The organism is Staphylococcus sp. 11511212, assembly GCF_011394755.1.
Taxonomy (GTDB): Bacteria; Bacillota; Bacilli; order Staphylococcales; family Staphylococcaceae; genus Staphylococcus; species Staphylococcus chromogenes.
In genome coordinates, this window is record NZ_JAANBQ010000003.1 from 979990 (window position 1) to 1037660 (window position 57671).

The following is a 57671-nucleotide window of genomic DNA, read 5'->3' on the forward strand; positions in this document are numbered from 1 at the left end:
AACCAATCATTAACATTAATAACAGCGTGACCATAACCGAAAAAAAGCGACATATTTTCGACATAGACAGCGCTCCTTTCTATTTATATAATATTAATTATTATTACAATAACTATATTACTATTTAGTTATTTTATGTCAATGACATTTACATAAACGACATAGAAAGTTTGAAATACTTCTTAATATTGTTATTCTCTCCTATCTAAGACCCGTTGAATTCATCACTTTCTTTCCCTCAAATTTCATAATAAAGAAGCGCGACCGAGACTTACATTATTTGTGACCCAAAATGTGACCTTTCAGTTTAATTTGAGAGGGTTTTAAAAAAATTAAAAATCGCTATCATCATTATGTTTCTAATGACAATAGCGTTTAAGCTTATTTCTAAGTATTTAAATTGGGTGATGTAGCCCCCTCGAGAGGAATCGAACCTCTATTGTAAGAACCGGAATCTTAAGTGTTATCCATTACACTACGAGGGGATAATGTGAGTATTAAATTGGTAAATCTTTTTCAAAAAGCTTAAAATCGAGATAACTCATACAATAAGCTTTATTTTTGACCATTTTTGACTTTTAAGTTAAAATAAGTTCAAAGTTATTAATAGGAGGAAAGAGTTATGAATTTAATTCCTACAGTTATCGAAACAACAAACCGCGGTGAACGCGCATACGATATTTATTCACGTTTATTAAAAGACCGTATTATTATGTTAGGTTCAGCAATTGATGACAACGTTGCAAATTCAATTGTATCACAACTTTTGTTTTTACAGGCACAAGATGCAGAAAAAGATATTTATCTCTACATTAATTCACCAGGTGGTAGCGTCACAGCAGGCTTTGCGATTTATGATACAATTCAACATATTAAACCAGATGTACAAACAATTTGTATCGGTATGGCAGCCTCTATGGGATCATTCTTACTTGCTGCTGGTGCCAAAGGTAAACGCTATGCCTTACCTAATGCAGAAGTCATGATTCACCAACCTCTTGGCGGCGCACAAGGTCAAGCCACTGAAATCGAAATTGCAGCGAACCACATTTTAAAAACACGTGCGAAATTAAATAAAATTTTATCAGAACGCACAGGTCAACCTATCGAAAAAATCGAAAAAGATACAGACCGTGACAACTTCTTAACAGCCGATGAAGCGAAAGAATACGGCTTAATTGACGAAGTTATGCAACCTGAATAATTTAGAGTGAGCGAGCTTTCAAATGAGAGCTCGCTTTTTTATATGTCAAACGGCTCTCCGTTACGAATTTTGTCTGCCATTTCATTCAACTTGCGTAAACGATGGTTAATGCCCGATTTCGAAATAGTGCCTGTACTGACCATTTCACCTAGTTCTTTAAGAGAAACGTCTTGATGTTCTATTCTTAATTTAGCCACTTCTCTTAATCTGTCCGGTAAATTATCTAGACCAATTTCTTGATCGATGAGTTGAATACTTTCAACTTGCTTCATAGCAGCACTGACCGTTTTGTTTAAGTTAGCTGTTTCACAATTTACAAGGCGGTTAACTGAATTTCGCATATCACGGACAATGCGCACATCTTCAAATTTCAATAACGCTTGATAACCCCCGATTAAACTTAAAAATTCTGCAATACGCTCTGCCTCTTTAATATACGTAATCCAGCCCTTTTTACGCTCTAACTTTTTCGCATTGAGCTCATATTGATTCATTAATGCCGTTAACCCTTCAGAATGTCCTTCATATAAAGAAAATATTTCTAAGTGATATGAGGAGGTTTCTGGATTATTAACAGACCCTCCTGCTAAAAAAGCGCCACGCAAATAACTCCGCTTCATTTCATCGTCTTTCACCATGGTTTCATCAATGTCATGACTGAACATACCTTCTTTAAGAATCCCCAGTTCATCTAATATTTCTTTCGTTTTCATTTTAATGCGACATATATATATGTTATTTTTCTTCAATTTCATTTTTTTACGCACTAAAATTTCAACTTCGACATGAAAGACAAGTTTGATTAATGAATAGATACGACGTGCTGTCGTCGCATTTTCAGTTTGAATATTAATGACAAACTGTTGATTAGAAAAATTCAAAGCTCCATTCATTCGAATCAATGCACTGAGCTCTGCTTTTGCACTTTTAGCATCTGTTTCTATTCGTGTTAATTCATTTTTCATTTCGGATGCAAAGCTCATGTTCCTCGATTCCTTTCTCTATTATCCTAATTTAATCCTATGTGTTAAGGTGTCCACATTTAATAACGTTTAATTTGGTCAGGATTAAATTGAATCGTACTAATTTCTTCAAGCGCAATATCATAAATCATATCGGCGAGAACCTCATTACAGTGGCGAACGTGATAATTTTCTGAAACTTGTGCTAAATCTTCGCCTGTCACCAATTTAATCCCATTTTTTTCCAATTCATCCGCATCATAATAAACCGGTTGAGCCCCTTTTTCTTTATATTTCTCTATAATTTCATTTGAAAAAGTGATTTCATTAGCTATGACGAAATCAATCACATTTTTCCCTAATTGTTGGTGTATCGCTTCCACATGATCGTTGACGGAATAGCCATCTGTCTCTCCCGGTTGAGTCATAATGTTAGAAACATATAATTTTTTAGCTTTACTCTCCACAATCGCTTTCGCAATCCCTTTGACACATAAATTAGAAATAACACTCGTATATAAAGAACCTGGCCCCATGACAATTAAATCTGCTTCTAATAATGCCTCTACCGCTTCATCCATCGGTTCAACATCCGCAGGTTCAAGAAACACACGACTGATTTTTTTATGTTTACTCGGAATATTAGATTCCCCTACCACAATTTCCCCGTCTTCCATTTCAGCATTAAGAGCAACGCTTGAAATAGTGGAAGGAATGACTTGTCCTTTAATATTGAGGATTCTACTGAGCTCTTTCACAGCATGACCAAAATCATCTGTAATATTAGTCATCGCTGCAATAAGCAAGTTTCCAAGAGAATGCCCACTAATTTTATCTTCTTCAAAGCGATATTGAAATAATTGTTCTAATGTCGGTTCAACATCACTCAAAGCAGCAAGGACGTTGCGTACGTCACCGGGGGCTGGAATATCCATCTCATGACGGATTTTCCCTGTGCTCCCCCCATCATCTGCCACTGTTACAATACAAGTAATATCGATTGGAAATTTTTTTAATCCTCTCGCAAGTACAGATAATCCTGTACCCCCACCAATCAATACGAGTTTAATTTTTTTCATGCTTATCGCCACTTTCAAGATGCGCATCTCGATGATGCACATGGATATCATAGTCAAAGTGTTGTTTTAGATCCTCTGATAGACGTTGTGCTAATGCAACAGAACGGTGTTGTCCCCCCGTACATCCAAACGCAATCACAAGTTGTGACTTTCCTTCTTTTTTATACCCTGGAATCATAAATAACAGTAAATCCAATAATTTTTCATAAAATGTATTGGTTTCTTTCCATTTCATGACATAATTGTAAACATCTTCATCCATCCCTGTTTGAGGACGTAGTGCTTTTACATAGTAGGGATTAGGTAAAAAGCGCACATCAAATACAAGATCCGCATCAATTTGTATGCCATGTTTAAATCCAAAACTTTGTACACTGATGGTGAACGTGGAATGATTTGATTTGTTGAAATACTCATAAACGCGTGTCCGTAACTCTTTCGGAGACAGATGTGTCGTATCCACGGTATAGTTTGCCATACTCCTAATATCAGAGAGCAAGTTACGTTCCTCACTAATCGCTTCAACCAATGTCAGATTATTTTGGTCTTGTAAAGGGTGTCTACGTCGCGTTTCTTTATATCGTGAAATTAACTTTTCTGTCGTCGCGTCCACAAATAGCACATCCGTAATGACATTTTTACGACTGAGGACATCATCAAGTTCTTGAACGAGATATTTAAAAAATTCACGGCCTCTTAAATCTATTCCAATGGCCACTTTTTGAAGGGTCGGATTGCCTTGCTCCATGAGTTCAATAAATTTAGGAAGGAGTATTGGAGGAAGATTGTCTACACAAAAATAACCTAAATCCTCTAAACTCTGAATCACCACAGATTTACCCGCCCCTGATAAACCTGTAATGACTAACAATTCACTTTTGACGATTTCATTTTTTTCTTCTTGTTGCATACTTACCCACCATCCAATCATATTCTATTTAAGTGTACATGAAATCCAACTCTAGTAGTAGTGGCTATGTAAAAAAAGAGTGAACCAGTAATCAAATTGTGTTCATTTGATGGACTGATTCACTCTCTATCGCATCCGTAAAGATGACGTAGTGACATACTTTCTATGCTTCAGCAGTGTCTTTTAATGTTTCGATATACTCTTGTACACTTTGTGCAGCGATACTACCATCGCTCGTCGCAGTAACAATTTGACGCAATCCTTTTTCTCTTACGTCTCCAGCAACATAAATACCTTTTACAGCTGTACTCATATCTGGGTTGGCAACGATATAACCGGCATCATTTGTAATCCCTAAATTTTCGAAAGGTTGCGTTAAAGGTTTCATACCAATATAAACAAACAAACCATCTGCTTCAACAGTTTGTTCAGACCCATCTACTGTAGAAACTAATGTTAAAGAGCCGACTTTTCCATTTTCTTCATTTACAGATTTTAAAGTATGGTTCCAAATAAAGTCGATTTTTTCATTTTTAAATGCACGATCTTGTAGGATTTTTTGGGCCCGTAATTTATCACGGCGGTGCACAATAGTGACCTTATCTGCAAATTTCGTTAAGAATGTCCCTTCTTCAACGGCCGAATCGCCGCCACCAATAACATAAACATTTTTATTTTTAAAGAAAGCTCCGTCACAAACAGCACAGTAACTTACGCCTCTTCCTCCAAGTTCTGACTCACCTGGAACACCTATTTTTTTATACTCAGCGCCTGTTGCGATAATCACGGCTGTAGCTTCTACCTGACTTGAACCTAAATCAATGACTTTGTAATCACCTTTATCTTCAATCCCTTTAATATCACCATACTGATATTCTGCACCGAATTTTTTTGCGTGCTCAAACATTTTTGAAGATAAATCAGGTCCGGAAATCATTTCAAAACCAGGAAAATTTTCAACTTCTTCTGTATTTGCCATTTGTCCCCCTGGCATTCCGCGTTCAATCATAACCGTATCTAAATTCGCACGTGAGGCATAAACTGATGCTGTCATACCTGCAGGCCCTGCACCGATGATTGCAACATCATATCTTTTTTGTTCTGACATGGATGAACCCTCCTCTTTTCTTTATCATACGCATTTTACACCAATTCACTTCTTAAATTGAAGCTAAATGCTCAATAGTTGCTGTAGTGCTTTATCCAACATTTCTTCAGTGATGTCGAATAATGTGGAAAGTTGAGATTTTAATATTGTAGTGTTTGTCATATTAAAATACAAATAAGTCACCGCTCCAATGTACGGATTGACATTTTCGGTGTCTACTTTAGCTTCTAATAAGGATTCTGCATAATTAATCCAACTTAAAAACAATGCAGATTCGTCTTTTGTTTTAGCGCAATCATATAACACTGTCATGCCTCTATGGATAAAATCAAGTTTGTGCAATTTTAAATCTTGTACAAGATAGGAAAGGTATAATTTTTCATAATCACCTAACCTTTCCAAAATGGCCCAAACATCATTTGTGAGTAAAACTTCCTTTCCATTCAGTTGATGTAATAAAAATAAGCCATAAATTCTTTCATGCGTGTCATCACTCGTTAATAAGGGCTCAACATACCGTTTGAAATGGTGTTCACTTGAGTCCATCACCCATGGGGGAATGCCTCGATTAGCCTTCGAGAAATTTTCTAGTAATTCCCAAAAATGCTCGCTTTGTTCTTTATTTCCTAGGTAATAATAATTGAAAGCTAACGCATGAAACAATTGAAACGTTTGGAAACTCCCTTTCCGATGAAGAGGTAACAACAGTTGCTGAGAGGCCTCATATTGTTTTAAATAGCTCAATACAATCCCTAATTTAAACGTTTGCTCATCATTCATGGGGACAATTTTATTCAAGACTTTGACATAGTGTTCATATTTCTTGTAGTCGTTCATGTTGTAAAGTAGCAATGTGTAATGACATAAGGCATGCACATCTGAAGGGTCCTCTTCAAGAAGAGATTCAAACATTTCTTTCGCAAGTTGATTTTCATTGAGATAGAGATAACACATCGCGAGAAGATTTCTTATCACTTTGTTTTTTTGTATCGCATCTTTTTGCGCCAAGATAAACTCACGTGCCTCTAGCAAACGCCCTTGACCAAAAAGATATTGAAAAATTACTTGCGTCACAAACAACTCACTTTCAAGTTCAAGTTGTGCTTCTCCCATATAAGTGACTTCAAACATAGTTTCAAGTTTGTCACGATAGTCTTCATCTTCTGATAAATACGCATAGCGGAGCCCAAATAAATAAGCTTTATTGGCCTCGTTCAAATCTATATTTATCTGACTAAGTTCATAAAAACATGTTTCTAGTTCTTGTCCTCGACTCACTGCCTCATAATACAAGGCTTCCGCTTTTTTAGGTTGTCTCAATTGTACATAACACGTTGCGAGTTGTTGCGTGGCTTCAAAATTATCAGGTGACAATGCTAACACTTTGTCGAGATATTTTTGCGCTTTCTTATAATCTTGTTGTCGCAATTTTTGATCAGCTAATCGTTGATATAATGCTACATCATCACTTAATTGTATGATTTTTGGTCGCTGCGCCATCCCTGTCACCTCCCTTTCACAACGGTTTGAATTGCATAGGATTTCCCATCGCTTTGGTATCGTTTGGAATATCTTTAGAAACGACGGTATGCGCCCCAACTTGGACACGGTCACCTATCACGACACCGGGTAAAATCGTCACATTAGCCCCAATTAATGTATCGTTCCCAATAATTACGTTTCCTACTCGAAGTTCATTTGGTAAAAATTCATGCGTCAAAATTGTCGTTTGATAACCAATGGTCACATTTTCACCAATTTTAATTTTTTCTGGATAGAGTAAATCCGGCACAACTTTATAAGCTAAGGCAGTATAAGCGCCAATCTCCATGTTTAATAAACGACGATACAACACAGGTTTTAGTCGAATAAATGGAAAATATCTTAAAACTTCAATAATGATGGTATTTTTAAACAGTTTAAAAAAAGAAATGTACCGATACAAATGCCAAAGCGGATTATGTTTTCCTTTCGAAGCAACAACTTTAACGTTTCTTGCCATGTTTGATTTCCTTTCGTCGATTTGGCCAAGGTAATACATTGACTTCTTTATATTTGGGCGGTTTTACTTTAAAGCGTCTCCATAAAATCATAATAATTCCCATGATAATAAGTATGACGGACACCAATTGGGCAATGCGGATTGTCTCCGTTAACATTAAACTATCGGTACGTAAGCCCTCAACAAAGAAACGACCTATAGAATACCAAATTAAATATAAGAAGAAGGTTTCCCCGATACGTAAATTTTTTCGTAATAAAATCAAGATCACAAATCCGATAATATTCCATATGGATTCATATAAAAACGTCGGATGATAGTATTTACCATGAATAAACATATTGTCGATAATAAAGTTTGGTAAATGCAAGTTTTCTAAAAATGCACGTGATACAGGTCCACCGTGAGCTTCATGGTTCATAAAATTTCCCCATCGCCCTATCGCTTGTGCCAGTATAATACTTGGCGCCACTATGTCACCGAGTTGAAAAGGATTCCAATTTTGTCTATGGCAATAATAAATGCCCATTAAGAAAGCGCCTATAAGCCCCCCATGAATGGCGATACCTCCTAGCCAAATCATAGGAATTTCAATAGGATGCATCGCATAATAGTCTAAGTTGAAGAGTACAAAATACAGTCTAGCGGTTAATATCGCAACTACCACACAAATTAAGATTGTATTTATCAGGTCTTCTTCTTTAAACCCTATTTTTTGTGCGCTTTTTTGGGCGATGACATACCCAATCAGAATAGCGGTGGCAATGATAATCCCATACCATCTCACCTGAATAGGACCAAATGAAAATGCTACGGGGTCAATATAACTAAACACGTTTAAGCATCTCCTTTATGTTGGCTGTTTTTTAGAATTTCAGCATTCAATCGCTCATTGAATTCTTCTGCTGTATTGATGCCCATAATATTTAAGCGATAATTCATTGCAGCAACTTCTATAATCACTGCCACGTTTCGTCCAGGTCGAACTGGAATCGTTTTTTTCGTAATTTCAGTATCTAAAATTTTTAAAGTTTCTTCACTTAATCCTACACGGTCATACAATTTATCTTGACGCCATGTTTCTAGGTTGATATTCAGACGGATACGTTTCTGCGTTAGGATAGACCCCGCGCCAAAAAGCGTCATCACATTGATAATGCCAAGTCCTCTAATTTCTAATAGATGTTCAATAATTTTAGGAGGCTTTCCTATCAGTTGATTTTTATGAATTTCTTTAATTTCAACATTATCATCAGCCACTAAACGGTGACCTCGTTTGACAAGTTCAAGTGCCGTTTCACTTTTACCAATGCCAGAATCACCTGTGATTAACACACCTACTCCATAGACATCGACTAATACGCCATGAAGTGAGGTTGAATTGGCAAGTTCGTGCTCTAAAAACGTCGTAAATCTACCCATTACACGCGTCGTGGCTTCATCAATATACATCAATGGCGTATCTGTTTCATTAGCAGCTTGAATGAGTTCCTCTGGCGCTTCAAGTCCTCTTGTAATGATAATCGCAGGTGTTTCTGGTCTGCATAATTTTCTCATGCGCCCTTCGCGTTCGTCTTCAGGCAATAAATTATAAAAAGAAAGCTCAGTCGTTCCGAGTAACTGGATACGGTTTGAGGCATAATGAGAAAAATACCCCGCCATTTCTAAACCTGGTCTTGAAATGTCAGTATTATGTATCGGTCTATTTAAGCCATGTGCTCCAGCAATCACATCTAATTGAAATCTTTCCGCCAAATCTTTACTCGTTAACATACATTCACCTCAATGCGCACTCTGCGCTATTTTGAATAATTATAGTATACATGAATCACTAAATGAACATGCTTATTTTTTCCTTAGTTTGTCATTCCATTATACATGAACAGGGTGAGCGTTAAAAATAAATCTTTATGACTTATTGTTCACACTCACCCTGTAATTTTGTACTATTTATTATATTTATTTAACTTTTCACTGACATCGCGCAATGATTTTTCGATCTGACTGAACGTTTCTATCGGATTTGTTTTATTACCACCGTTTTGGGATGAACTTTTCTCGCTGGACTTACGCAAAGTCGAAGAAACTTGTTTTAATGCTGTATTTACAAAATCCTCAACGGAAGATGCGGTTTCAGCATACGTTGACGATTGTGCCTCTTTGGACTGTGAACTTTCCTTTTGATGCTTATGTTCCTCTTTTGAAGTCGCCTCATGAGACTTATTCGTATGTTGCGCTGGGCTCATGGCATCTAATAAAAGCGCTGCTGAATCTACTGATATTTTATGCGCTTCTAATAGTTCTAATACTTTAAGTTGTGCTTCTTTCATAAATTAATCCTCCATACGTGCTTTATCACGTGCTAAAACTTGTTTCAAATATTTCCCGGTGTATGAAGCTTCATTAGCCGCAATGTCTTCTGGTGTTCCTGTTGCAATAATCGTTCCGCCACCATCTCCGCCTTCAGGACCTAAATCAATTAAATAGTCTGCGGTTTTAATGACATCTAAATTGTGTTCAATAATTACGACTGTGTCACCATTATCCACAATTTTATTTAAAACTTTAAGCAAACGACTGATATCATCTACGTGAAGACCTGTGGTAGGTTCATCTAAAATATAAATAGAGCGACCCGTCGAACGTTTATGCAATTCAGAAGCCAATTTCACACGTTGTGCTTCTCCACCTGATAGTGTCGTTGCAGGCTGACCTAAAGTAATATAGCCTAATCCGACATCTACGAGTGTTTGCAATTTTCGTTTGATTTTAGGTATATTTTCAAAAAATATCGTTGCATCTTCTACGGTCATGGCTAAGACGTCAGCAATACTTTTCCCTTTATACGTCACCTCTAATGTCTCACGATTATATCGTTTTCCACCACAGACTTCACAAGGCACATAAACATCTGGTAAAAAGTGCATTTCAATCTTTATAATGCCGTCTCCTTTACAGGCTTCACAGCGTCCGCCTTTAACATTAAAACTGAAGCGCCCTTTTTGATAGCCTCGTACTTTAGCTTCATTTGTAGAGGCAAAAACGTCACGAATATCGTCAAAAACACCTGTATATGTGGCTGGATTAGACCGCGGTGTTCTACCTATAGGAGATTGATCAATATCGATAATTTTATCGATTTCATCGATGCCTTTAATGGCATCATGTTCTCCTGGTCTCACTTTAGATTTGTTAATTTTTTTAGCCAACGACTTGAAAAGTACTTCGTTAACGAGCGAACTTTTTCCAGAGCCGGAAACCCCTGTCACGACATTCATGACAGATAGAGGAAATGCCACATCAACATTTTTTAAGTTATTACTCCGTGCGCCAAGAATTTCTATTTTACGATCCGTTGTTTCACGACGGACTTCAGGAACAGGAATAAATTTTTTGCCGCTTAAATATTGACCTGTAAGTGATTTCTTATTTCGCATGACTTGTTTAGGCGTTCCATTCGCGACAACATGCCCTCCGTGATCTCCAGCACCAGGCCCGATATCTACTAAGTAATCCGCTTCCATCATTGTATCTTCATCGTGTTCCACAACAATGAGCGTATTACCTAAATCACGCATATCTTTTAAAGTCGCTATCAATCTATCGTTATCTCTTTGATGTAAACCAATGGACGGCTCGTCTAAAACATATAAAACACCTGATAATCGAGAGCCAATTTGTGTGGCCAAACGGATACGTTGTGCCTCTCCACCTGATAAGGTTCCTGAAGCACGGTTCAACGTCAAATAGCCTAACCCCACATTATTAAGGAAATCCAAGCGGGCTATAATTTCTTTGAGTATTAAATTGGCAATTTGTTGATCTTGATTCGAAAGTTCAATATTTTGATAGTAATCTAAGGCATTTGATATAGATTGTTCTACGACTTGACCAATATTTTTATCCCCTACATAAACAGATAGCGCTTCTCTACTCAACCGATGACCGTGGCAGGTTTCACATACTTGTTCTGCCATGTATTTTTGCATCATTTCTCTCACATATTCAGACGGTGAATCATGGTAGCGTCGTTCAATATTCGGAACCACACCTTCGAAAACCATTGTTCTTGTCCGTGATTGGCCGAATTTAGATTTGAAGGTGAAGGTAATTTCTTTTTCTCCTGAGCCGTATAAAATAATGTTTTTTTGTCGCTCAGTCAGTTTTTTATAGGGTTTATCCATATTAATTTTATAAACTTCACACACACGTTTTAAAAGGGTTGGGTAATAATCCGAACTTGTAGGTTCCCAGGGTAAAATAGCACCTTCATTCAACGTTTTATCTTTATCTGGCACGACTAAATCTAAATCTACGGTTAACTTTTGTCCGAGTCCATCACAAGTTGGGCATGCGCCAAATGGACTGTTAAAACTAAACATCCGTGGTTCCAATTCCCCAATTGAAAATCCACAAATTGGACAAGCATGTTTTTCTGAGAATTCTAGCGGTTCCCCATCGATGACATCCACAAATAACCGCCCATCTGCAAGTTCTAAAACGGTTTCTATTGAATCAGCTAATCGTGATTCAATGCCAGGTTTAACTACAAGACGGTCCACAACAATTTCAATGGTATGATTTTTATTTTTATCTAGTTCGGGAACCGCAGTAATATCCATAATTTCACCGTCAACGCGGACACGCACATACCCTTTTTTACTAATATCGTTTAAAAGTTTTTCATGTGAACCTTTTCGATGATTGACGACGGGCGCTAACAATTGAATTTTAGTGCGTTCTTCAAGTTGAAGAATACGATCGGTCATTTGTTGTACAGTTTGGGACTCAATTTCAATCCCATGGTTCGGACAATAAGGTTTCCCAATACGTGCATAGAGTAATCTGATATAGTCATAAATTTCTGTGACAGTCGCGACAGTTGATCGTGGGTTTTTACTCGTCGTTTTTTGATCAATCGAAATGGCAGGTGACAAACCTTCTATCGTATCGACATCGGGTTTGTCCATTTGCCCTAGAAACTGTCTCGCATAGGCACTTAAAGATTCCACGTAGCGGCGTTGCCCCTCTGCATAAATGGTGTCAAAAGCAAGTGATGATTTACCAGAACCTGACAAGCCTGTCATGACAATTAATTTATGTTTAGGCAATTCAATATCTACATTTTTTAAGTTATGGGCTCTAGCCCCTTTTACAACGATTGACGGCTCTTTCATTCCAATCACCCTTCTGCTTTTAATTCAAATAATAAATCTCTCAATTCGGTCGCTTTTTCAAAATCTAACGCTTTGGCTGCTTCTTTCATTTCTTTTTCTATATTTTGAATCGTTTTTTGTCTTTCTTTCTTCGTGAGTTTCTTCGGTACTTCTTTACGGTTATCAGCATTGGTTTCATCTGTTTCAACAGTAGCACTTATCACATCATGTATTTTTTTGTTAATCGTTTTAGGTGTAATGCCATGCTCCTCATTATATGCCATTTGGATGTTACGTCGACGTTCTGTTTCATCAATCGCATATTGCATAGAATCTGTCATTTTATCAGCATACATAATCACTTCACCTTTGTCATTACGTGCTGCACGTCCAATCGTTTGAATTAACGAACGCTCTGAACGTAAAAATCCTTCTTTGTCTGCATCCAAGATGACCACCAGAGAAACTTCTGGAATATCAATACCTTCTCTTAGTAAGTTAATTCCGATTAAAACATCAAACGTTCCCATACGTAAATCACGAATAATTTCAATACGCTCTAATGTTTTAATTTCAGAGTGTAAATAATTGACTTTGACGCCCGCTTCTTTAAGATATGTCGTTAAATCTTCACTCATCTTTTTCGTTAATGTAGTGATGAGGACACGTTCATTACGTTCGACACGTTCATGGATTTCGGATAATAAATCGTCAATTTGATTTTTAGTAGGACGCACTTCAATTTTAGGGTCTAAAAGTCCTGTCGGTCGAATAATTTGTTCAACCATTTCATCTGTATGTTCTAATTCATAAGGACCCGGCGTTGCGGAAACATACACCAATTGTTTCGCTTTTTCTTCAAACTCTTCAAATTTTAATGGACGGTTGTCTAAGGCGCTTGGCAAACGAAAGCCGTGTTCAACTAAAACGTTTTTTCGGGCTTGGTCTCCATTATACATTCCCCGAATCTGAGGTAAGGTCACATGGGATTCGTCTATCATGATGAGCCAGTCCTCACCGAAATAGTCTAAGAGTGTATAAGGGGTAGATCCTAATGGGCGTAACGTTAAATGAACGGAATAGTTTTCGATGCCTGAACAAAATCCCATTTCTCGCATCATTTCTAAATCATAATTTGTACGCTGTTCTAAGCGCTGAGCCTCTAAAAGTTTATTTTCACTGCGAAGTTTTTCAAGTTGTGTTGCTAATTCCTTTTCAATACGTTCAATGGCTAATTTCATCTTTTCATCGCGTGTGACGAAGTGAGATGCTGGGAATAAAGCAAAATGTTCACGCTCACGTAAAACTTCTCCAGTTAAATAATTGATTTCACTCACACGGTCAATTTCATCACCAAAAAATTCAACACGAATACATAGCTCGTCTTTAGAGGCCGGGAAAATTTCAACGACATCTCCTCTAACGCGGAATGTTCCCCGTTTAAAGTCAATGTCATTTCGTGTATATTGAACATCAACTAATTTTCTTAGCAATTCGCTGCGGTCCATTTCCATACCGACGCGTATACTCACAACTAAATCTTTATATTCATCCGGGTTCCCTAAACCATAGATACAACTAACACTTGCGATGATGATTACGTCATCTCTTTCGAACAACGCACTTGTCGCTGAGTGCCGTAGTTGGTCAATCTCATCATTAATAGAGGCATCCTTTTCAATAAAAGTGTCTGTGGAGGGTACATAAGCTTCTGGTTGATAGTAGTCATAATAGCTGACAAAATATTCGACTCTATTTTCAGGGAAGAATTCTTTAAACTCGCTATAAAGCTGTCCTGCTAACGTTTTATTATGGGCAATGATTAAGGTCGGTTTCCCAACTTCTTTGATGACATTACTCATCGTAAAAGTTTTACCCGTTCCAGTGGCACCGAGTAAGGTTTGATGGCGTTTACCTTCATTGATACCTTTGGCAAGTTCAGCAATCGCCTTAGGTTGGTCCCCTTGTGGATCAAATTCTGAAGCAATCTTAAAATCATGGTGCTCCATCTATGTTCGCCCCTTTCACAGCAATATTAAACATATTTTAACAAATTTTTTCAGTTTATTCCAAACATCTGTTCGGCAATTTCAACTCTCTTTTTTCACTTTCCACTATAACAAACATCTAAAAGAAGGATAAGATATCCATATGAGGGGTATCTTATCCTTCAGTATCGTGATGTTTATGAATATGCAATTGATCAACAATAATATAACCTGCTAATAGCGAAACGACATCTAAAAAAATAATCCATTCATTATGAAAAAAACCTTTGTAGACAGAGGCGCCAATCAAGACAAGCGTGATGAAAGTTCCCACCCATTTACTGCGTGTAATTGCACTAAAAATAACGACAAGAACACACGGAAAAAAGGCTGCTAGCATATACCAAATCAATGGAATCACGCTTTCTTATTGTTTAATATTTGCATCGTTGTTTCACGCAACTCTGAACGTGGAATAAATTTTTCAGTGAGCATTTCGGGAATGATATTTTCAATAAAATCTTGAACAGAATATAGATGATCAAACTGCATAATCGTTTCTAAACTCATCTCATAAATTTCAAAAAATAAAGGTTCTGGATTACGTTTTTGAATTTCACCAAACGTTTCATAAAGAAGATCAATCTTATCAGCCACTGCTAATATTTGCCCTTCTAACGAATCATCTTTACCCTCTTGAAGTCTTTGGCGATAGATGTCTCTATATTTTTCTGGTATTTCCTCGGTAATAAAAGTATCTACCATCTCTTCTTCAACTTGTGAAAACAATTTTTTTAATTCGCCACTCGCATATTTTACGGGTGTTTTAATATCCCCTGTAAATATTTCAGCAAAGTCGTGATTCAACGCCTTCTCATACAAACTTTTCCAATCGACTTCTTTACCGTGATATTCTTCCACCGTTCCTAAATACTGCGCAATTTTCGTTACTTTAAAAGAATGCGCAGCCACGTTATGTTCAAAATATTTGAATTTACCTGGCAAACGAATTAATTTTTCTAAATCAGATAGTCTTTTAAAATATTGATGTACACCCATTACCAGACCCCCTATCACGTCGTTGAGCTTGTTCCGTTTTCTGAAAGTATTTTCTAGTTTGATGATAATATAACACAAAATGAACGATTCTATCACTATATATATAAATTGAATATAAATATTCACATTTAATGAATATAATCGTACTGATTGAAATCGTGAATGATTCTTTGATTGACCACATATGGCGCTATCCAATTCATCTCTGAAACAATAATATGCGTGGGTAAGATTTTTTCTACAATGGCCACGTGTCCATACACGCCTTCTTTGGTAACAAGAATCGCTCCAAGTTGAGGTGTGTTATTAACGACAAAACCTTGATAGCGTGCCTGATCACCCCAATATTTTGCATCTCCCCAAAGGTTAGAAATAGGTGAATTTAATTCCAAGCGTCTCTGAAATGCATAAAATGTACATTGGCCTTGTGTATAAAGATTAATCGGCACGTTATGTTTTGGAAGAGATATGACTTTGTTTGGAACGAACGGCAAAACTGGTCGTATTAACTTATCTTTTTTAGCATGCTTGTGGGTGATTTTCTTTTGTAATACTCGTCGTGCCCTTTGCTTGCGGGCATATTTTTGAGATTGTTGTAGAGTGTGTAATGGGCGTTGCTCAATTTGAGGATTTTTAGTCAGTTGAGGTTCAAATAGAATCGCTAACCCTTTCGGTGAAAGCGCAGCCATTGATTCGTCTGGAGTGAATGAAAATGGGGATTATAATTTTGAAATTCCTTCTCAGTCAAATGATAACGTTTTAATATATGCGAAAGTTGTTCATCGGGTTGTACCCTGTGCACATGTTTATTTGGAAAACGTATAGTATCAAAGTGAATTTTTTCTTTTGAGATTTTAGGGTTTAATTTTTCTATCTCTTTAGTTGAGACCCCTGTCGCTTGTGCAATTTCAGAAATTGTCATCTGTTGAGGTAGTGCCACCTCTTGTGTAGGCACTAATAATGTCATGACAGTGACGATGAAACCCTTCATAAAGTCAAACTCCTAATCCTTTTTTAATTCAAAAAACTTGGAGTAAAGAAATCAATATCTACACTCCAAGTTTCAATAGCTACTTTTTATTTTAATTGACTGCGTAAATAAGCATCAATGAAGGCGCCGATGTCACCGTCCATTACTGCATTCACATTTCCGGTCTCTTCATTCGTTCGATGGTCTTTAACCATTGAGTAAGGATGGAAAACATAGGAACGAATTTGACTTCCCCAGCCTATCTCTTTCTGTTCTCCACGTATTTCAGCAAGTTCACGCTCTTTTTGTTCAATTTCTAATTGATACAGCTTAGCTTTTAACATTTTCATTGCGGCTTCTCGGTTTTTAATTTGTGAACGTTCATTTTGGTTGTTCACGACAATACCTGTCGGATGGTGAGTGATACGAATGGCAGATTCCGTTTTATTGATGTGTTGTCCACCTGCACCAGAAGCACGGAATGTATCTACTGTAATATCATCAGGATTAATTTCGACTTCAATTTTTTCATTATTAAACTCTGGAATGACGTCACATGAAGCAAATGAAGTATGGCGTCGACCTGATGAATCAAAAGGTGAAATACGCACTAAACGATGAACACCTTTTTCAGCTTTTAAATAACCATATGCATTGTGCCCTTTAACGATCATTGTCACACTTTTAACGCCTGCTTCATCCCCTGCTTGATAATCCGCAATTTCAACTTTAAAACCTTGTTGTTCACAAAAGCGTTGGTACATACGTAGCAGCATATTCGTCCAATCTTGTGACTCTGTACCACCCGCACCCGGATGAAGTTCCATGATGGCGTTATTGGCATCATGTTCACCGTCAAGCAACAACTGTAATTCAAAACGATCTATTTTCTTATCATAGTCAGCCACAGTCGCTTCTAATTCATTCTTCATTTCTTCATCATATTCTTCTTGTAATAATTCATAAGTTGCCATCATATCTTCAATATCATGATTTATTTCATGATACGTATTGACAACTGACTTCAGCGCATTATTTTGATCAATAATCTCTTGCGCACGTGCTTGATCGTCCCAAAATGTGGTTTCAGCCATCATTTCTTCATACTCTTGAATATCGGTCTCTTTTTTTTCTAAGTCAAAGAGACCCCCTAAGCTGATCAAGTTTAGTCTCGAAGTTTTCAATATGACGTTTTATCTCTGATAGTTCCATTACGGCACTCCTTACCTTTTTTATTATTTACCACAACAGTTTTTATATTTTTTGCCACTTCCGCAAGGACAAGGTTCATTACGTCCTACTTCGTGCTCTTTAACGATAGGTTGAGGTTTTACTTTTTCTTTCCCATCGTTCGTAGAGACGTGTTGACCTTCAAATTCCTTTGTCTTTTCACGTTGCACGTCATCTTCAACTGTCACAACTGATTTTAAGATGTATTTACTTACATCTTCTTCAATGCCTTGCATCATAATATCGAAAAGTTCATGACCTTCATTTTGGTAATCACGTAAAGGATTTTGTTGACCATAGGAACGTAAATGAATCCCTTGTCTCAATTGATCCATTGTATCGATGTGGGACGTCCATCGTTCATCAATAGAACGTAATAAAATCATTCTTTCAAATTCTGGCATACGCTCACCAAGGGCTTCTTTTTGACGATTGTATGCTTTTTCTATTTTTTCCCAAATGATGTCGAAAATATCTTCACGATCTTTGCCTTTGATTTCCTCTTCTTTCAATTCACCTTCATGCAAGAACACATCTTCCACATAATGAATTAGTGGTTCATAATCGGGATTTTCAGCATCTTCATTCACGTGATATTGAATCGTACGTTCAAGTGTTGATTTTAACATTTCAATGACAAGGGCTGAACTGCTTTCTTCATCGATAATTCGATTACGCTCTTCGTACATGATTTCACGTTGTTTACGTAACACTTCATCGTATTCTAGAATCCGTTTACGTGCATCAAAGTTGTTACCTTCCACACGTTTTTGTGCGGATTCAACCGCACGCGATACCATTTTAGATTCAATTGGTGTGGAATCGTCCATACCCAGTCGATTCATCATGGATTGCATACGTTCAGAACCAAACCGTACCATTAAATCATCTTGAAGTGACAAGTAAAAACGGCTGTCTCCACGGTCTCCTTGTCGACCTGAACGTCCACGCAATTGGTCATCAATACGTCGTGATTCATGTCTTTCAGTCCCGATAACTGCAAGACCTCCTAAATCTTCTACGCCTTCTCCAAGCTTAATGTCCGTACCACGACCGGCCATGTTTGTAGCAATCGTTACAGCACCGCGTTGTCCTGCATCTGCTACAATTTCGGCTTCACGTTCGTGGTTTTTCGCATTAAGTACGCTATGGCGAATACCACGTTTTTTAAGTAAGTTTGAAATGTATTCACTCGTTTCCACTGCAACTGTACCCAAGAGCACAGGTTGGCCTTTACGGTGTTTTTCAATCACTTCTTCGACCACTGCATCAAATTTTCCTTTTTGACTGACATAAATTAAATCAGAATGATCCACACGTTGGACAGGACGGTTGGTAGGGATTTGCGTTACGGTCATATTATATATATTTCTAAATTCTTCTTCTTCCGTTTTAGCTGTCCCTGTCATACCTGCTAATTTATTGTACATTCTAAAGTAGTTTTGGAAGGTGATAGAGGCCATTGTTTTAGACTCATTTTGAATTTTAACCGATTCTTTAGCTTCAATAGCTTGATGTAACCCTTCTGAAAATCGTCGTCCGGGCATTGTACGACCTGTGAATTGGTCAACAATTAAAATTTCGCCATTTGATACCATATAATCTATATCACGAGCCATTGTATAATGCGCTCTTAATGCAAGGTTGATGTGGTGAATGATATCCACATGTCGCACATCATATAAATTGTCAATTTTAAACATACGTTCTGCTTTGTCAATCCCTTGCTCAGTAAGCTGAATCGCTTTTGTTTGTACATCATAATTATAATCATCTTCAGCTTTTAGCATTTTGGCAAAGACGTTGGCTTGCGTATACAATGATGTTGATTTTTCTGCCTCACCAGAAATAATCAGAGGTGTACGCGCTTCATCGATTAAAATTGAGTCAACTTCATCGATAATAGCAAAATTCAACTTGCGCATAACGCGATCCTCTTTATAGTTCACCATGTTATCTCGTAAATAGTCGAAGCCCAGTTCATTGTTTGTACTGTACGTAATGTCTTTTGCGTAAGCATCACGTTTTTCGTGTGTTTGTAAACTATTCGTGTTAAGTCCTACATTAAGCCCTAAAAATTCATATAAATGCGCCATCTCTTCACTTTGAGAGGAAGCTAAATATTCATTGACAGTGATAACGTGGACACCACGTCCAGTTAATGCATTCAAATACGTTGGCATTGTGGCAGTTAATGTTTTACCTTCACCCGTTCTCATCTCTGCAATATCGCCTTTATGAATCGCAATACCACCCATAATTTGAACTTTATAAGGAACCATACCAAATACGCGTTTTGATGCTTCTCTGACAAGTGCAAACGCCTCTGGTAAAATTTCATCAAGTTTATTATCCTGTTCTTTTCGATCTTCTATTTCTTGCAATTGTTCCTGAAATTTGCGTGTTTTCTCTTTAATTTCATCATCAGTTAAAATTGCCATGTCTTCTTCCAAGGCAATAACTTTGTCCGCAAGTTTTCCAAGTCTTTTGACTTCTCGGTTATTACCTTCAACCAGTTTCGTTAAAAAACCCATTTATTTCGCTCCTTTAGCAATAAACTGTGCTCTCTTACAACAACACATCATATCATTTTTAGGTATAAATTTATACTCATATACTTAGTGTCTAAGAAAATACTAAGTAATATATACCACAACGTAATAATTTCACGTCAGAATGTTAGTACTAAAAAAGAGCCTACAGATGTGCTATAGGCTCTTTCGGTAACAACATTTATATTTGTAACATACAATTTTAATCTAAAGCTTCTGTTTCAATCAGACCATATTTTCCATCTTTACGACGATAAACAATGCTAGTACCTTCTGTTTCTCTGTCGTGGAATACAAAGAAGTCATGTCCTAATAAGTTCATTTGAAGTACAGCTTCTTCTGAGTCCATTGGTTTTAAACCGAATGTTTTAGAACGAATGATTTCAATGTCTGATTCAGATGTTTCATTGTCAATTTCAGGTGTAGTTGCTTCTGCATCTACGAAAATATCTTGTTCATTACCGCGATCACGGTTTTTTCTATTCACGCGTGTTTTATATTTACGAACTTGACGTTCTAATTTGCTCGTAATTAAGTCAATACCCGCATATAAATCATCATGACGCTCTTCAGCTCTTAAAGTAACGTTTTTAAGCGGAATCGTTACTTCAATTTTAGTACTTGAGTTTTGGTAAGTTTTTACTTTAACATGTGCTGTTGCATTAGGCACATTCGTAAAGTATCGTTCTAATTTACCAATTTTGTCCTCAATATAATTGCGAATTGCATCTGTGATTGTGAGGTTGTCTCCATGAATTTCAAAGTTAATCATAGTGCTCGCTCCTTTCAACCTCTTGCTATAATATATTTCTTACTTATATTTTACCACGTTTACGTCAACGTGCAAACGTTAACATACTCAATTTTCTGACTTTTTTCGAGAATAGCTTAACCGCAACGTTATGGGCAGTTTGGCCCGTTGTGTAAATATCATCTACAAGTAAAATGTGTTTGTTTTCGAGTCGAATGTCACCTTGAATTGAAATGCCATTCTTCAAATTCATCCTGTCTTTTAAGTTAAGAGAAAACTGTTTAGGACGTTGATTCATCTTAAGACAGTTTTGAAAAGGAATTTTCGCTTCTTCTAATACCGTTTGTACTGGATTAAATGTTCTTTTAAGGTCATTTTCTTCTACTGAAGGGACAGGTATCACCATATCAAAGTTAGCGTATGGAATTCGAAGCGCTTGCGCAATCACTTTAGCCAATGCGACATCGCCGAGGAATTTGTATTGGTGATAAAAGGATTTATAAAAACCTTCATAATGAAAACAGGCAGTTATCTTATCGAAACGATAGTGATACTTACGTACGCTACAATTCACACAGTGTTGCTGTTCAATTTTTCCGAGGCAATACTGACATCGGTTTTCTGGTTGAAATTGATATTGATTCATAGCTAAGGTGCACCGCTCACAAAGAACGGGGTGCGGTGTAAAGAGCGTTTGAAAAGAAAGTGTATCAACTATCGTAGTTTGACATATCAGGCACTTCAATGTTTAATCCATCCCTTTTCTCTTCCCAACTCATTCATACGTTTAATTTCATGACGTGCCGCATACATCGCTATCGTCCTCCCCGTGTGATAAAACAGCACTGTTCCATCTGGACATACCTTCATTCTTCCAACCCTTCCAGCAATTTGAATCAGCGCAGAAGCCGTATACTTGTGGCTATCCATTACCCAAACGTCTAAATAAGGCATTGTGAATCCTCTTTCTAAAATAGTTGTTGTTAATACAATTTTGTAATGGCCATCACGAAGTGCTTGAACTTTAGAGAGGCGCTCTGGGTCTTCACTATAGACGTAACATAAACTGTTTAGCAAAGATTGATAGGTTTTATAAAAATCTTTCATCTCTTCTATATTACTAAAAAATAGCAAAGTCGTCCGTTGTAATTGAACTTGTTGATTTAAATGTTTTATCAAATAACTTTGCCGATGTCTAAATTTCACTTTGAAATATTTAAATGTAGGCACAACAAGAGGGTAACGATGAAACCGTGCTGGCAACGTAATGATATGTTCTGGCGAGAAAGATTTTAATAAACGTTTTGGTGGGGTGGCCGTCATATAAATTAACGTTTTTTCACTACGTGCTGCACTTGAAATACAGTGCATTAAATTCGGATCCATAGAAAGCGGAAAAGCATCCACTTCATCAATAAATATGACATCAAAATGGTTTTTAAAGCGATACAATTGATGAACGGTCGCTATAATGAAATGACCCTGAAATTTTTGTTGACTCGCTTGATGTAATACATCAATATTTTCATGTTTAAACGTTTGACAAATCCGTTGACTCACCTCAATGACAACATCTACCCTTGGCGATACGACTGCAACGTTGAAACCTTTCTGACGTGCCACTGAAATGGCTTCAAACATCATCTCTGTTTTCCCAGCACCAGTCACTGCATGTAGAAGCAAACTGTTCTTTTCATGTAATGCGGTCACAATTTGAGAAGATGCAAATTGTTGTTGGGGAGATAATTCGAAAGAAAGCGCATAATTTCCAGCTGAACGTTGATGATGCGTTTGGGTTAAAACAACTTTATGGACAGAATCCATTCGCCCCATCGTGATACAATGGCGACAATAGGTAATAGGCTCCTTAAAAAAAGCGCTATGATACTGATAAAAATGGTGATTTTGCACTGTCTCACATTGCACACAAAACCATTTTCCTTCTCTTTTGATCACTCCGTAAGTGATTTTTTCTATCGTTTCATCTGTTAAAGTCGCGCGCTCCTTCACTAGTTGTCCGTACCGTTTCATTTCGTCCCTCCTTCACTATTCTACTCGTTTTAAAGAATGAAATTACTTTTCTTTCTTTAATCTTTTTCAAAAGGAGGTCTCTTATATATCAAAAGAGCAGTAAAGCCTCTTGATGTAGAGTGCTTACTGCTCTTTTGAAAGCGCGATGAATTACTTGTAATCTGGCACAGTAATTTTACGATTGACTGCACCTATACCAAATCCACCTAATCCTAAGTGGGAGGAGATAACTGGACCAAATTCAGAAAAAATGATATTTTTTTCTGGAAAGCGCGTTTTTAAATCTTCAAACACACGATGTGACTCTTCCTTATTATCTCCACCGATCACAACAACTGTCGATTGTTCAAATTGATTTGACAATTCGATAGCTTTGTCTTCGATTAATTTCAATGCTTTTTTCTTTGTGCGTACTTTTTCATAAGGAACAATAAGCCCTTCCTCAAATGTCAGCACAGGCTTCATTTTTAATAGATTTCCAACCCATTCCTGTGCCCCTGTTATGCGTCCGCTTTTACGCAAGTTTTTCAAATCATCGACGACGAGATAAGCTCCAGTGTGTTGACGCATATCTTCTAAATCCTCGAGAATTTCATCTATATGCTTACCTTCTTTAATTAAGTCTATTGCCCGAAACACAAATGCACCTTCCACCATACATGCAAGTTTGGAATCTATGGGATGTACATTGATACCTTCGACCATGCTAGCTGCTTGTAAAGATGTTTGATAAGCTCCACTTATCCCACTAGATAAATGTACGGTAATGACGTCTGTATAACCTTCAGCTTTGTATGCCTCAAACGCATTAATCATCTCACCAATCGCGGGTTGGCTTGTCGTCGGAATCGTTTCAGACTCCTTTAACACAGTATAAAATTCATCTGCTGTAATTGTTTCGTTTTCTTTATGATTTTCGCCATTTTCTAACGTAATACTTAACGGCACAATTCGTATATTATTTTCTTCTAAATAAGGTTGAGGAATATAACTTGTAGAATCTGTCATGACAGCGATTTTCATTTTTTAATGTCCTCCTAATTATTTACAACATTCACACCTATTTAACGATCGTTTTATTTGGTAACGTTGATGATAAATTTATATTTTCACATTAATACTATCATACAATCCTTTATATCAAATTTCAGTCATTAAAGCCATTGATTTTTTTAGTATTCACATTTAAGCTAAGAATAATCTTAATACATTTTAATCAAGATCGGAGCCGGTGCTATGGAAGATTCAATCATCACAATTAAAAGTGAACACATCATTGAAAATGTCATTAGTAAATCGCGGTTTATCGCTCATATTAAACCCGTCCAAACTGAAGAAGAAGCAAAATCATTTATAGAAGCTAAGAAAAAAGAGCATCGCGAAGCCACACATAATTGTTCCGCCTATACGATTGGGGACACGATGCATATTCAAAAAGCGCTCGATGACGGTGAACCCAGTGGAACAGCAGGTGTCCCAATGCTTGAAATGTTAAAAAAACACGATATTCATAATGCTGCTGTTGTGGTTACGCGTTATTTTGGTGGCATCAAACTTGGAACCGGTGGCTTAATTCGTGCTTATGGTGGAGCTGTACGTGATTGTATAAAAGCGGCAGGTCGCGTGGAATTAAAACCGGCTATCCCTTCTCACGTTACGCTCTCTTATGATTTAACCGGTAAATTTGAATATGAGCTTCAATCCACTTCATTTTATTTAAGAGACACCGTTTACACCGATAAAGTGACTTACGATATTGATGTTATCGAATCGGATCGCGAGGCATTTGTTCAATTTTTAAACCAACATACACAAGGCCAATTCGTTCTTACTGAAGATCCTGTGAAACGCCTTGCCTTTGATATCGAGACATAAAAATATCCTGTTACTTAAAAGCCTTCCTCGCTGTTAAGTAGCAGGATTTTATTTTGGATGACGTTTTGAAATCAAATTGAGCAACGGACGATAATCATCATCAATGAGCCCCGTAAACTCTACAATAAGCTCTATTGTAATGATAATGAGGAGCACCGTTAAAAAGAAACCCCAAGGTTGAGATAGATATAATATGACACTTACGACACTGAACATAATGGCCATCGCATAGATTAATATGACTGTTTGGCGATGAGTATAACCTAAGTCCAACAGTTTATGATGCAAATGGGATTTATCCGCTTGCATAATATGCTGACCTCGTTTGACGCGTCGAATCATCGCAAACAATGTATCAATAAATGGCACTGCCAAAATGACGATTGGGAAGAACAGTGAAATAAAAGTAATATTTTTGAATCCTAATAAAGAAAGGAAACCTATAATAAACCCAAGCAACAATGCGCCACTGTCTCCTAAAAATATCTTTGCCGGATGAAAGTTAAAAACAAGAAATCCGAGTAATGAGCCAATCAGAACACTACAAATCATAATAATAAAAATGTTACCTTGTAAAATTGCGATAAATGCAATGGTTACAAGAGCAATCGTTGAAACTCCGGCTGCTAGGCCATCCAAACCATCGATTAAATTAATCGCATTCGTAATCGCTACAATCCAAAAAATAGTAATTGGAATACTTAGCCAGCCAAAATGTATCGTTGGACCAATAGGAATCGAAATAAAATCAATAGTGACGCCATACACAACGACAATAGACGCGGCTATAATTTGTCCAATTAATTTTAAAACGGGTTTCAAATCATATAAGTCATCAATAAGCCCAACTAAATAAATGACGATAGCACCTAGTAATAGAGGTTTTATTTCTCGTTCTATTGGAGCGCCGAGCCATATTCCAATAAAGAAAGAGAGTAAAATTGCAGAGCCACCTAACATAGATATAGGTTTAGTATGTATCTTTCTAAAGTTAGGTCGATCAACGATATCTAACTTTTTGGAAACCGCTATCACTATAGGTGTTAAAATCAAACTGACAATCATTGAAAATATAATCAACGTGAGTGTATACATCAGTTCACCTACAAATTTAAAAATTAATTCATCTGTTATATTTTACTTATTCCTATTCAAAAAACAAGCACTTTCTATAATCAATCCTATTATATAGTAACACGAATTACCTAAGTTAGCATCACTACTCATAATAATCTTAATCTTGCATTAAATTATTTAATGACAAAATGTAACTTTTCACTTACAATAACATAGGGTTAAGTAAAGGAGTCATAACTATGATTGAAGCCATTATTTATAATATATCAGTATCCATCGCGGGTATCTATTTATTTCATCGGTTACAATACGCTGAATCGCGTGACTTTAGATTTTCTAAAAGTTATATGAGCGTATTGATGACTATCGTTGGATTACTGCTTGCCTTGCAACCAGTCCCCATCGAGCATTATTACATTCAACTTTCATTTGTTCCTTTATTATTTTTAGGTCGATACACAAATGCATTTTATACGTTTATTTCTGCGTTACTCATTGCTATTGTCAGTTATTTTGTACTTTCAACAACACTCACATTTGCCATTTCACTACTTATTATTGCAGTGATTGTAAGTACAATTGGACCTTTTATTAAACAAAATCATATTATTGCGATACAAATCTTAAATATCATTAGTATTGTCATTTTACTTGTTATTGCAATAATCGTCCCTCACTTTGACACGATTGAAGTATTGTATTTACTGCCATTATCCATCGTTGCGACGTTGATTACAGCATTATTTTACGTAGATTTACATCGCTTTTTCACTTTAATTGATCGCTACGATAATGAAAATACAATCGACTATTTAACCGGATTAGGAAATGTTAAAGAATTCGACAGACATTTAAATGCATTAGCACAACGCGCCGATACAAAAAAACAAAGTCTTGCCTTGTTATTAATAGACATTGACGGTTTTAAAGATGTGAATGATGCACATACACACGAAGCTGGAGATGCCATTTTAAAACAGATTTCTCATCTTTTACAAAATTATGTCCCTCCAAAACATAGAATATTTAGAAATGGTGGAGAAGAATTCTCTATCGTTATTAAAAATTATTCATTAGATGATTGCGTCAAATTGGCCGAAAGTATTCGTAAAGGTGTTGAAAAATCAAATTTCCACTTGCCTGACAAATCTGTCATTAAATTATCCGTCTCCATCGGTGTTGGCTATTTAACAAGTGATGACTATAAATCACAACGTAAAGTATTTAAAGATGCCGATGATATGTTACACATTGCTAAAAATGAAGGGCGTAACAAAGTGATGTTTAATCCGATTATCAAGCTACAATAAAGCTATTATCGCCACAAAAGTATTTTAAAAATCATGCCTCTTTCAACAAACAACGACATTGATTTTAATAAAATATTCAAATCTCGACATTATCTTTTATTGAATTCAAATCTTCCGCATACAGGTTAGGAGTTTAAACGTCCTAACCTGTAATTTTTTTAGCCATAAATTATAAATCGCCCACTTTTACTAGGACATTTCTATTAAGTTGCCCCTTAAATTAAAATGAAACTTTCGATTAATCTTGCAACATCTAGCATTCACATGTAGACTGACAATTGATTCAGTTGATAAGGAGGAACCTCTATGGCAGATTCACTGACAATTATTGATGAAAACAAAGTGCTCGATGTCGTTTTATTAGCGGGAAAAGTTTTGCTAGAAAGCGGCGCCGAAACCTATCGTGTTGAGGATACAATGGGTCGTATTGCAGCGAGTTTTGGCTTGGATGATACATATGCCTTTGTCACTTCAACTGCCATTATGTTTTCACTCAATGATCGTACAAACACGCGCTTAGTTCGTGTGCGAGAGCGTACGACAGATTTAGAAAAAATTGCTATCGCAAATAATGTTTCACGAAAAATATCACAAAATAAAATCACTTTAGACGAGGCCAAAACAGAATTGATACATTTAGAACAAGCCTCTCTTCAATTTTCTTTTATTGTAAAATTTTTATCTGCTGCTATCGCATCTGGGTTCTTCTTATTTATGTTCGGCGGTGTGGCCCACGATTTTATTTATGCTGTAATGGCCGGGGCCGGTGCGTTTTTAACCTTTGACCTTGTTCAACGTTATATTCAAATTAAATTCTTTTCTGAATTCATTAGTTCTATGGTCGTCATCGCCGTTGCTGCCTCTTTCACAAAATTAGGAATGACGGTAAACCAAGATATTATTACAATTGCTGGTGTCATGCCACTCGTCCCAGGTATTTTAATCACAAATGCGATTCGTGACTTAATGGCGGGTGAATTACTTGCGGGTATGTCACGAGGTGTGGAAGCCGCATTAACCGCATTTGCGATTGGTGCTGGTGTCGCAGTCGTCTTAATTATATTTTAGGAGGGTTGGAAATTATGATGTCTATTTTTTATTATATCGCTCAATTTTTAATCAGTTTTATTGCCACCATGCTGTTTTCAATCCTATTCAACGCACCTAAAAAATTACTTGTTGCGGCTGGTTTTGTAGGTGCCATGGGATGGATTATTTATAAATTCACGCTTGATTTAAACTTTGGAACGGTCCCTGCCGCTTTTTTCGGGAGTTTCATTTTAGGCGTTATGAGTCACGTGATGAGTCGTCGTTATAAACGGCCCGTCATTATTTTCATCGTTCCCGGCATTATTCCCCTCGTTCCCGGAGGTGCCGCATACGAAGCCACCCGTTTACTTGTATCAAACGAATATACAAAAGCCGTCAATCAATTTTTAGAAGTGACATTAACTTCTGGCGCCATCGCTTTTGGAATTTTATGTGCTGAAATTTTTTACTATATCTACACGCGTTTAAAACACCACTATGCTAAACTAAAAGGTAAGACCTATAAAAGAGGCTATCATATGAACAATCGTATATAAGGAAGTGTAAACATGAAAGAAAATATCATCGAAAGACTAACACGTTACGTCAAAATAAATACACAGTCCAATCCTCATAGTGAAACAACACCCTCAACACCTGAACAATGGGATTTACTGCATTTATTAGAAGATGAACTTAAAACGATGGAGCTCAAAACCGAATTAGATGCACATGGTTATTTATTTGCCACCCTTGAAAGTAATACGACAAAAACTGTGCCCACTATCGGCTTTTTAGCTCACGTGGATACATCTCCTGATTTTAATGCGGCGCATGTTCATCCGCAACTGATTGAAAACTACGATGGTGGCACAATTCAACTCGGTGATTCCGGAAGAATAATTGATCCGGAGGTATTTCCAGATATCGTGAAAGTGAAAAGTCATACGTTAATGACAACGGATGGGACTTCTTTATTAGGGGCAGATGATAAAGCCGGTGTCGTTGAAATCATGGAAGCACTTCAATATTTAAAAAATCATCCAGAAATAAAGCACGGCACTATTCGTATCGGTTTTACGCCAGACGAAGAAATTGGTCGTGGCCCGCATCAATTTAATGTAGAAAAATTCAATGCTGATTTTGCCTACACAATGGATGGCAGTCAGTTAGGCGAATTACAATTTGAAAGCTTTAACGCAGCAGAAGCTAAAGTCACTTTTGAAGGGGTCAATGTCCACCCCGGCTCGGCTAAAAACAAGATGGTCAATGCCTCAGCCTTAGCAACGCAGTTTCATGCCCAATTACCTGAAAAAGAAGTCCCAGAACATACAGAAGATTACGAAGGCTTTTATCATTTAACTGAAATAGAAGGGAACGTTGAAACAGCAACGCTTCATTACATTTTACGTGATCATGATCATGAAAGTTTTGAAAAACGTAAACAGACACTCATCGATATCCAAGCCCATATGAATGCAAAATATCATTATGATCCTGTGCAACTCGTGATTAATGATCAATATCGTAATATGGCTGAAAAGATTAACCCCCACCCTCACATCATCGATGTTCCGAAACGCGTTTACGAATCTTTAAATATCGTTCCTAATACAGCGCCTATCCGTGGAGGGACAGATGGATCGCAATTATCATTCATGGGCTTACCGACCCCGAACATTTTTACAGGTTGTGACCATTTTCACGGGCCTTACGAATATGCGTCTATCGACGTCATGGCTCAAGCTATCAAAGTTATAATTGGAATCGTTCAAACCTTTGAAAAAGAAGCATAAAAAGAGACCGATGAGTATCGAACATAGTGTTCGTTGCTCATCGGTTTTATTTAAATGTGGGCATTTAATAATTTGACAACTTGCACAGTATAAGCACGTAATGTCACACCTAACTTAAAATCCGGATATTCATTAGGCATTTCATCGAATGCATTGAACATCGCTGTGACACCTAAATTCTCATACTGCTCAAATTTTTCAGATGTGCCGCAAAGCGCTATGGCCACTTTTTGGTACTGTTGTGCCAATTCAGCAATTCTTAATGACGATGTGTTAATCACGTGATCGCGTTCGTTAATCCCTTCGCCAAACAAAATTAAATCCGCTTGTTTAACTAGATTTTCAAGTCCTGTAATTTGATCTACAAGTTCATGACTTGTCATAATTTCTGCATTAAACATCGTTTTAAATATCGCAGCCATGCCTCCACCAGCACCACCGCGTTCAATTTGGCCTAATGACAGCTTTAATTCATGTTTCATAATTTCACTAAAATACCAAAGCAAGTTATCAATTTCTACCGCTTCTTCTCTTGATAAGTGAAGCGTCTTGTAGCTTTGCATGATGGCACTCTGCTTTCCATACATTTTGCTACTAAAATCTATTAAGATTTGAAAGTGAGTATCTTTTAACTGAGGATGTAAGCCACTAGTATCTACTCGTCGAATATGTTTCACTTGACCCAAGCCTTTTGTCATATCCACACGTTCTCCATCGTCATTATAAAAGACCGCACCTAGAGCTTGTAACATCCCTGCACCGCCATCGAAGGTATCCGTCCCTCCGACAGAAATCGCAAATGTTTTAGCACCTTTATTCAATGCGTGTTGAATCACTTCACCCAAACCATAACTCGTATGGTTTAAATAATGTCCAGTGCCTTTTTGGAATTGTTCTGCCTGTATCACCGTTAGACCATCTTCCGTTTGCCCATATTGCGCTTCAATTTCATTCATTTCAGCATCATGTACATCGATTCGGTATTGTGTCCCTGATTTCCACATAAATACTGAATTTAAAAGTTCATGTCGCCCGTTAAATAATGGAACTTGTACAATATCTGCGTCTTCAATTTGACTATCCACCGCCTCTTCAACAAAGCGATTTGCGTCATAACTCGACAGAATTCCATTAAATTCATCCATCGCAACGAGTACTTTCATATTGTCACCTCTCGACATCATATTATTATTCATTATAGCCTTGCTTTGCCCTTTAATACAAATGAAGAGAACGCTCACAAGTAAGTATCTCGACTTACTTAAGAGCGTTCTATTCTAAATTACTCAGCTTTTGCTAATGAGGAAACAGTAATATTATCATGGCTTTCGTGCCAAGACGCCTCACCATTTACAAAGTAAAAAGCTTGGGGAGATTCGTGTTTAATCCCCGTTTTTTCTTCGATATAATTTGATAATTCTCGTTCTTCTTGAACGATGAGATAATACCCGTCCATATCTCTTTCATATAAAAACTTATTAAATTGATCCATTGCGCGTTCGGAAATAGGACAAGTATTACTGTGTTTTAATACAAATACATATGGATACTGTTGGATGACTTGTTCAAACTGATCAATTGACGTCAGCTTTGTCGCCATACTTTTCACCTCTAAGTTCAATTCTACTTAATATTAATATTTACCGTACCACTTTTTCTCATTTCTCAATGGTATTCATTATACACATAATCTACGTCATTGTTAACCTTATTTTAAAAACTTAATTTTAAAATGTATCAGTAGTTACTGTAATTGACTTTCTAATTCATCATTTTTTTGATGATAAGTCGTTTCATAATGTTCTAATTCGTCAGAAGTTCTAATAACGTGTTTAATATTCATTTCAGATAATTTTTCACTATTTATAGCGTTTTTAGCGCGTTCTTTATAATAATTTTCTAATTCATAATACATTTGAATCGCATGTTGACGTGCGTTATTTACCGTATTATCATGAATTCGCTCTTGGTTTAAGGATTTGATGTGCGTTTGGATAAGAGGGAGAATTTCGTTTTTCAATCTTTGAGAACGTTTGATTTCATTTTTTTCTGAAAGAACGTCCTCTACTTCTTTTTTAATATTACTATTATTTTTAGCTAAAACCCTTTCTAAAATTTCACTATCTTGTTGTCCTTGGGGTGTTACTTTCGCTTCTGTTAATTCATCTTCCACACTTTTACGACGCTTTTCAAATTTTTGTGTATACTCTATGATATTTTCATTGGATTTTATCGTATCCAAGCATAGCGATATAAATTCAGAAGTCTGATTTAAACTTTGGCCTTTTTTATCGACGGCTTTTAGATATTCTTTTTTAAGTGCCTCTACATCTTTATTTGGCGTCGGTAGTTTTTGCGCTTCTTTGCGATATGCTTTCCATTTAGGACGCACGCTTTCGTTCATCACGCGTTGCTTTTGTTCAAAAGCTGCTTTATTGTCTTCTGTTGCTTCTGTATGACGCATTGTCTTTAATTCATGAAAATCAGCATCATTATAGGCTTTATAAAAGGCTTGTTCTTTTTGTTCAACCTTTTTGAGTTGTTGATCAAATTGTTGTTTATCTTGTTTTTGATGTTGCCCACAAGCAGATAAAAGACTAACGACACTTATAACCATTATTAGTAGAAATAGGGTATGCTTCATTTCACCCCTCCTATCGCGCTTCATAAAAAACGTGTTTAACTTCAAAATAAACTATGATATAGTAATTCAGAATTTATACATTAAACTAAGGAGTAAACGATGTATCGACATGTCCAACCATTTACCGTTAAACCTGAAACCTCTCACTTTGAGCAAGAATACGCCACTTATCGAGAGATATTATTTAATCTTTTAGATACGCCCATTAAAACTACCCAACATATTGGAGGCACTAAACATTTCAATTATCCGACTGAACCGATTCTGGATATCCTGGTAGGCGTTGATAATTTACATGATATTACCTCTTTAGACGAAAAACGTTTAAACTATGCTAGCTTTTATCGCATCCACCAACCGATGCATAAAAAAGTTTTAATGGCAAAATTTAATGATTTAATTGAACTTAAACAAACTGTTCGTTTACATATTATCCAACGAAACACGGATATTTTCCATCAATATGTAGAAATTGACGAATTATTGTCAAATGATACGACAGCGATTCAAGATTTTACACATTTCAAACAAAGTATCAAAAATTTGTCCATTCGAGAATATGAAACTAGTAAAGCCAATTACTTTAAAAAATTATTGCCTCTCATTCAGTCAAAATGATATTACTAGATGACTTTAGAGCTATAAAAGCGTTAAAATGAGAGTAATGACATAAAAGAAAGGATGTTATTTTTGGATAACGCTAACATCTTACAAAAATTAAAGCAGATCATTCCAGAAGAGATTATTAAAGTTGATGAACCGCTTAAACGTTATACGTACACTGAAACAGGAGGTAATGCGGATTTTTATATTTCTCCTAAAAGTTATGAAGAGGTACAAAAAGTTGTACAATTTGCATATGAAAACAACATTCCTGTAACTTATTTAGGAAATGGCTCAAATATTATTATTCGAGATGGTGGTATACGAGGCATTGTGTTAAGTCTATTAGATTTAAATTATATCGACGTCTCTGATACAACGATTGTAGCAGGAAGCGGTGCTGCGATTATCGATGTTTCTCGTCAAGCGAGAGATTTATCTTTAACAGGGCTTGAGTTCGCATGTGGTATTCCTGGTTCTGTTGGGGGTGCGGTTTACATGAACGCAGGCGCTTATGGCGGTGAAGTTAAAGACGTCATCGATTATGCACGTGTCGTCAACGAAAAAGGCGAAATGTTTCAGTTAACACATAATGAATTAGATTTAGACTACAGAAATAGTATCATTCAAAAAGAACATTATGTCGTGCTAGAAGCGGCTTTTACTTTAGCTCCTGGCAAACAACATGAAATTCAAGAAGTCATGGACGACTTAACAGAGCGTCGTGAATCTAAACAACCGTTAGAATATCCATCATGTGGCAGTGTTTTTCGTCGACCACCTGGTTATTTTGCAGGTAAATTAATCCAAGATGCCCATCTGCAAGGCTATCGTGTCGGTGGTGTGGAGGTTTCTAAAAAGCACGCCGGTTTTATGGTTAATGTGGATCACGGAACTGCTACTGATTATGAGGATTTAATCCATCACGTACAAAAAGTCGTGAAAGAAAAATTTGATGTTACTTTAGAAAGAGAAGTTCGTATTATTGGCGAAAAAATAGAAGCACGTCAGTAGTAAAGGAGCAAAATTATGCCAACTGTATATGGTCAAGTCATCGATAATGAAACACGTTGTGTACACTATCAAACGATTCTTGATGTCATTGCAATTAAATTTAAATGTTGCAACAAATACTATCCATGTTACAAATGTCATAACGAAGCGGAACATCATCGTATTCAGAGATGGAAAGAACATGAATTTAATGAAAAGGCCATTATGTGCGGCGTATGCAAACATGAAATGACGATTAATGAATATATGCTCATTGAATCATGTCCTAAATGCAATGCCCACTTTAACAGTCGTTGCAAATTGCATTATCATGTTTATTTTGAAATATAATAGACGAAAAAAAGCGGGACGTTATGTCCTGCTTTTTTGTCTCTCAATGTATTCTAGGAATTTCTGTTTTAAAAGACTTACTGTCCAATCGAGCTTGTCACATTAAATCAAGGAGTAAGGCAATAATAAATTGCTTTAAGAGTATAAATTCTTGAACGTTGTTGGTTATTTAATACTACTTAAATCAGTAAAACTGAGTCGTAAAATAGATTTTATAACGCTTGTGAATATATATTGCGTATTTGATTAGTTCCTAAGCCGAGACTTCTGAGGCATCTAGCCGAAACCGAAAATCCATTTTAAGATTGATATTTTCTCAATCTTAAACTATGGATTACCTATTCACGTATGTTCATGGGTGTACTGAATACGTAACTTATTTCATTCGTAACGTCTTCATGCAGAGGTGAGGCGCCTAGAAAAGCGAGGCTTTATGGAATAATCAAATACATGAAATTATTTATACATCAGTCCGATTTATTATAGAACCACTTTTTGTATCTAATACAAAAATAACGGTTAGTGATTAACTCACCAACCGTTAATAGTATAGAACCTTATTTATCATCAAATATGAAATCTTCGTCTTTTAAGGCTTCTACATTTAATGCCAATGTATAACCATCACCTTTAACTGAGAAGAAATCGTGGTTTTTAGTAGACGTATCTAACGCATTTTCAATAATTGGATTAAATTCACGTTCTTCAAAATAGGGTTCAAAACCAAGATTAGATAATGCTTTATTACCATTGTAGCGTACGTAATTTAAAACATCTTCCGCTAAGCCTAATGGCTCATATAATTCACGCGTATAAGAGGCTTCATTTTTATATAAATCCTCAAGTAATTTGTACATTTCTTGGTCCGCTTTTAATTTTTCACTTTCTGACAATTCATTTCGTAAGTGTTGGGCGTCTAAGCCTGTGAATACACCATGAATGGATTCATCTAATAAAATTTTACGTATGATTTCCCCAGAAGTTGTCATACGCCCTTGTCCTGCAAGATATAACGGATAATAGAAACCTGAATAGAATAAGAATGTTTCTAAAAATACACTAGCGACTCTGGCCATATATTGATCATAAATTGAAGCTTCTTCTCCCCATAATTTATGATAGGTTCCTACGATTTTTTCTGATTTGTATCTTAAATGAGGTTCTTCCAACACCCATTCATCTAGTAAATAGTTTGTCTCTTTTGAGGGCAACAATGTCGTAAAAATGTGTGAGTAGCTTTTCGCATGTATTTGTTCCATCATTCCCATAAAAGCGTAAACTGCTTTTTTACGTAAATCTTTGGTATGTAACATGATTAAAGGCATACCATCATCTGCTTGATGAGTATCTAAGCCAGTTAACCCTGCTAAAGCTTTTTTAAAAGCATTTTGCTCATCTTCTGTTAAAGTTTTCCAACTCGCGATATCTTTAGAAACTTTAAATTCTGTCTCAACCCACATTTGAGCTATATTTTGACGCCAAAACATATTTGTCATATCTTCTTGTGTATTCCAATTAACAGCTATCATCGCAATCTATTTCTCCTATTCTTAAATTAATATGATGAACCAGGATATTCGTGCGATTCCCATCGATTGCACGCAATCCCTTTAATATTTTCCCTTAAGTCACTGAATCTGAATGAAAGATGCGAAATAAAGAGCAAAAGAGAGACCCTTACCCTTTATTTCGTAACAGCATCATCGTATTGCTTATAGCGATTCATAGCATTATGGGTTCTCCATTTCATCACCTATGAATACTAAGACAGATCGATTAAATTGAACAGCTTGTACATTCTTCAACACTCAACAGTTTATTACGCGTATAGTATAAAGATTTTAAACCTTTATGATGCGCATAAACGTATAAACGAGACAATTCTCGTGTTGAAATTTCAGAATTCACATATAAAATCGTTGAGATGCCCTGGTCAATATGTGTTTGAATGGTTGCGATTAAATCGATTAATTTCATTTGATCTGTATTGAACGCTGATTTGTAATACCACATCGTTTGTGGAGATAAAAATGGCATTGGATAAAATGTTTCTGCATTACCATAGGTACGTCTTTCGATTTGATCCACAATTGGCATCACAGAACTTGTCGCATTTTGCACATACGAAATACTTTGAGTAGGCGCAATGGCTAATCTATAAGCATGGTAAAGTCCATATTTTTCTACTTCAGCTTGGAGGGCTTTCCAATCTTCACGTGTTGGAATGTCATGATGTTCAAATAAAGCTTTTACTTTATCATATTGTGGTAAAAAGTCTTCATTAACATAGCGTTCAAAATAACGCCCATTAGCATAATCTGACTGTTCGAAATCAGCAAATTTTTCACCGCGTTCTTTTGCGATTTGCATTGAACGTTCCAATGAGTAGAAGTTCATCATCATAAAGAAAACATTCGCAAAATCTTTTGCTTCTTCTGATTCATAATTAATTTGGTTTTTAGCTAAAAAGCCGTGTAAGTTCATGACACCTAATCCAACCGAATGTAGTTCACGGTTCGCTTTTCTGACACCAGGTGCATTCTGAATATTGGCCTCATCGCTGACAAACGTGAGCGCGTCCATACCTGTATGGACAGAGTCTCTGAAACGCTGAGATTCCATGACATTGACAATATTTAAAGATCCTAAATTACAAGAAATATCACGTTTAATTTCATCTTCAACACCGTAATCATTAATAATAGACGTCTCTTGTAATTGGAAAATTTCCGTACATAAATTACTCATTTTGATTTGACCAATATTTGCATTTGGATGCACTTTATTGGCATTATCTTTAAACATCAAATAAGGATAACCGGATTGCAGTTGTGTTTGCGCAATCATATTTAACATTTCACGTGCATCTTTAGATTTTTTCATAATATTTGGGTTTTCAACAAGACGATCATAATACTCATCGATATCAATATCATCCAATGTCACCCCATATTCTTCCTCGACTGTATGAGGAGCAAACATAAAGAAATCTTTACCTTCTTTCGCAAGTTCGAAAAATTTAGAAGGTACAATTAAACCTGTAGAAATTGTAGACAAACGTAAATCTTCATCGGCATTTACTTTTTTAGTATCTAAAAACTCTTCGACGTCGTAATGGAAAATATTTAAATAGACTGCTCCTGCGCCTGGACGTTGTCCAAGTTGATCCGCATAACTAAATCCGCCTTCTAGAGCTTTAGCTACAGGAAGCACCCCTTTTGCGACGCCTTTGATGCCTTTAATCGCTTCACCACGTGCGCGAAGTTTAGAGAGGTTAATCGCAACGCCTCCCCCTATTTTACTGAGCTGTTTTGCCGTTGAATCAATAAAATTAATCGAATTCAAGCTATCATCTACTTCTAGTAAGAAGCAGGAAACCAATTCTCCACGACGTGCACGTCCAGCATTCAAGAAAGTTGGTGTTGCTGGTTGATAACGTTGTTCAACCATTGCACGTACAAATTGCTTAGCAAGTTCGACTTGGCCATTTGCTAAATAAAGCGAAACGATGATCACATGTTGATGATAATTTTCAAGATATTTTGCTTTATCATTTGTTTTCAAAGCATAGTCTTTAAAAAATTTACTCGCCGACATATAACTCGCAAATTGAAAAGGTATATTGTTCGCAAAGGTGATGATTTCATTTAATTGTTGTTCACTATAATCTTCAAATACATTATAGTAAAAGTTTTGATTGACTAGAAAACGTAATCGATCAAGTTCATTATCGAATTTGACAGTTTTATCATCGATTTCTTCCAAGTAAACCGAAAGTGCTTCTTGATCTTTTTCTAAATCAAAAAAACCTGTTTCATTTCTTTTTGTTACTTGGTTGTTTAATTCGATATGTTTATACTGCTTTTGTTCCATAGTTTTCATAAAAATTAACCACCTTCTCCTTAAATTCCTCTGTATCATTTAAACTGCCATGCAATTCGAATTTCATTAATAAAGGGACATTATATTCATCTGCAATCCTAATACCTGCTTTTGCAAAATTTTGCCCCCAATTACGGTTGCCACTTGCCGCTACCGCTTGTAAATTTTTGTAGTTGAGTTCTAAAAATTGTTGCACTGGCTTTGGTACCTCCCCAAAACCAATGGTACCTGTTACAATTACAAAAGGAACGTCAATGCGCTCAGTTGCGGAGCTTTCAGTAATCTCCATTGTGTCCGTTAATCCAGTACGTTTAATAAAGCGTTTTACATTGCCTGTAAATGAGTAATAAACCACTTTCATAGTAAGGACTTCCTTTCTTTTTATCCATAACATATACACGCACAATCTCACCTCAAACATTATATGTCTGTATGAGTGAGTCTATCGTTTGTATTGTGCCGTAACGCTTTATGACATTGTTTTAAGGGTGAATAAATCGAGGATGATCGGAATGAAGTAAAAGCGAACATATATTTTGGTTCACAAATCTAAGATATATTTCCTTTTCATAGTGTATTAGACACACTCTATTCGTTAGCTATTTCTAATTTGGAGTGAAGAAACTGAGCTAGGGTTAATCTCATTTTAAAGTGTAATCTTGCTAACTACTTGTAGTTTCTGCTTACCATTTTCCCATCCTAAACACTATATATTGTGTTTAATGTTCTCAGTCAATACTATATATATGTATCATTGTACATCAGACCTCTGGCTTTTTAAAGAAGAAAATAAAGTTTTTGTCACTCATTGTCACTCAATGCACTCATACCAACGAATGAAAATTTATGAAAATTTTATGCGCCTATAGATGAATTAAAAGCGTTTAAAAATGCTTGACATTTAGCAATTAGTTGTAGTATAAATCGAACAAATGTTCGATTTTAGTATAACTTTTCATTCGCAAATTTTCAACTTCTTATGCATAAACTTCCAAATTATGCTACTATTAATACGTTGAAAATTAATAACAAGAGGCGATTCCATGAATTCAAAAATGAAAGGCATCATCGCTATACTGATTTCTGCTATTGGATTTAGTTTTATGGCAGTTTTTTTTCGTCTTGCTGGTGATTTACCTGTCTTTCAAAAATCTTTAGCTCGAAATATGGTTGCCATGTTTATTCCCTTATTTTTTATTATCAAATACAAGCAACCTGTTTTAGGAAAATTAAGCAGTCAACCTTTGCTCATTCTCCGCTCGACACTTGGATTGACAGGTGTTCTCTTAAATATTTATGCTATCGATCACATGGTGTTAAGTGATGCAGATATTCTTATGAAACTCAATCCATTTTGGACGATATTGTTAAGTTTGATTTTCTTAAAAGAATACATTCAAAAATATCAAATTACTGCTATGCTGATAGCTATTATTGGTATGTTGTTTGTTGTAAAACCTGAGTTTTCATCTGATATTATCCCTGCTTTAATGGGGTTATTATCTGGTATTTTTGCAGCCGCTGCTTACACGGCGGTGCGTGCTTTAAGTACTCGAGAAGCGCCGTATACTATCGTGTTTTATTTTTCATTATTTTCAGTTGTGGCACTGCTACCATTTGTATTATTCACTTATGAACCAATGACTTCAATACAAATTATATATCTCATCTTGGCAGGGTTATCCGCTGCTGTGGGTCAAATAGGTATTACGATTGCCTATAGTTTTGCACCCGCAAAAGACATTTCAATCTTTACTTATGCATCAATTATTTTCACTGCGCTTATCGGTTTCATCCTATTTGGTGAATCACCTGACTTTATCGCTGTGATTGGCTATGTCATTATTTTAAGTGCTAGTTATTTCATGTTTGAAAAAGCGAGACGTGAAGCCCGTACAAATTCAACTCAAAATTAAATACTGACTGGAGGTCAACCTTATGACAGAAGGACGTTCTAAAGAAGAATTACAAGATATTACGCTGTTAGGCAATCAAAACAATAAATATGAATTTGATTACAGACCTGATGTGCTTGAAACTTTCGATAATAAGCACCAAGGTCGCGATTACTTTGTTAAATTTAATTGCCCAGAGTTCACTTCGCTCTGTCCTATCACAGGACAACCTGACTTTGCGACCATTTATATTTCATATATCCCAAACATTAAAATGGTAGAATCTAAATCTTTAAAGCTTTATTTATTTAGTTTCAGAAATCATGGGGATTTTCACGAAGATTGTATGAATATCATTATGAATGATTTAATCGATTTAATGGATCCTCACTATATTGAAGTTTGGGGCAAATTCACGCCACGTGGCGGGATTTCAATCGATCCGTACACAAATTATGGTCGTCCAAATACAAAATATGAAGCGATGGCTGAACATCGTCTTATGAATCATGACATGTATCCTGAAAAAATTGATAATCGCTAATTTTCTTAACGGTTCTACACTTGACATCCTCGTCAACAGTAGAGCCTTTTTTAAATAGTTAGAAATTGTCACTAATTTGACTTGAAACCATTCAAAATTTACTGAATTTTCTTGTTAAAACTTTACAATAGGTTTAAAATAGTTTTATCTTCACGATTTAAGGGGGAAATGAATAGATGAATCAGCATTATAGCAAAGAAGAAATCCTTGCTAGTACACCCCGCACAGGTTTCTTCGGGCATCCTAAAGGGTTAAGTACGTTATTCTTCACAGAGTTTTGGGAGCGCTTTAGTTATTATGGTATGAAAGCAATTTTAGCTTATTATATCTATTACTCAGTAGCTAAAGGTGGATTTGGACTTGACCAAGGTTTAGCACTACAAATCGTTTCAATGTATGGTGCTTTAATATATATGAGCGGTATTATTGGCGGCTGGATTGCTGACCGTATTACAGGCACACGCCATGCACTCTTTTTCGGTGGCGTACTCATTATGGTCGGTCATATTTTACTCTCGCTTCCGAATAACTTTACATTATTACTTATCGCACTACTCTTTTTAATTATTGGTACGGGCTTACTCAAACCCAACATTTCATCAACAGTGGGTCTATTGTATGATAAAAACGATCCAAGATTAGACGCAGCATTTACAATTTTTTACATGTCTGTCAACCTAGGTGCATTAATTGCACCACTCATAGTAGGATGGGCACAATCAAACGTAGGGTTCCACCTTGGGTTTGCCCTTGCAGCGGTAGGTATGTTCTTTGGATTACTTACATATTTAATCACAAACAAAAAGAATCTCGGACTTGCAGGTTTAGAAATACCTGATCCACTCACTAAAGCAGAACGCACTAAAATGATTAAAATTGTTCTTATCGTCGTTGCAGTCGTTGCGGTACTTTTATTCGTTTTAGGCCTATTCAATCAATTAACGTTACCAAATTTTGCAAATTTAGTTACTATTTTAGGTATTGTTTTACCATTATTTTACTTTATCAAACTGATTTTAAGTAAAAAGACAAAAGACTATGAACGTAAACGTGTGTTTGCTTATATTCCATTATTTATTGCATCAGTTGCATTTTGGATGATTCAAGAGCAAGGGTCTACAGTGCTTGCACAATTTGCAGACACTAAAACACAATTAAATTTAGCGGTCATTACAGGCGGGCTTATTGATTTTCATATTCCACCTGCATGGTTCCAGTCTTTAAACCCATTATTTATTGTTATCTTAGCGCCACTCTACTCTATTTTATGGGTGAAACTCGGACGCTACAATCCACCAACTGTCTTAAAGTTTGCTATCGGTGTTATTTTAGCAGGGATTTCATATTTAATAATGGTGGTGCCTCTTTCAGCTGAAGCGACATTAATTAATCCGTTTTGGTTAGTGGCTAGTTTCTTAATCGTTACTTTAGGTGAATTATGTATTTCCCCTATCGGTTTATCAACAACGACGAAACTTGCACCTGAAGCCTTTACCGCACAAATGATGAGTATCTGGTTCTTATCAAATGCGATGGCACAAGGTTTGAATGCTCAAATGGTTAAAGTGTATACATTGATTAGCTCAAATGAGTACTTTTTATATTCAGGCATTTTCGCTATCGCCATTGGTTTCGTGCTTATTCTTATCACACCTGTCATTAAAAACTTAATGCAAGGTGTTAAATAAATTTAAAATCAGCACTAGAAGAATGCTACTTTAAGGTAGAAAGCCGTCAAAATTTATCAAAGGGTAAATTTTGACGGCTATTTTTATACGCTTTAAAATAGTTACATTTTGATTTTCTCTAAAAGTTTTTTCGTTTTAAAATCCTAACTTCTCTTAAGGAATTACTATTTTACGATTAAATTTGCTTAAAATGCGGTATATATGACAGTATATAGGTTTTATGAAAGTGGGAAATAAAATGACACAAAAATACAAACATGGTCTCTTATTTTATCATCAACATTCCGGTCTTAATAAAATACATGAAGGATTGGGTGAAGTGACTGAAGCTTTGACTCAATTATGTAAGAAATTCTCAATTCAACTCAGTGAAAATGAAGGTGATATAGAAAGTTATTGCCAACAAATTTCTGAAAATAACAATGCTGAAGAAATAGATGTCCTTTTTATTTTAGGAGGCGACGGTACGGTCAACGAATTAATCAACGGTGTTTTAAAAAACAATTTAGACCTCCCTATCGGAGTTATCCCTGGAGGAACATTTAATGATTTTGCAAAAACATTAAATCTCTCTAATCGCGCTAGCGATGCCGCACATGACTTACTTTTAGCTGAACCTGAAGCCTATGACGTGATGAAAATTAATAATGATCAATACGCCTTAAATTTCGCAGGTATTGGTTTAATGGTCCAAAACGCTGAAAATGTGGAAGGAAAATCTAAAGATGTGTTTGGTAAGCTGAGCTATATCTCTTCGACGTTTAAAACACTCACGAATCCAGAACATTTTGATTATGAATTAGAAATAGATGGTGAGACTTATACAGGTGAAACCTCTATGATTTTATTCGCAAATGGACGTTTTATAGGTGGAGGTAAAGTTCCAATGACAGACTTATCCCCTTCTGACGGTCAGCTGAGTACATTTATTTTTAATAACTATAGCATTAGCATTTTAAAAGATATTTTTAGCTTACGAGACAGTATGACATGGAATGAAATTAGTGAAAATATTCAACATATTCCAAGTCACCATATCCGCATTTCTACAACACCGAAAATGCGCGTCGATATTGATGGTGAAATCGATTTCGAAACCCCTATCACGATTGATATCGAGCCTCAAAAAATTAAATTACTCACTGCCTTACCTACTAATCAATAAAGCACCAAAAACGGGAGCGCAATCTCATAACTACACTGAGCCCCAAAAGTTGTACTTTGGTTTAGTATAATATTTCAAAGGTTTGTTTCCTATATTGCCAAGGAGACAAGCCTTTGATTTTTGATTTAATTCTTGTATTGTTATAAAACTTGTATACTTATGAATAGCTGTTGCTAGTTGTTGGAATGTTTCAAACGATACTCCAATACATTTCATATTTTTATAATCCAAAAAAATTTCATTAACGCTATCTAGAGAACTTGCTTTTCTAGACATAATTTGAAACACTTCATTTTCTTTTAGAGACTCAATATAATTTATATTTTAGTAATGCCATCCTTGATCTGAATAAATTCTTATTCGAAAAACAGGTTTCTATACTTTTAACCGTTGGTGAGTTGTTCACTAGCCGTTATTTTTGTTTTAAATACAAAAATAGCACAAATATCTCTATAATTGTAAGTGCTCAAACAAATTAAAGAGAGATATTCGTGCTTGTATTTAATGATATATCAGAAATGATTGGAATAGTCATATTTTTTTATCATCCTTTGCTTTGAAGCGAGGATAGCTTAAAGATAAAATAAACATTACCACTATTAGTAATTGACATATCCAACCAAATCCAATAGTAAAATAAACGATAATAGTAGCTATCAATAATAGTAATACAATAATTCTTATTAGATTAGATTTAAGCATTTTCTTCTCCTTTTAGTAGAAAAATTTTAGTATAATTGGTGTCATAAAAGTTTCAATAAATGCAGAAAATAGGTTCTATTAACGGTTGGTGAGTTGTTCACTAGCCGTTATTTTTGTTTTAAATACAAAAATAGCACAAATATTTCTACAATTGTAAGTGTCTAAACTAACAAATTACACCCCCAAAGTTAAATTTGTTAGGTTCAACTTTAGGGATGCAGTACACACATGCAGTCCCGTTTTTTTTGTCCTTTTAATTTAAGAAATAGGCTTCTACTTCTTTCCAATTATTTAAACGCTCAAACTCAGTATGGTCTCTATTATGCGGTGCTGTAAACATTAAAGGTTTACCTGTATGAATCGCCAATTGTTTAGGATTATCATCAATTAAATAATCTGTAGCAACGATATTTTTGCGTCCACAAAATACAAATTGTTGTGTATCTAAAAATGGAAAGTGCTCTTTTAGCCACTCATATTTGTCATGAAAAGATGTGGGTACATCCATCGCGGCAGTCACTATGTAGATATCATAATGTTCTGCTAACTTTTTAACGACTTCTTTTGCATCTTTAATCACTTCAAGACGTCTAAAAAAACCGTCTGACGCTAAAATATTTCTAATTTCTTCAGCGTGTTCAGGCATGATATCATAAATTTTTTTACCAACGATTTGTTCCACAGTCACGCCTAATTGTGTCCGTCGATTAAATTCATCTAATATCGCGCCGAAAGTATCCGCTAATACTTCGTCCATATCTATCCCAATAGACTGTCTCATTGTATCGCTCCTCAATTTACTTCATTACGTTGATTATAGCAAACGCGATAATGAAATTCATCGCTGTGGCTTAAAATCGAGACAAAACGTTACGAATGACAGCGTTTTGTTCTGGGAAACCAATCGTAATACGCACCCCATTCGGAAAAGCGCGCGCGATAATACCTTCTTTTAATAGGGCTTCATTCAATGCCTCAACTTCTGATGTTTCTACAAATACAAAGTTGGTTTGTGAGGGATAAATGGTTAAATTTGTATCCAATTCATAAAACTTTTGACGTTCTTGTTGATTAATTTCGACAGCTTTTTTTAAATGATCTTGATCTTCTAAAGCAGCTAAGGCCGCCTGTTCAGACAAACGTGTCGTGTTGAACGGTGGACGTAAGACATTCAGTTGTGCAGCGAGTTCTTTAGTGGTAATCAAATAACCAATCCGTAAGGCCGCTAAAGCATAGGCCTTAGAGAATGTGCGTAACATCGCAACATTAGGATACTTTTCCATTAATTCTAATGTGCGTGGAAAATCTTTGGCCGTCACATATTCTGCATAAGCTTCGTCTAAAATAATCGTAACGTTTGAAGGAATTTTTTGGATAAAAGCTTCAATCGTTTCATGAGAATGATATGTTCCAGTAGGATTGTTTGGGTTACATAGCCATACTATCGCTGTTTCTTCATCGACAGCATCAGCGATCGCATCTAAATCATAATGTCCATCTTTAAGAGGAACTTGCACCATATTCGCATCTTCAACAACCGCATTATGAAAGTATTGGCCAAATGTTGCTTCACTTGTGACCACCTTATCTCCGGCACGTAATAATGTTCGAGAAATAATAACAATCATTTCATCCAAGCCTGCACCAAATAAGATACGCTCAGGTTCAATGTCAAAATGCTTCGCTATCGCTTGTTGTAATAAGGGGGCATTCGGCTCAGGATATAAAAATAAATCATCGACATGCGTTTTAATGGCTTCTTTTACTTTTGGAGATGGACCAAAAACATTTTCATTCGAGGCATGTTTATACAGTTCTCCCTCAATATTATATTTTTTCTTCAACGCTTCTGGTGACAATCCAGGTTGATATGCGCTCAGTTGTGTGAGTTGTGATTTCATCAATGTCCGCCTCCAATGTTCAGAATTTTTGGAATATGTTTACTATTATAACGATGATATGAAAAAAATGCTACAACCTAATTCATATATAATAATCATTATTGCACATTTGCTTTAAAGCGTCAAAGCGTATTGCTAAAAAAACAACGGCTTGAATTCTCTCAAACCGTTGTCTTACCTATTTATTTGAGAAGCCCTTCTTTTTCTAAATATGATTTCGCAACTTCATAAGGGTCTTCGTCTTTTTCTGCCACACGATAATTCATTTCTTGCATTTGTTCGTCAGTAATTTTACCTTCTAATTTGTTTAAGGACTTTTCAATTTCTGGATGTTGATCAATAAATGATTTTTTAAACAGTGGTGCCCCTTGATAAGGCGGAAAACTTTTCTTATCATCTTGAAGGACTACCATGTCGTATTGTTTTAACTCTGCATCTGTTGAATACGCGTCAATTAGATTAATGTCTCCTTTTTCAATAGCTTGATATCTCAATTTAGGTTCCATTGTTTTTACCTGGTTAAAGTTTAAATTATACGTCTTTTTAACCGCTTTATAACCATCGCCACGATCATTAAACTCCAACGTAAATCCAGGATGTATCTCTTTTTCTACTTTTTTCAAATCACCGATTGTTTTTAAGTGATGTTTTTCAGCAAAGTCTCGTTTAACAGCTAGTGCATACGTATTATTATATTTCATCGGTTTTAACATTTTCATATCAAATTTACGATCTAAACTTTGATTGGCTTGTTCGTAGACGGCTTGCTCATTTTTAGATTTCGGCGACTCTTTTGTGAGTTCTCCTAAAACAGTTCCTGTAAATTCAAGATAACCATCAATGTCATCTGATTTTAGTGCATTGAATAAGAAAGTCGTTTTTCCCATCCCATCTTTAACGTCAACTTGATAATTTGTATCTTGTTCAATCAATATTTTATACATATTCGTCACGATAGAAGGTTCTGTGCCGAGTTTACCAGCTAATGTCACACGTTCACCTTTTTGCGCAAAAAGTGGCGCAATGGTTACTAAGAACATGACTAACAATATTACACCTAAAGTAATCATCATTTTTTTATATGAGATGCGCCCTAATATGCGTAAAACAATATCAAAAATAATGGCTAAAAGTGCAGCTGGGATAGCCCCAATGAGTATAAGCGCCGTGTTATTACGATCGATTCCTAAAAGGATTAAATCCCCTAAACCACCAGCACCTATTAATGCTGCTAACGTTGCTGTACCAATAATTAATACCATAGCCGTGCGTATCCCTGCCATAATAACAGGCATTGCAAGCGGTAATTCGACTTTTGAAAGTCGTCTTACAGGCTTCATCCCAATCCCTTTAGCCGCTTCAATTAAGGATGGATCTACACCAGTGACACCTGTATATGTATTTCTTAAGATAGGCAATAGTGCATAGACGACTAACGCAATAATTGCAGGAACGGTTCCAATACCAAATAAAGGAATCATTAAACCTAATAAAGCCAAGGACGGAATGGTTTGTAACACGGCGGCAATATTGATAACTACTTCTGCAATCCCTTTTTGCTTAGTTAATAGAATTCCTAAAGGCACACCAATTAATACTGCAATTAATAAAGCGATAAATGACAGTTGAATGTGTTCAATGAGTGTAGACAACAACTCGCCTTTTCGTTCATTTAAGGTCGATAAAAATGTACTCATACCTTATCACCTGCCCGATGTGTTGATAAGAATTCGAAAATATCTTGTCGCGTTACCTTCCAATATTGATCCGTTGTTCGGACAATGACCGCTTCATGATCCGCAAACTCATGATAGATATCACTCACAAATTGATTTCCCGTTACGACAGGCCATTGCTCGGTTTCCGTTGTCGGTGTGCCTATCAATTCTGCAACTTTGTGTAACGTAAAATGATTCATAAACACGCTTGATAAATCTCCAATAAATTGTTTAACGAATTCACTTTTCGGATGTTGAATAAACTCATTAGGGGTCCCAATTTGTTCTACATGACCTTCATTTAACAAACAAATTCGGTCTCCCAGTTTAAACGCTTCTTCAATATCGTGCGTGACAAAGACAATCGTTTTTTTGATTTGTGCTTGAAGACGTAATAAGTCATCTTGTAAATTTTCTCGTGTAATTGGATCAAGCGCACTAAACGGCTCATCCATTAAGACTACGGGCGGATTTGCAGCTAGAGCACGTACGACACCTACACGCTGCCGTTGCCCTCCGGATAGTTCATCAGGTTTTCGATTTCGATATGTATTAGGGTCTAAATTAACCATTTTTAAAAGTTCATCTACACGACGGTCAATTTCTGGTTGTGTCCATGACTTCATCATAGGTACTTGCGCAATATTATCACGAATACTCATATGCGGAAATAAAGCAATTTGTTGCAATACATACCCCATATCCCAACGCATCTCATAAACAGAATAATCACTAATAGGTTGGTCTTTAAAATAAATATAGCCATCTGTTAAAGGGATGAGTCGATTAATCATTTTCATTGTCGTTGTTTTACCAGATCCTGAAGGCCCAATCAATACAAAAAATTCACCTTCCCGAATGTTCAGATTAATTTTATCGACAACAATTTTTTCTCCATACCGCTTCGTAACATTCTCGAATTTAATCATATAGTCCCCTCATTTAAAATACTTTTTATTTCCATTATAAAAATTATACCCTATTCTTCTAAAGATAAGCTCTTGATTTTATTAAAATTAACACATAATTAAGCTCACTCTAAACATGTCAAAACCTCAATTCCAACTATATTACAATGAAAACTGTAAACATCTCTTGAAAACAAAAAACTGTCGACAATCACTAAAATTTGTCGACAGTTGAACACAAGCTTATGCATGCGTTTTATACTCTTGAATAGCCTCTAAAAATTGAGGACAGTAATGTTTTAATTTATAACTTCCAACACCTTCAATTTGAATCATTTCTTGCTTTGTCGTCGGTTTTCTTTTCGCAAATTCTTCAAGCGTATAATCTGAAAAAATATTAATTGGTGGAACATCCAGTTGCTCACTCAATTTTTGACGTACCTCACTTAAAACATCAAATAAATAACGATCGACGCCTTCAACAGTATTAATATTCACACGCTCTTTAGATTTGGTTTTAAATGGTGTCGTTAACAGTTGAACTCCTTCATTTAACAATTGTTCCACTGAACGGTCACACATTAAAATTTCATCATATTCATTTAAATAGCCTTTAAATCGTAATTCATCAATCAAGTGGTGGAGTTCACCTGTTGTATAGTTTTTCATAAGACCATACGTAGATAACGCATCATAGTTTTGGCGTTTAATATAATCAGAATGTTCGCCTCTTAATACTTGAATGACTGTTTGATAGCCTTCTTTTTGACCCAATCGAATGACACAACTAATAATCATTTTAGCTTCTTGAGTCATATTATATGTTTTATTTTGGGCCTCACAATTGCTACATTTTTCGCATTCAGACAATTTTTCATTAGGCTCAAAATAATGCACGAGCGTCGCTTCAAGACATTTATTTGTTTTTGTATATTGAATCATTTTAGTGAGTTTCTCACCCATCTTTTCTTTATAATCCTCATCCGCTGTTGATGAGGAGATAAAATATTGGTGGAGTGAAATATCCCGATCACTAAACAGTAATATACAATCACTTTCTAACCCATCACGACCTGCACGCCCTGCTTCTTGATAATAAGACTCTAAATCTCCAGGCATATTATAATGTATCACGTAGCGTACATTTGATTTATCAATCCCCATACCGAACGCATTCGTCGCCACAACAATACGTTTACGGTCATACAAAAAGTCATTTTGAGCCTCATCACGTTGTTTGGCATTTAATCCTCCGTGATAATAAGTTGCAGAAACATCTGCATCCTCTAACGCTTCATAAAGCGCCTCGACTTGCTTACGTGTCGAACAATAAATAATCCCTGACACTGTCGGATGATCTTTTACATAATCTAACACAAACTTTTGCCGTTGATATGTATTGTTCACTTTAAAAATTAAGTTCGGACGTTTAATGCTCGTTTTAATCAAACGGTGCGCATGAATCCCTAAGCGTGCCATGATATCTTGTTGGACTTCAGCAGTAGCTGTAGCCGTTAAAGCCACAATAGCAAAATGTTGTGGCAGAGCCATAACATGATGTATCACCGCCTGATAACTCGGTCTAAAGTCATGCCCCCATTTAGAAATACAATGGGCTTCATCAAAAGCGACAAGTTTAATGTCTACACGTCTTAACAAACGTAAAAATACATCATTTTCGAGTCTTTCTGGGGCAATATATAAAAATTGCAATTCTCCTTGAATTAATTGCGCTTCAATTTCTTTTTGCGCTTTTATTGTTAAACTACTATTCAAATAGGCCGCAGAAATCCCCATGGTTTGTAATTGATCAACCTGATCTTTCATCAATGATATGAGCGGGCTGATGACAAGCGTGGTTCCTCCAAGCATCAAGCCTGGCACCTGATAACAAATGGATTTCCCACCGCCAGTAGGTAGTACTCCTAACGTATGTTGTTGGTTAAGAACGTTCGTTATGATTTCTTTTTGCCCTGGACGAAAACGCGTATATCCAAAATAATGTGACAGTGTTTGTTCCATTTTATCCCTCTTACTGTTCAATGATTTCTTCAAGTTCACTCCATCTTGTGATGTCCCTCTCATATTGTGTTTCTAAACTTTCTTTTTCATCATTTAATTGTTTTATCGTTGCATAATCTGCACTTGCTTCAATCATTTCTTGCTCAATTTCAGTTAAACGTGACTCAGTTTCATCGATGCGTTGGAGTAACATCTCGTACTCGCGCTTTTCTTTATAGGACAGACTTCTGCTTTTCTTTTTGACTGTTTGAGGCTTTTTAGCTTCAGCTTTTGAGGACTGATTTAATTTTTCTAATTGTCCTTTATAGGCCATATAGTCGTCGAAGTCTCCAAGGATAATTTCAATTTGTCCATCGTGAATATACCAATATCGGTCAACGACTTTATTTAAAAAGTAACGATCGTGGCTAACCGTAATGACTGTGCCGCCAAATGTTTGAATATAATCTTCTAAGATAGTTAAAGTTTCTGTATCCAAATCATTGGTTGGCTCATCTAAAATCAAGACGTTCGGTTGATGTACAAGAAGTTTAAGTAAGTATAATCGTTTTTGCTCCCCACCTGAGAGTTTAAATACCTTTTTGCCATGGGTCGCACTTGGGAAAAGAAATTGTTCTAACAATTGCGTGACCGATACGACTGTCCCATCTTTTTGACGTGCCAATTCACTTTCTTCACGTAAAAAATCGATCACACGAATATCACGATTTAATCTTCCATCTGTCTGTTTAAAATAAGCAATTTTAACGGTTTGCCCAACCTTTAAAATGCCGCTATAGTCTTCATCGAGCCCTGCTAAAATATTTAACAATGTCGTTTTACCCGCTCCATTAGGTCCGACAATACCAATTTGCATTCCTTTTTGCACAATTGTGGAAAAAGCACTAAAAAGCACTTTTTCTCCGATAGATTTATGAATATCTTCTAGCTCAAACACTTGCTTTCCGAGTCTCGAATAAGCTAAATTCAATTCACCCTTATCTTGAGTTTGATGCGACTTCACTTGATGTTCAAGATCTTGAAAACGATCTTTACGGGCTTGTTGTTTAGTCGTACGTGCTTTAACACCTGCCCGCATCCACTCTAGCTCTTGTTTATACAAAGCACGCTGTTTTGCATGTTGTTTTTGTTCGATTTCTTCGCGCTCTGAACGTATCGCAATATAGTCCTCATAATTACCTGGGTAAGACCGTAGTTGGCCTTGTTTTAATTCGACAATTCGTGTAGCCACTTCGTTTAAAAAGTGACGATCATGTGTGACAAACATCACGGTTTTAGGATAGGATTTTACGAATTGAATTAACCATTGGATAGATTCAAAATCGAGATGGTTCGTCGGTTCGTCAAGTAACAACAAGTCTGGCTTTTCAATGAGTGTGCGCGCTAATACCACTCGCTTTTGTTGTCCGCCTGAAAGTGAACGAACTTTTTGACTGGTATCCTGGATGCCTAATTTCGAAAGAATCGTTTTAATTTCAGCGCTATAGTCCCATACTGCTTGATCGTCCATTTGTGCTTGTGCACGCATCATGTCCTCTAAAGCGGCCTCTGTCATTGTTTCATTATAAGTAGCTACAGCTTCTTCATAACGACGAATGGTTTGTAAAGCTTCGGTTTCCGCTTGATAAACCACGTCATAGACAGTCGCGTCTAAATCTAGCTCTTCTTTTTGTGCTGCATACCGTATTTTATATTGTTTCGGGTGCGTCACATTCGCTGTAAAATCTTCATCTAGCCCAGCGATGACTTTGAGTAGAGAGCTCTTCCCCGTCCCATTGATACCAACCAGTCCAATTCGCTCTTGATTGGAAATCGATAACGCTAAATTATCAAATATGACTTTATCTGCATAAGATTTATTGAGGTGTTCAATTTTAAACGCTTCCAACGGTCATACTTCCTTTTTCATATAGATTTACTCTTGATTATTTGTTACGCTTAAATCAGTTCTATATATTATACACTTTTTTGAACTTAATTGATATAAGGAGCCTTTATGTATGGTGGATTTTCTTACATCGTTGTCGCCCACATTACAAGCATTATTAGCTGGTATCATTACTTGGTTATTAACTGCATTAGGGGCTGCAACTGTTTTTATTTTTAAAAATGTGAATGAAAAAGTGTTAAACTCAATGCAAGGCTTTGCGGCTGGCATCATGATTGCGGCAAGCTTTTGGTCGCTCTTACAACCAGCTATCGAAAGCAGTTCAGACAGCACCGTTCAATGGCTTCCTGCTGCTATTGGCTTTTTATTGGGAGGACTCTTTATTCGTTCATTAGATTACGTCATCCCACATATGCACCGTAATGCTAAAGATGAATCACAAAAACAAGAAGGTGTACCTACAAATCTCACTAAAAATACGTTGCTATTTTTAGCAATCACTCTTCACAATATTCCTGAAGGCTTAGCTGTAGGCGTGGCTTTTGGAGGACTGGCTACAGGCAATACGCAAGCCACCCTCTTAGGCGCTTTAGGGTTAGCTATTGGAATAGGGATACAAAATATTCCAGAAGGCGCAGCACTCTCTCTCCCTATCCGTGCCTCAGGCAGTAGCAAATGGAAAGCTTTTAACTATGGGCAAGCTTCTGCATTAGTTGAACCTGTGTTTGCACTTGTAGGTGCTGCAGCTGTGATTGTGGTAACCCCTATTTTGCCATATGCTTTAGCGTTTGCAGCAGGTGCGATGATATTTGTTGTTGTGGAAGAACTTATTCCCGACTCACAATCTGCCAAAAATACAGATTTAGCCACGTTAAGTTTAATGGCAGGTTTTACATTAATGATGATTTTAGATGTGGCCTTAGGTTAAGACTTTACCAACTCAATTTTATTGAATTAAGTTGTATCAAAATAGCCATCAAAATTTATCTGAGAATAAATTTTGATGGCTTTCTAATTATTGGTAATCTTTATGTCCTAGCCTCAAAAGAGCACTTTGGACCATGCCAAAGTGCTCTTTTAGTTTAGTTTTCTTTACCTTTTGGACCTGCTTTATAATTGTAGTCTCTTGGGTTGACTTTTTTGAAATCTGGGTTTTTATAGAAACGCATTAAATCCCCGTTTAAAATTTCATCATTGATTTCTAAATCATTTTCAACTTGATTTTTATTTTTTTGTAAATCTGCAGGCGGTGTTGTAAGTGGCTTATTATCTTTGTGACTATAGGCTTTACCATTTACGTATTTGTATTGATCTGTTACAAAATCACCATTTCGGAATGGAATCAATTGTTTATGATCTTTTGAAAGCATGTCTGTTCCTAACATGATGTAGTTTTTCGTATCGATACCCATTAAATGAAGTAATGTAGGCATTACGTCTACTTGACCTGCGTAAGTTGGGTCAACTTTAGGTTCAACACCTGGCGCTTTAATCCAGAAACCTGTTTTATTTAAATCATTAAATTTCGCAGGAGTAATAGGTTCGCCAAGTAATTGTGACATCGCTTTATTGTGGTTTTCAGAAATACCATAATGGTCACCATATAAAATGATAACTGAATCATCATATAAACCACGTTTTTTCAAATCATTGATAAATTGTTCTACCGATTGGTCTAAGTAGTGTGCTGTTTGAATATAACCATCTACTGTTGAGTTACCTGTATTTCCAGGTGGGATTGAAGCATCCTCTTCACTTAGCGTAAATGGATAATGGTTTGTTAAGGTAATTAAATGTGAGTAAAATGGTTTTTTCTCCTTACTTAAATAGTCTGCTGATTCTTTGAAGAACTCTTTGTCTTTTAATCCAAGGTTTTCTAAATTTTCTGGTGACATATCGTAATATGTCGCATCATAGAATTTATCAACACCAAAGTGACGGTAAACTTGATCACGGTTCCAGAAAGTTTTATAGTCCCCGTGCATTACATTCGTCGTCATGTTTTCTTGTTGATGTAAAATCGCTGGTAAAGATTGGTATGTGTTATCACCTTTTAAAGAAAATGCAGAGCCTTGCGGTAAACCATATAAACTGTTATCCATTGTAAACTCAGCATCTGATGTTTTACCTTGTCCTGTTTGGTGATAGAAATTTGGATAATATCTAAAGTCATCTTGACCAGACGATAATTTATTTAAGAATGGTGTCACTTCATGGCCATTCACTTTTTTATTGATTAAAAATGTTTGGAAACTTTCTAAATGAATCTTAATAATGTTTTTGCCTTTAGCTTTACCGTAATATTCCATATTCGGCGTTGTTTGTTTTTGCTTTGTATAATTTAACACTTTAGTTAAATCATCTTCTGAAGCCAACGCTTTTTGTTGGTTATTTTGAATCGTTTTCACGCCATCATATACTGTAAAATTATAAGGGCCTAAATATTTCACTAAATATTTATGGTCAAAAGTACGTGTTAATAATTCAGGTCGGTCCGTTTCTGCAAACGCCAAATTTAAGAAGAATAAAGCGACTGCTGTAGCCATAACAACCGGAATGAATTTTTTATGGAAAACGTTTAGGCTGAGCCATTTTTGTTTAAAGATTAAAATAAACAAATAAGCGATAATATCTAAGAAATAAACAAAGTCATACCATTGGAATGATGCACCAACAGCACCACCCATTGAATCAACATTACTCACTTGGTTCAATGTGCTGAACGTCAAAAAGTCAGAGAAAAATCTGAAATAAACAACGTTTGCATAAAGTAGAAAAGTGAGTAAAAATCCACCAATCAACATGAACCAAAACGCTTTTTTTCCTTTAAAAAATAAAAAGACACTTAAAATCAGTGCGAGTAAACTGTAAGGGTTCATTAATAAAATTAAGTTTTGCGTAAGTCCTTTAACACCAAGTGACAAGTCAACATAATAGGCGAAATACGTTTTAAGAGAAATCGTTAAAACCATCAACAGGAAAAACGTAAATATCCCTATTTTCTTTCTATTCTTTTCCATTCATGTTCCCCCATATTTTCATCTCATATGGTGCATTGCGCACAGTTTTCAAATCGTAATCATTAATAGATATTCAACAACTTAATATTTCAACAAAAATAATTAGATTAACTTTATATTTGTAATATTCTCGTAACATGCATAAGTAAGTTCAATATAACAATATATACGAATTAGTGTCATTTTTCAAGTGAAAAAGGCGTTTTAAACGTAAATACAAACAAATTTATTTCTTCTCAAAACTTGCAACATACGTCTTTTAAAATGTATTCATACTTTCTTAATAAACATAGATAAATCGTTAATTTTCTCGAATGTATACAGTATAACTGATGCCGTTTTAAATGTACTCGGACTATAGATGTATTATAGCTTTATTCTTTCTCCTAGTCCTTTCAGCCCTTCTATCCATACACATATTAATAGCCATCAAAATTTAGTTGGACGTAAATTTTTGATGGCTATAGGAATACAACACGTCGAAACCGAAAAGCTTGCGTACTTTTATGAATTCGTTCTTATTTTAACATTTCACTTTGCATGCGATATTCAATGCCGTGAAACAGTTGTTTTATCCACCGATGATATTTGACTAAGTTTTGTTCAGCTTGAAGTACATCAATAAATTGGAACTTAATTTTAGATCCTTGACGTTTTTGCGCAATTTTAGATAAATGATACGTTGCAACCGTACCAATTTGCGGATAACTCCCCAGTGTATAGTGATCATTTAATAATACAATGGGCGCGCCTTCCTTTTTAACTTGAATCGTCCCTCGTTTTACGGATCGATGAGGAGGAAAGCCATTATAGTAGGCCTTTATTGGTTCTCCCTCGAGGACAATGCCCATTCGATTCGCTTTACTCGTCACACTATATTCTTTTCGGATAAATTGATTTAATGTGGCGTCTTCAAAGTCTTCTGTCCCTTTATTTGGAATGACATGCACAACGTCTGAAAGATAATTGAATGATAAAGCATATCCATCCACACCCCAGTTGGTATGGCGCACGTCTTGGAGGTTTTCAAATAACTTATGATGGCGTGCATTGTAATTACGTTTCATCGGAATTTCATCTCCGTCTTTGAGCACGTGTCCATGAAAACCTCCCATCTGTGAAATCGTATCTGTTGAGGCTGAGCCTAACCATTCATCAAGTTCATATCCTCCTGCAATCGCCATATAAACACGCGCTCCGCGTTTGACATAATCAAAGGTTAAAACATCACCTTTATTCATAAGATATAATGTATTTATTTTGACGCGCATATCTTCTGTATAAGCTATCGCCTGTGCACCGGACAATGCAATTAATGTGGGTTCGGTAAAACGTATACGTGCCATTTGATTGGTCATCTCTAATGTAGCTTCATTTCTGTCGTTACCTACAAGTCGATTCGCTATTTCATGCGCTAACACGTCTAATGCGCCGCTACGTATGATACCTAAGTGTTCATAACCTATACGTCCAAAATCTTGAAAGCTTGAAAACAAGCCACCTTCTTCTATGATGATTGTCATTTTGCCTCTCCTCTTTCTTCGGCATCATAAAATTTAACGTGATCCCCAATCGACATTAAAACCATATCTTCACGATAGACATCAAATAATTTTAGTGGGGTATACCCTATCACAAGCCAATCTTCATAAATGTCT

Annotated in this window: 52 protein-coding genes and 1 pseudogene (2 of these 53 only partly in view); 14 read left to right on the forward strand and 39 right to left on the reverse strand. The window is 36.1% G+C overall.

Annotated features, from left to right (window positions below; translation table 11 throughout):
• Positions 1-64 carry the 5' end (the start) of a peptidoglycan recognition protein family protein gene (locus tag G8Y84_RS06205; protein ID WP_037572456.1) on the reverse strand. Its footprint begins 698 nt before the window's first position, so the window shows 64 of its 762 coding nt (coding positions 1-64); the start codon lies at positions 62-64; the stop codon falls past the left edge of the window.
• A gap of 558 nt (positions 65-622) precedes the next feature.
• Between G8Y84_RS06205 and clpP the strand changes: the two genes are divergently transcribed.
• Positions 623-1204 carry an ATP-dependent Clp endopeptidase proteolytic subunit ClpP gene (gene clpP, locus G8Y84_RS06210; protein WP_037572459.1) on the forward strand — a complete coding sequence of 194 codons (582 nt, stop codon included), beginning with the start codon at positions 623-625 and terminating at the stop codon, positions 1202-1204.
• Between the two features lie 38 nt (positions 1205-1242).
• On the opposite strand, the gene whiA is transcribed toward clpP, so the two are convergent.
• From whiA to fakB1, 21 genes are all read right to left on the reverse strand, one after another.
• A complete protein-coding gene (whiA, locus tag G8Y84_RS06215; RefSeq protein ID WP_037572462.1) occupies positions 1243-2187 on the reverse strand; it encodes a DNA-binding protein WhiA in 945 nt (314 codons plus the stop codon).
• A gap of 59 nt (positions 2188-2246) precedes the next feature.
• Positions 2247-3245, reverse strand: coding sequence for a gluconeogenesis factor YvcK family protein (locus G8Y84_RS06220; RefSeq protein ID WP_165806191.1), 999 nt, complete (start codon positions 3243-3245; stop codon positions 2247-2249).
• Complete coding sequence (rapZ, locus tag G8Y84_RS06225) at positions 3232-4155, reverse strand: RNase adapter RapZ (RefSeq protein WP_037572466.1); 924 nt, start codon at positions 4153-4155, stop codon at positions 3232-3234. Before rapZ ends, G8Y84_RS06220 begins: the two co-directional genes overlap by 14 nt.
• Before the next feature lie 163 nt (positions 4156-4318).
• Positions 4319-5263, reverse strand: a complete 945-nt coding sequence (gene trxB / locus G8Y84_RS06230; RefSeq protein WP_037572468.1) for a thioredoxin-disulfide reductase — start codon at positions 5261-5263, stop codon at positions 4319-4321.
• Between the two features lie 63 nt (positions 5264-5326).
• On the reverse strand, positions 5327-6763 hold the full coding sequence (locus G8Y84_RS06235; protein WP_105996699.1) for a tetratricopeptide repeat protein: 1437 nt from the start codon (positions 6761-6763) through the stop codon (positions 5327-5329).
• Positions 6764-6779: 16 nt separating this feature from the next.
• Positions 6780-7265, reverse strand: coding sequence for an acyltransferase (locus G8Y84_RS06240; protein ID WP_105996698.1), 486 nt, complete (start codon positions 7263-7265; stop codon positions 6780-6782).
• Positions 7249-8100, reverse strand: a complete 852-nt coding sequence (gene lgt, locus G8Y84_RS06245) for a prolipoprotein diacylglyceryl transferase (RefSeq protein WP_105996697.1) — start codon at positions 8098-8100, stop codon at positions 7249-7251. The genes G8Y84_RS06240 and lgt overlap by 17 nt, the downstream gene beginning before the upstream one ends.
• Before the next feature lie 2 nt (positions 8101-8102).
• Positions 8103-9038: an HPr(Ser) kinase/phosphatase gene (gene hprK, locus G8Y84_RS06250; RefSeq protein ID WP_165806192.1), complete on the reverse strand. Its 936-nt coding sequence runs from the start codon at positions 9036-9038 to the stop codon at positions 8103-8105.
• Between the two features lie 173 nt (positions 9039-9211).
• Complete coding sequence (locus tag G8Y84_RS06255) at positions 9212-9595, reverse strand: hypothetical protein (RefSeq protein WP_037572478.1); 384 nt, start codon at positions 9593-9595, stop codon at positions 9212-9214.
• A 3-nt stretch (positions 9596-9598) separates the two neighbouring features.
• On the reverse strand, positions 9599-12442 hold the full coding sequence (gene uvrA, locus G8Y84_RS06260) for an excinuclease ABC subunit UvrA (RefSeq protein ID WP_037572481.1): 2844 nt from the start codon (positions 12440-12442) through the stop codon (positions 9599-9601).
• Positions 12443-12447: 5 nt separating this feature from the next.
• Complete coding sequence (uvrB, locus tag G8Y84_RS06265) at positions 12448-14430, reverse strand: excinuclease ABC subunit UvrB (RefSeq protein WP_037572484.1); 1983 nt, start codon at positions 14428-14430, stop codon at positions 12448-12450.
• Between the two features lie 154 nt (positions 14431-14584).
• Positions 14585-14821, reverse strand: a complete 237-nt coding sequence (locus G8Y84_RS06270; protein WP_037572486.1) for a CsbA family protein — start codon at positions 14819-14821, stop codon at positions 14585-14587.
• Positions 14822-14826: 5 nt separating this feature from the next.
• A complete protein-coding gene (locus G8Y84_RS06275; protein WP_037572489.1) occupies positions 14827-15468 on the reverse strand; it encodes a YfbR-like 5'-deoxynucleotidase in 642 nt (213 codons plus the stop codon).
• 128 nt (positions 15469-15596) lie between these two features.
• Positions 15597-16157 carry a CHAP domain-containing protein gene (locus G8Y84_RS06280; RefSeq protein ID WP_165806193.1) on the reverse strand — a complete coding sequence of 187 codons (561 nt, stop codon included), beginning with the start codon at positions 16155-16157 and terminating at the stop codon, positions 15597-15599.
• Complete coding sequence (locus G8Y84_RS06285) at positions 16130-16459, reverse strand: LysM peptidoglycan-binding domain-containing protein (protein ID WP_165806194.1); 330 nt, start codon at positions 16457-16459, stop codon at positions 16130-16132. The genes G8Y84_RS06280 and G8Y84_RS06285 overlap by 28 nt, the downstream gene beginning before the upstream one ends.
• Positions 16460-16545: 86 nt before the next feature.
• A protein-coding gene (gene prfB, locus G8Y84_RS06290) for a peptide chain release factor 2 (RefSeq protein ID WP_103158921.1) occupies positions 16546-17650 on the reverse strand; the annotation gives its coding sequence in 2 pieces (ribosomal slippage) (positions 16546-17577 and positions 17579-17650; 1104 coding nt in all).
• A gap of 23 nt (positions 17651-17673) precedes the next feature.
• Positions 17674-20202: a preprotein translocase subunit SecA gene (gene secA, locus G8Y84_RS06295; protein ID WP_165806195.1), complete on the reverse strand. Its 2529-nt coding sequence runs from the start codon at positions 20200-20202 to the stop codon at positions 17674-17676.
• A 220-nt stretch (positions 20203-20422) separates the two neighbouring features.
• On the reverse strand, positions 20423-20992 hold the full coding sequence (hpf, locus tag G8Y84_RS06300) for a ribosome hibernation-promoting factor, HPF/YfiA family (protein WP_037572494.1): 570 nt from the start codon (positions 20990-20992) through the stop codon (positions 20423-20425).
• A 64-nt stretch (positions 20993-21056) separates the two neighbouring features.
• Positions 21057-21617: a ComF family protein gene (locus G8Y84_RS06305; protein ID WP_172458451.1), complete on the reverse strand. Its 561-nt coding sequence runs from the start codon at positions 21615-21617 to the stop codon at positions 21057-21059.
• 95 nt (positions 21618-21712) lie between these two features.
• Complete coding sequence (locus G8Y84_RS06310; protein ID WP_107366481.1) at positions 21713-23002, reverse strand: DEAD/DEAH box helicase family protein; 1290 nt, start codon at positions 23000-23002, stop codon at positions 21713-21715.
• 150 nt (positions 23003-23152) lie between these two features.
• Positions 23153-24025 (reverse strand): fatty acid kinase binding subunit FakB1, encoded by an 873-nt coding sequence (fakB1, locus tag G8Y84_RS06315; protein ID WP_165806196.1) that lies wholly within the window; start codon positions 24023-24025, stop codon positions 23153-23155.
• A gap of 213 nt (positions 24026-24238) precedes the next feature.
• Here fakB1 and G8Y84_RS06320 point away from each other — a divergent pair, with 213 nt between their 5' ends.
• Positions 24239-24877, forward strand: coding sequence for a YigZ family protein (locus G8Y84_RS06320; protein WP_037572503.1), 639 nt, complete (start codon positions 24239-24241; stop codon positions 24875-24877).
• Positions 24878-24925: 48 nt separating this feature from the next.
• Here G8Y84_RS06320 and G8Y84_RS06325 read toward each other — a convergent pair whose 3' ends face one another.
• Complete coding sequence (locus G8Y84_RS06325; RefSeq protein ID WP_037572505.1) at positions 24926-25972, reverse strand: glycosyltransferase family 4 protein; 1047 nt, start codon at positions 25970-25972, stop codon at positions 24926-24928.
• 221 nt (positions 25973-26193) lie between these two features.
• On the opposite strand from G8Y84_RS06325, the gene gdpS reads away from it, so the two are divergent.
• The 4 genes from gdpS (at position 26194) to pepT (ending at position 30089) form a co-directional block, all read left to right on the forward strand.
• Positions 26194-27264: a GGDEF domain-containing protein GdpS gene (gene gdpS, locus G8Y84_RS06330; RefSeq protein ID WP_105962958.1), complete on the forward strand. Its 1071-nt coding sequence runs from the start codon at positions 26194-26196 to the stop codon at positions 27262-27264.
• Between the two features lie 306 nt (positions 27265-27570).
• On the forward strand, positions 27571-28332 hold the full coding sequence (locus G8Y84_RS06335; RefSeq protein WP_037572509.1) for a threonine/serine exporter family protein: 762 nt from the start codon (positions 27571-27573) through the stop codon (positions 28330-28332).
• A 14-nt stretch (positions 28333-28346) separates the two neighbouring features.
• Entirely contained in the window at positions 28347-28850 is a 504-nt protein-coding gene (locus G8Y84_RS06340; protein WP_103158917.1) for a threonine/serine exporter family protein, read from the forward strand.
• A gap of 12 nt (positions 28851-28862) precedes the next feature.
• Complete coding sequence (gene pepT, locus G8Y84_RS06345) at positions 28863-30089, forward strand: peptidase T (protein ID WP_165806197.1); 1227 nt, start codon at positions 28863-28865, stop codon at positions 30087-30089.
• 50 nt (positions 30090-30139) lie between these two features.
• Here pepT and G8Y84_RS06350 read toward each other — a convergent pair whose 3' ends face one another.
• From G8Y84_RS06350 to G8Y84_RS06360, 3 genes are all read right to left on the reverse strand, one after another.
• On the reverse strand, positions 30140-31252 hold the full coding sequence (locus G8Y84_RS06350) for a glycerate kinase (RefSeq protein ID WP_037572516.1): 1113 nt from the start codon (positions 31250-31252) through the stop codon (positions 30140-30142).
• A 119-nt stretch (positions 31253-31371) separates the two neighbouring features.
• On the reverse strand, positions 31372-31689 hold the full coding sequence (ytxJ, locus tag G8Y84_RS06355) for a bacillithiol system redox-active protein YtxJ (RefSeq protein ID WP_037572519.1): 318 nt from the start codon (positions 31687-31689) through the stop codon (positions 31372-31374).
• 144 nt (positions 31690-31833) lie between these two features.
• A complete protein-coding gene (locus tag G8Y84_RS06360; RefSeq protein ID WP_157946220.1) occupies positions 31834-32733 on the reverse strand; it encodes an EMYY motif lipoprotein in 900 nt (299 codons plus the stop codon).
• A 99-nt stretch (positions 32734-32832) separates the two neighbouring features.
• Between G8Y84_RS06360 and G8Y84_RS06365 the strand changes: the two genes are divergently transcribed.
• From G8Y84_RS06365 to G8Y84_RS06375, 3 genes are all read left to right on the forward strand, one after another.
• Positions 32833-33351 carry a GrpB family protein gene (locus G8Y84_RS06365; RefSeq protein ID WP_119512947.1) on the forward strand — a complete coding sequence of 173 codons (519 nt, stop codon included), beginning with the start codon at positions 32833-32835 and terminating at the stop codon, positions 33349-33351.
• Positions 33352-33423: 72 nt separating this feature from the next.
• A complete protein-coding gene (gene murB, locus G8Y84_RS06370) occupies positions 33424-34350 on the forward strand; it encodes a UDP-N-acetylmuramate dehydrogenase (RefSeq protein ID WP_165806198.1) in 927 nt (308 codons plus the stop codon).
• Between the two features lie 15 nt (positions 34351-34365).
• Positions 34366-34680: a CHY zinc finger protein gene (locus G8Y84_RS06375; RefSeq protein WP_037572530.1), complete on the forward strand. Its 315-nt coding sequence runs from the start codon at positions 34366-34368 to the stop codon at positions 34678-34680.
• A 557-nt stretch (positions 34681-35237) separates the two neighbouring features.
• On the opposite strand, the gene nrdF is transcribed toward G8Y84_RS06375, so the two are convergent.
• From nrdF to nrdI, 3 genes are all read right to left on the reverse strand, one after another.
• Positions 35238-36209: a class 1b ribonucleoside-diphosphate reductase subunit beta gene (gene nrdF, locus G8Y84_RS06380; RefSeq protein ID WP_037572532.1), complete on the reverse strand. Its 972-nt coding sequence runs from the start codon at positions 36207-36209 to the stop codon at positions 35238-35240.
• Between the two features lie 247 nt (positions 36210-36456).
• On the reverse strand, positions 36457-38562 hold the full coding sequence (gene nrdE / locus G8Y84_RS06385; protein ID WP_105962954.1) for a class 1b ribonucleoside-diphosphate reductase subunit alpha: 2106 nt from the start codon (positions 38560-38562) through the stop codon (positions 36457-36459).
• Positions 38534-38923 carry a class Ib ribonucleoside-diphosphate reductase assembly flavoprotein NrdI gene (gene nrdI / locus G8Y84_RS06390; RefSeq protein ID WP_119512943.1) on the reverse strand — a complete coding sequence of 130 codons (390 nt, stop codon included), beginning with the start codon at positions 38921-38923 and terminating at the stop codon, positions 38534-38536. Before nrdI ends, nrdE begins: the two co-directional genes overlap by 29 nt.
• Positions 38924-39605: 682 nt before the next feature.
• On the opposite strand from nrdI, the gene G8Y84_RS06395 reads away from it, so the two are divergent.
• From G8Y84_RS06395 to G8Y84_RS06410, 4 genes are all read left to right on the forward strand, one after another.
• Positions 39606-40478 carry a DMT family transporter gene (locus G8Y84_RS06395; RefSeq protein ID WP_037572541.1) on the forward strand — a complete coding sequence of 291 codons (873 nt, stop codon included), beginning with the start codon at positions 39606-39608 and terminating at the stop codon, positions 40476-40478.
• A 22-nt stretch (positions 40479-40500) separates the two neighbouring features.
• Entirely contained in the window at positions 40501-41001 is a 501-nt protein-coding gene (gene queF, locus G8Y84_RS06400) for a preQ(1) synthase (RefSeq protein ID WP_037572545.1), read from the forward strand.
• A gap of 176 nt (positions 41002-41177) precedes the next feature.
• Positions 41178-42689: a peptide MFS transporter gene (locus tag G8Y84_RS06405; protein ID WP_119512941.1), complete on the forward strand. Its 1512-nt coding sequence runs from the start codon at positions 41178-41180 to the stop codon at positions 42687-42689.
• A 238-nt stretch (positions 42690-42927) separates the two neighbouring features.
• The gene (locus G8Y84_RS06410) at positions 42928-43854 is read left to right on the forward strand and encodes a diacylglycerol/lipid kinase family protein (RefSeq protein WP_105965142.1); all 927 of its coding nucleotides are present in this window, start codon (positions 42928-42930) and stop codon (positions 43852-43854) included.
• Between the two features lie 61 nt (positions 43855-43915).
• On the opposite strand, the pseudogene G8Y84_RS11575 reads toward G8Y84_RS06410, so the two are convergent.
• The 7 genes and pseudogenes from G8Y84_RS11575 to G8Y84_RS06445 all read right to left on the reverse strand — a co-directional run.
• Positions 43916-44025 (reverse strand): annotated as a pseudogene (locus G8Y84_RS11575) (IS3 family transposase); the annotation flags it as partial.
• Positions 44026-44809: 784 nt separating this feature from the next.
• Complete coding sequence (locus tag G8Y84_RS06420; protein WP_037572553.1) at positions 44810-45337, reverse strand: 5' nucleotidase, NT5C type; 528 nt, start codon at positions 45335-45337, stop codon at positions 44810-44812.
• 70 nt (positions 45338-45407) lie between these two features.
• Positions 45408-46457 (reverse strand): histidinol-phosphate transaminase, encoded by a 1050-nt coding sequence (hisC, locus tag G8Y84_RS06425; protein ID WP_103159360.1) that lies wholly within the window; start codon positions 46455-46457, stop codon positions 45408-45410.
• Between the two features lie 182 nt (positions 46458-46639).
• Positions 46640-48154 carry an ABC transporter permease/substrate-binding protein gene (locus G8Y84_RS06430; RefSeq protein ID WP_103159359.1) on the reverse strand — a complete coding sequence of 505 codons (1515 nt, stop codon included), beginning with the start codon at positions 48152-48154 and terminating at the stop codon, positions 46640-46642.
• Positions 48151-49104 (reverse strand): ABC transporter ATP-binding protein, encoded by a 954-nt coding sequence (locus tag G8Y84_RS06435; protein ID WP_037572561.1) that lies wholly within the window; start codon positions 49102-49104, stop codon positions 48151-48153. Before G8Y84_RS06435 ends, G8Y84_RS06430 begins: the two co-directional genes overlap by 4 nt.
• Positions 49105-49326: 222 nt before the next feature.
• Positions 49327-51105, reverse strand: a complete 1779-nt coding sequence (gene recQ / locus G8Y84_RS06440; protein ID WP_105962951.1) for a DNA helicase RecQ — start codon at positions 51103-51105, stop codon at positions 49327-49329.
• 10 nt (positions 51106-51115) lie between these two features.
• Positions 51116-52993: an ABC-F family ATP-binding cassette domain-containing protein gene (locus tag G8Y84_RS06445; RefSeq protein ID WP_165806199.1), complete on the reverse strand. Its 1878-nt coding sequence runs from the start codon at positions 52991-52993 to the stop codon at positions 51116-51118.
• Between the two features lie 112 nt (positions 52994-53105).
• Between G8Y84_RS06445 and G8Y84_RS06450 the strand changes: the two genes are divergently transcribed.
• Entirely contained in the window at positions 53106-53921 is an 816-nt protein-coding gene (locus G8Y84_RS06450; RefSeq protein ID WP_136731939.1) for a ZIP family metal transporter, read from the forward strand.
• 154 nt (positions 53922-54075) lie between these two features.
• Here the strand turns inward: G8Y84_RS06450 and ltaS are convergent, their stop codons facing one another.
• The 3 genes from ltaS to G8Y84_RS06465 all read right to left on the reverse strand — a co-directional run.
• The gene (ltaS, locus tag G8Y84_RS06455) at positions 54076-56013 is read right to left on the reverse strand and encodes a polyglycerol-phosphate lipoteichoic acid synthase LtaS (RefSeq protein ID WP_105962949.1); all 1938 of its coding nucleotides are present in this window, start codon (positions 56011-56013) and stop codon (positions 54076-54078) included.
• A gap of 518 nt (positions 56014-56531) precedes the next feature.
• A complete protein-coding gene (locus G8Y84_RS06460; protein ID WP_037572575.1) occupies positions 56532-57536 on the reverse strand; it encodes a 5-oxoprolinase subunit C family protein in 1005 nt (334 codons plus the stop codon).
• Positions 57533-57671 carry the 3' portion of a 5-oxoprolinase subunit B family protein gene (locus tag G8Y84_RS06465; protein WP_103159353.1) on the reverse strand. The gene runs 545 nt beyond the window's last position, so only the last 139 of its 684 coding nucleotides appear in the window; its start codon lies off the right edge, out of view; the stop codon is at positions 57533-57535. The genes G8Y84_RS06460 and G8Y84_RS06465 overlap by 4 nt, the downstream gene beginning before the upstream one ends.

Coding starts and splice junctions, on each gene's coding strand:
- pepT (WP_165806197.1), top strand. CDS start 28,863: ATGAAAGAAAATATCATCGAAAGACTAACACGTTACGTCAAAATAAAT.
- whiA (WP_037572462.1), bottom strand. CDS start 2,187: ATGAGCTTTGCATCCGAAATGAAAAATGAATTAACACGAATAGAAACA.
- queF (WP_037572545.1), top strand. CDS start 40,501: ATGACAGAAGGACGTTCTAAAGAAGAATTACAAGATATTACGCTGTTA.
- G8Y84_RS06410 (WP_105965142.1), top strand. CDS start 42,928: ATGACACAAAAATACAAACATGGTCTCTTATTTTATCATCAACATTCC.
- fakB1 (WP_165806196.1), bottom strand. CDS start 24,025: ATGAAAATCGCTGTCATGACAGATTCTACAAGTTATATTCCTCAACCT.
- G8Y84_RS06255 (WP_037572478.1), bottom strand. CDS start 9,595: ATGAAAGAAGCACAACTTAAAGTATTAGAACTATTAGAAGCGCATAAA.
- G8Y84_RS06360 (WP_157946220.1), bottom strand. CDS start 32,733: ATGAAGCATACCCTATTTCTACTAATAATGGTTATAAGTGTCGTTAGT.
- G8Y84_RS06430 (WP_103159359.1), bottom strand. CDS start 48,154: ATGAGTACATTTTTATCGACCTTAAATGAACGAAAAGGCGAGTTGTTG.
- G8Y84_RS06305 (WP_172458451.1), bottom strand. CDS start 21,617: ATGAATCAATATCAATTTCAACCAGAAAACCGATGTCAGTATTGCCTC.
- rapZ (WP_037572466.1), bottom strand. CDS start 4,155: ATGCAACAAGAAGAAAAAAATGAAATCGTCAAAAGTGAATTGTTAGTC.
- G8Y84_RS06235 (WP_105996699.1), bottom strand. CDS start 6,763: ATGGCGCAGCGACCAAAAATCATACAATTAAGTGATGATGTAGCATTA.
- secA (WP_165806195.1), bottom strand. CDS start 20,202: ATGGGTTTTTTAACGAAACTGGTTGAAGGTAATAACCGAGAAGTCAAA.
- G8Y84_RS06320 (WP_037572503.1), top strand. CDS start 24,239: ATGGAAGATTCAATCATCACAATTAAAAGTGAACACATCATTGAAAAT.
- G8Y84_RS06460 (WP_037572575.1), bottom strand. CDS start 57,536: ATGACAATCATCATAGAAGAAGGTGGCTTGTTTTCAAGCTTTCAAGAT.
- nrdI (WP_119512943.1), bottom strand. CDS start 38,923: ATGAAAGTGGTTTATTACTCATTTACAGGCAATGTAAAACGCTTTATT.
- G8Y84_RS06405 (WP_119512941.1), top strand. CDS start 41,178: ATGAATCAGCATTATAGCAAAGAAGAAATCCTTGCTAGTACACCCCGC.
- G8Y84_RS06335 (WP_037572509.1), top strand. CDS start 27,571: ATGGCAGATTCACTGACAATTATTGATGAAAACAAAGTGCTCGATGTC.
- G8Y84_RS06310 (WP_107366481.1), bottom strand. CDS start 23,002: ATGAAACGGTACGGACAACTAGTGAAGGAGCGCGCGACTTTAACAGAT.
- G8Y84_RS06325 (WP_037572505.1), bottom strand. CDS start 25,972: ATGTATACACTCACGTTGATTATATTTTCAATGATTGTCAGTTTGATT.
- G8Y84_RS06420 (WP_037572553.1), bottom strand. CDS start 45,337: ATGAGACAGTCTATTGGGATAGATATGGACGAAGTATTAGCGGATACT.
- uvrA (WP_037572481.1), bottom strand. CDS start 12,442: ATGAAAGAGCCGTCAATCGTTGTAAAAGGGGCTAGAGCCCATAACTTA.
- ltaS (WP_105962949.1), bottom strand. CDS start 56,013: ATGGAAAAGAATAGAAAGAAAATAGGGATATTTACGTTTTTCCTGTTG.
- nrdF (WP_037572532.1), bottom strand. CDS start 36,209: ATGATAGCTGTTAATTGGAATACACAAGAAGATATGACAAATATGTTT.
- trxB (WP_037572468.1), bottom strand. CDS start 5,263: ATGTCAGAACAAAAAAGATATGATGTTGCAATCATCGGTGCAGGGCCT.
- G8Y84_RS06350 (WP_037572516.1), bottom strand. CDS start 31,252: ATGAAAGTACTCGTTGCGATGGATGAATTTAATGGAATTCTGTCGAGT.
- uvrB (WP_037572484.1), bottom strand. CDS start 14,430: ATGGAGCACCATGATTTTAAGATTGCTTCAGAATTTGATCCACAAGGG.
- hprK (WP_165806192.1), bottom strand. CDS start 9,038: ATGTTAACGAGTAAAGATTTGGCGGAAAGATTTCAATTAGATGTGATT.
- G8Y84_RS06240 (WP_105996698.1), bottom strand. CDS start 7,265: ATGGCAAGAAACGTTAAAGTTGTTGCTTCGAAAGGAAAACATAATCCG.
- hpf (WP_037572494.1), bottom strand. CDS start 20,992: ATGATTAACTTTGAAATTCATGGAGACAACCTCACAATCACAGATGCA.
- hisC (WP_103159360.1), bottom strand. CDS start 46,457: ATGAAATCACAACTCACACAACTGAGCGCATATCAACCTGGATTGTCA.
- G8Y84_RS06285 (WP_165806194.1), bottom strand. CDS start 16,459: ATGAAGGGTTTCATCGTCACTGTCATGACATTATTAGTGCCTACACAA.
- G8Y84_RS06220 (WP_165806191.1), bottom strand. CDS start 3,245: ATGAAAAAAATTAAACTCGTATTGATTGGTGGGGGTACAGGATTATCT.
- G8Y84_RS06375 (WP_037572530.1), top strand. CDS start 34,366: ATGCCAACTGTATATGGTCAAGTCATCGATAATGAAACACGTTGTGTA.
- G8Y84_RS06365 (WP_119512947.1), top strand. CDS start 32,833: ATGTATCGACATGTCCAACCATTTACCGTTAAACCTGAAACCTCTCAC.
- G8Y84_RS06435 (WP_037572561.1), bottom strand. CDS start 49,104: ATGATTAAATTCGAGAATGTTACGAAGCGGTATGGAGAAAAAATTGTT.
- nrdE (WP_105962954.1), bottom strand. CDS start 38,562: ATGAAAACTATGGAACAAAAGCAGTATAAACATATCGAATTAAACAAC.
- recQ (WP_105962951.1), bottom strand. CDS start 51,105: ATGGAACAAACACTGTCACATTATTTTGGATATACGCGTTTTCGTCCA.
- G8Y84_RS06450 (WP_136731939.1), top strand. CDS start 53,106: ATGGTGGATTTTCTTACATCGTTGTCGCCCACATTACAAGCATTATTA.
- G8Y84_RS06340 (WP_103158917.1), top strand. CDS start 28,347: ATGATGTCTATTTTTTATTATATCGCTCAATTTTTAATCAGTTTTATT.
- clpP (WP_037572459.1), top strand. CDS start 623: ATGAATTTAATTCCTACAGTTATCGAAACAACAAACCGCGGTGAACGC.
- G8Y84_RS06275 (WP_037572489.1), bottom strand. CDS start 15,468: ATGGGTGTACATCAATATTTTAAAAGACTATCTGATTTAGAAAAATTA.
- G8Y84_RS06280 (WP_165806193.1), bottom strand. CDS start 16,157: ATGGCTGCGCTTTCACCGAAAGGGTTAGCGATTCTATTTGAACCTCAA.
- ytxJ (WP_037572519.1), bottom strand. CDS start 31,689: ATGGCGACAAAGCTGACGTCAATTGATCAGTTTGAACAAGTCATCCAA.
- gdpS (WP_105962958.1), top strand. CDS start 26,194: ATGATTGAAGCCATTATTTATAATATATCAGTATCCATCGCGGGTATC.
- G8Y84_RS06395 (WP_037572541.1), top strand. CDS start 39,606: ATGAATTCAAAAATGAAAGGCATCATCGCTATACTGATTTCTGCTATT.